At 42.8% G+C, this 56,384-nt stretch carries 67 protein-coding genes and 4 pseudogenes; 20 read left to right on the top strand and 51 right to left on the bottom strand.

The window, feature by feature from the left end; genetic code table 11:
• Positions 1-170 precede the first annotated feature (170 nt).
• From recA to gpt, 9 genes and pseudogenes are all read right to left on the bottom strand, one after another.
• On the bottom strand, positions 171-1,238 hold the full coding sequence (recA, locus tag ABR397_RS11715) for a recombinase RecA (RefSeq protein ID WP_350305898.1): 1,068 nt from the start codon (positions 1,236-1,238) through the stop codon (positions 171-173).
• 105 nt (positions 1,239-1,343) lie between these two features.
• On the bottom strand, positions 1,344-1,847 hold the full coding sequence (gene pncC, locus ABR397_RS11710) for a nicotinamide-nucleotide amidase (protein ID WP_350305897.1): 504 nt from the start codon (positions 1,845-1,847) through the stop codon (positions 1,344-1,346).
• A gap of 26 nt (positions 1,848-1,873) precedes the next feature.
• A complete protein-coding gene (gene lplT, locus ABR397_RS11705; protein ID WP_350305912.1) occupies positions 1,874-3,028 on the bottom strand; it encodes a lysophospholipid transporter LplT in 1,155 nt (384 codons plus the stop codon).
• An 18-nt stretch (positions 3,029-3,046) separates the two neighbouring features.
• Positions 3,047-5,027, bottom strand: a pseudogene (gene aas / locus ABR397_RS11700) (bifunctional acyl-ACP--phospholipid O-acyltransferase/long-chain-fatty-acid--ACP ligase); the annotation flags it as partial.
• A gap of 88 nt (positions 5,028-5,115) precedes the next feature.
• On the bottom strand, positions 5,116-5,640 hold the full coding sequence (aroL, locus tag ABR397_RS11695; RefSeq protein WP_350305896.1) for a shikimate kinase AroL: 525 nt from the start codon (positions 5,638-5,640) through the stop codon (positions 5,116-5,118).
• Positions 5,641-5,814: 174 nt separating this feature from the next.
• On the bottom strand, positions 5,815-7,068 hold the full coding sequence (proA, locus tag ABR397_RS11690) for a glutamate-5-semialdehyde dehydrogenase (RefSeq protein ID WP_350305895.1): 1,254 nt from the start codon (positions 7,066-7,068) through the stop codon (positions 5,815-5,817).
• Between the two features lie 9 nt (positions 7,069-7,077).
• Positions 7,078-8,181 carry a glutamate 5-kinase gene (gene proB, locus ABR397_RS11685; RefSeq protein WP_350305911.1) on the bottom strand — a complete coding sequence of 368 codons (1,104 nt, stop codon included), beginning with the start codon at positions 8,179-8,181 and terminating at the stop codon, positions 7,078-7,080.
• 132 nt (positions 8,182-8,313) lie between these two features.
• Positions 8,314-9,561, bottom strand: coding sequence for an esterase FrsA (gene frsA, locus ABR397_RS11680; RefSeq protein ID WP_350305894.1), 1,248 nt, complete (start codon positions 9,559-9,561; stop codon positions 8,314-8,316).
• Positions 9,562-9,575: 14 nt separating this feature from the next.
• The gene (gpt, locus tag ABR397_RS11675; protein WP_350305893.1) at positions 9,576-10,037 is read right to left on the bottom strand and encodes a xanthine phosphoribosyltransferase; all 462 of its coding nucleotides are present in this window, start codon (positions 10,035-10,037) and stop codon (positions 9,576-9,578) included.
• Between the two features lie 256 nt (positions 10,038-10,293).
• On the opposite strand from gpt, the gene pepD reads away from it, so the two are divergent.
• Positions 10,294-11,754, top strand: coding sequence for a beta-Ala-His dipeptidase (gene pepD / locus ABR397_RS11670; protein WP_350305892.1), 1,461 nt, complete (start codon positions 10,294-10,296; stop codon positions 11,752-11,754).
• Positions 11,755-11,791: 37 nt separating this feature from the next.
• Here the strand turns inward: pepD and ABR397_RS11665 are convergent.
• Positions 11,792-12,019 (bottom strand): annotated as a pseudogene (locus tag ABR397_RS11665) (DinB/UmuC family translesion DNA polymerase); the annotation flags it as partial.
• A gap of 552 nt (positions 12,020-12,571) precedes the next feature.
• Between ABR397_RS11665 and ABR397_RS25040 the strand changes: the two are divergent.
• Together ABR397_RS25040 and ABR397_RS11655 are read left to right on the top strand one after the other, a co-directional pair.
• Entirely contained in the window at positions 12,572-12,784 is a 213-nt protein-coding gene (locus ABR397_RS25040) for a type II toxin-antitoxin system RelE/ParE family toxin (RefSeq protein ID WP_407072877.1), read from the top strand.
• Positions 12,785-12,877: 93 nt separating this feature from the next.
• On the top strand, positions 12,878-13,216 hold the full coding sequence (locus ABR397_RS11655) for a helix-turn-helix domain-containing protein (RefSeq protein WP_036850009.1): 339 nt from the start codon (positions 12,878-12,880) through the stop codon (positions 13,214-13,216).
• Between the two features lie 68 nt (positions 13,217-13,284).
• Here the strand turns inward: ABR397_RS11655 and ABR397_RS11650 are convergent, their stop codons facing one another.
• Positions 13,285-13,608, bottom strand: coding sequence for a hypothetical protein (locus ABR397_RS11650; RefSeq protein ID WP_036843602.1), 324 nt, complete (start codon positions 13,606-13,608; stop codon positions 13,285-13,287).
• Positions 13,609-13,726: 118 nt separating this feature from the next.
• Between ABR397_RS11650 and ABR397_RS11645 the strand changes: the two genes are divergently transcribed.
• Together ABR397_RS11645 and ABR397_RS11640 are read left to right on the top strand one after the other, a co-directional pair.
• Positions 13,727-14,086, top strand: coding sequence for a type II toxin-antitoxin system RelE/ParE family toxin (locus ABR397_RS11645; protein ID WP_118987844.1), 360 nt, complete (start codon positions 13,727-13,729; stop codon positions 14,084-14,086).
• Positions 14,083-14,421: a helix-turn-helix domain-containing protein gene (locus tag ABR397_RS11640; RefSeq protein ID WP_214085388.1), complete on the top strand. Its 339-nt coding sequence runs from the start codon at positions 14,083-14,085 to the stop codon at positions 14,419-14,421. The genes ABR397_RS11645 and ABR397_RS11640 overlap by 4 nt, the downstream gene beginning before the upstream one ends.
• A 79-nt stretch (positions 14,422-14,500) precedes the next feature.
• Here ABR397_RS11640 and ABR397_RS11635 read toward each other — a convergent pair whose 3' ends face one another.
• Complete coding sequence (locus tag ABR397_RS11635; protein WP_046975949.1) at positions 14,501-14,824, bottom strand: hypothetical protein; 324 nt, start codon at positions 14,822-14,824, stop codon at positions 14,501-14,503.
• Positions 14,825-15,000: 176 nt separating this feature from the next.
• On the opposite strand from ABR397_RS11635, the gene ABR397_RS11630 reads away from it, so the two are divergent.
• Positions 15,001-15,348, top strand: a complete 348-nt coding sequence (locus ABR397_RS11630) for a hypothetical protein (RefSeq protein ID WP_214085389.1) — start codon at positions 15,001-15,003, stop codon at positions 15,346-15,348.
• Between the two features lie 174 nt (positions 15,349-15,522).
• Here ABR397_RS11630 and ABR397_RS11625 read toward each other — a convergent pair whose 3' ends face one another.
• The 30 genes from ABR397_RS11625 to ABR397_RS11480 all read right to left on the bottom strand — a co-directional run bounded on the left by ABR397_RS11625 (position 15,523) and on the right by ABR397_RS11480 (position 37,811).
• The gene (locus tag ABR397_RS11625; RefSeq protein ID WP_350305891.1) at positions 15,523-15,975 is read right to left on the bottom strand and encodes a tail fiber assembly protein; all 453 of its coding nucleotides are present in this window, start codon (positions 15,973-15,975) and stop codon (positions 15,523-15,525) included.
• Positions 15,976-16,953, bottom strand: coding sequence for a gp53-like domain-containing protein (locus ABR397_RS11620; RefSeq protein WP_350305890.1), 978 nt, complete (start codon positions 16,951-16,953; stop codon positions 15,976-15,978).
• Between the two features lies 1 nt (position 16,954).
• Positions 16,955-17,530: a phage tail protein I gene (locus ABR397_RS11615; RefSeq protein ID WP_407072876.1), complete on the bottom strand. Its 576-nt coding sequence runs from the start codon at positions 17,528-17,530 to the stop codon at positions 16,955-16,957.
• Positions 17,523-18,626, bottom strand: coding sequence for a baseplate assembly protein (locus ABR397_RS11610; RefSeq protein ID WP_350305889.1), 1,104 nt, complete (start codon positions 18,624-18,626; stop codon positions 17,523-17,525). Before ABR397_RS11610 ends, ABR397_RS11615 begins: the two co-directional genes overlap by 8 nt.
• On the bottom strand, positions 18,617-18,970 hold the full coding sequence (locus ABR397_RS11605) for a GPW/gp25 family protein (protein WP_214085392.1): 354 nt from the start codon (positions 18,968-18,970) through the stop codon (positions 18,617-18,619). The genes ABR397_RS11610 and ABR397_RS11605 overlap by 10 nt, the downstream gene beginning before the upstream one ends.
• 45 nt (positions 18,971-19,015) lie before the next feature.
• A complete protein-coding gene (locus tag ABR397_RS11600; RefSeq protein WP_350305888.1) occupies positions 19,016-19,618 on the bottom strand; it encodes a phage baseplate assembly protein V in 603 nt (200 codons plus the stop codon).
• Positions 19,615-20,793 (bottom strand): phage late control D family protein, encoded by a 1,179-nt coding sequence (locus ABR397_RS11595; protein WP_350305887.1) that lies wholly within the window; start codon positions 20,791-20,793, stop codon positions 19,615-19,617. Before ABR397_RS11595 ends, ABR397_RS11600 begins: the two co-directional genes overlap by 4 nt.
• Positions 20,781-20,993, bottom strand: a complete 213-nt coding sequence (locus ABR397_RS11590; RefSeq protein ID WP_350305886.1) for a tail protein X — start codon at positions 20,991-20,993, stop codon at positions 20,781-20,783. The genes ABR397_RS11595 and ABR397_RS11590 overlap by 13 nt, the downstream gene beginning before the upstream one ends.
• A 2-nt stretch (positions 20,994-20,995) precedes the next feature.
• On the bottom strand, positions 20,996-21,880 hold the full coding sequence (locus ABR397_RS11585; RefSeq protein ID WP_350305885.1) for a phage tail protein: 885 nt from the start codon (positions 21,878-21,880) through the stop codon (positions 20,996-20,998).
• Positions 21,880-24,432: a phage tail tape measure protein gene (locus tag ABR397_RS11580; protein WP_350305884.1), complete on the bottom strand. Its 2,553-nt coding sequence runs from the start codon at positions 24,430-24,432 to the stop codon at positions 21,880-21,882. The genes ABR397_RS11585 and ABR397_RS11580 overlap by 1 nt, the downstream gene beginning before the upstream one ends.
• A 3-nt stretch (positions 24,433-24,435) precedes the next feature.
• On the bottom strand, positions 24,436-24,555 hold the full coding sequence (locus ABR397_RS11575; protein ID WP_088776128.1) for a GpE family phage tail protein: 120 nt from the start codon (positions 24,553-24,555) through the stop codon (positions 24,436-24,438).
• Entirely contained in the window at positions 24,515-24,841 is a 327-nt protein-coding gene (locus ABR397_RS11570; RefSeq protein ID WP_011147612.1) for a phage tail assembly protein, read from the bottom strand. Before ABR397_RS11570 ends, ABR397_RS11575 begins: the two co-directional genes overlap by 41 nt.
• A 257-nt stretch (positions 24,842-25,098) precedes the next feature.
• A complete protein-coding gene (locus ABR397_RS11565; protein ID WP_350305883.1) occupies positions 25,099-25,623 on the bottom strand; it encodes a phage major tail tube protein in 525 nt (174 codons plus the stop codon).
• Positions 25,623-27,050, bottom strand: coding sequence for a phage tail sheath subtilisin-like domain-containing protein (locus tag ABR397_RS11560; RefSeq protein ID WP_350305882.1), 1,428 nt, complete (start codon positions 27,048-27,050; stop codon positions 25,623-25,625). Before ABR397_RS11560 ends, ABR397_RS11565 begins: the two co-directional genes overlap by 1 nt.
• On the bottom strand, positions 27,040-27,252 hold the full coding sequence (locus ABR397_RS11555) for a hypothetical protein (protein WP_214085399.1): 213 nt from the start codon (positions 27,250-27,252) through the stop codon (positions 27,040-27,042). The genes ABR397_RS11560 and ABR397_RS11555 overlap by 11 nt, the downstream gene beginning before the upstream one ends.
• Positions 27,249-27,716 carry a Gp37 family protein gene (locus ABR397_RS11550; RefSeq protein ID WP_350305881.1) on the bottom strand — a complete coding sequence of 156 codons (468 nt, stop codon included), beginning with the start codon at positions 27,714-27,716 and terminating at the stop codon, positions 27,249-27,251. Before ABR397_RS11550 ends, ABR397_RS11555 begins: the two co-directional genes overlap by 4 nt.
• Positions 27,716-28,153 carry a gp436 family protein gene (locus ABR397_RS11545; protein ID WP_041380252.1) on the bottom strand — a complete coding sequence of 146 codons (438 nt, stop codon included), beginning with the start codon at positions 28,151-28,153 and terminating at the stop codon, positions 27,716-27,718. The genes ABR397_RS11550 and ABR397_RS11545 overlap by 1 nt, the downstream gene beginning before the upstream one ends.
• Before the next feature lies 1 nt (position 28,154).
• Positions 28,155-28,505, bottom strand: a complete 351-nt coding sequence (locus ABR397_RS11540; protein ID WP_350305880.1) for a DUF2190 family protein — start codon at positions 28,503-28,505, stop codon at positions 28,155-28,157.
• A gap of 13 nt (positions 28,506-28,518) precedes the next feature.
• Positions 28,519-29,454 (bottom strand): major capsid protein, encoded by a 936-nt coding sequence (locus ABR397_RS11535; RefSeq protein WP_350305879.1) that lies wholly within the window; start codon positions 29,452-29,454, stop codon positions 28,519-28,521.
• 31 nt (positions 29,455-29,485) lie between these two features.
• Positions 29,486-30,580, bottom strand: a complete 1,095-nt coding sequence (locus ABR397_RS11530; protein WP_350305878.1) for a peptidase — start codon at positions 30,578-30,580, stop codon at positions 29,486-29,488.
• 203 nt (positions 30,581-30,783) lie between these two features.
• Entirely contained in the window at positions 30,784-31,233 is a 450-nt protein-coding gene (locus tag ABR397_RS11525; RefSeq protein ID WP_350305877.1) for a phage virion morphogenesis protein, read from the bottom strand.
• Positions 31,226-32,056 (bottom strand): phage head morphogenesis protein, encoded by an 831-nt coding sequence (locus tag ABR397_RS11520; protein ID WP_214085403.1) that lies wholly within the window; start codon positions 32,054-32,056, stop codon positions 31,226-31,228. Before ABR397_RS11520 ends, ABR397_RS11525 begins: the two co-directional genes overlap by 8 nt.
• On the bottom strand, positions 32,037-33,530 hold the full coding sequence (locus ABR397_RS11515; RefSeq protein ID WP_350305876.1) for a DUF935 domain-containing protein: 1,494 nt from the start codon (positions 33,528-33,530) through the stop codon (positions 32,037-32,039). The genes ABR397_RS11520 and ABR397_RS11515 overlap by 20 nt, the downstream gene beginning before the upstream one ends.
• The gene (locus ABR397_RS11510) at positions 33,530-35,053 is read right to left on the bottom strand and encodes a hypothetical protein (protein WP_350305875.1); all 1,524 of its coding nucleotides are present in this window, start codon (positions 35,051-35,053) and stop codon (positions 33,530-33,532) included. Before ABR397_RS11510 ends, ABR397_RS11515 begins: the two co-directional genes overlap by 1 nt.
• A complete protein-coding gene (locus tag ABR397_RS11505; RefSeq protein WP_214085406.1) occupies positions 35,050-35,595 on the bottom strand; it encodes a DUF3486 family protein in 546 nt (181 codons plus the stop codon). The genes ABR397_RS11510 and ABR397_RS11505 overlap by 4 nt, the downstream gene beginning before the upstream one ends.
• Positions 35,595-35,906: a hypothetical protein gene (locus ABR397_RS11500; RefSeq protein ID WP_112896738.1), complete on the bottom strand. Its 312-nt coding sequence runs from the start codon at positions 35,904-35,906 to the stop codon at positions 35,595-35,597. The genes ABR397_RS11505 and ABR397_RS11500 overlap by 1 nt, the downstream gene beginning before the upstream one ends.
• The gene (locus ABR397_RS11495) at positions 35,899-36,231 is read right to left on the bottom strand and encodes a hypothetical protein (protein ID WP_011147627.1); all 333 of its coding nucleotides are present in this window, start codon (positions 36,229-36,231) and stop codon (positions 35,899-35,901) included. The genes ABR397_RS11500 and ABR397_RS11495 overlap by 8 nt, the downstream gene beginning before the upstream one ends.
• Complete coding sequence (locus tag ABR397_RS11490; protein WP_350305874.1) at positions 36,228-36,851, bottom strand: hypothetical protein; 624 nt, start codon at positions 36,849-36,851, stop codon at positions 36,228-36,230. The genes ABR397_RS11495 and ABR397_RS11490 overlap by 4 nt, the downstream gene beginning before the upstream one ends.
• Entirely contained in the window at positions 36,841-37,458 is a 618-nt protein-coding gene (locus tag ABR397_RS11485; RefSeq protein ID WP_350305873.1) for a transglycosylase SLT domain-containing protein, read from the bottom strand. The genes ABR397_RS11490 and ABR397_RS11485 overlap by 11 nt, the downstream gene beginning before the upstream one ends.
• Positions 37,459-37,460: 2 nt before the next feature.
• Entirely contained in the window at positions 37,461-37,811 is a 351-nt protein-coding gene (locus tag ABR397_RS11480) for a putative holin (RefSeq protein ID WP_046975925.1), read from the bottom strand.
• 250 nt (positions 37,812-38,061) lie between these two features.
• On the opposite strand from ABR397_RS11480, the gene ABR397_RS11475 reads away from it, so the two are divergent.
• A complete protein-coding gene (locus tag ABR397_RS11475) occupies positions 38,062-38,832 on the top strand; it encodes a DNA adenine methylase (RefSeq protein ID WP_214085409.1) in 771 nt (256 codons plus the stop codon).
• A gap of 47 nt (positions 38,833-38,879) precedes the next feature.
• On the opposite strand, the gene ABR397_RS11470 is transcribed toward ABR397_RS11475, so the two are convergent.
• The 3 genes from ABR397_RS11470 to ABR397_RS11460 all read right to left on the bottom strand — a co-directional run bounded on the left by ABR397_RS11470 (position 38,880) and on the right by ABR397_RS11460 (position 40,526).
• On the bottom strand, positions 38,880-39,317 hold the full coding sequence (locus ABR397_RS11470) for a hypothetical protein (RefSeq protein ID WP_350305872.1): 438 nt from the start codon (positions 39,315-39,317) through the stop codon (positions 38,880-38,882).
• A 239-nt stretch (positions 39,318-39,556) separates the two neighbouring features.
• Entirely contained in the window at positions 39,557-40,093 is a 537-nt protein-coding gene (locus ABR397_RS11465) for a hypothetical protein (protein WP_214085411.1), read from the bottom strand.
• Between the two features lie 16 nt (positions 40,094-40,109).
• Positions 40,110-40,526, bottom strand: a complete 417-nt coding sequence (locus ABR397_RS11460; RefSeq protein WP_082303644.1) for a helix-turn-helix domain-containing protein — start codon at positions 40,524-40,526, stop codon at positions 40,110-40,112.
• 90 nt (positions 40,527-40,616) lie between these two features.
• On the opposite strand from ABR397_RS11460, the gene ABR397_RS11455 reads away from it, so the two are divergent.
• From ABR397_RS11455 to ABR397_RS11420, 8 genes and pseudogenes are all read left to right on the top strand, one after another.
• Complete coding sequence (locus ABR397_RS11455) at positions 40,617-40,805, top strand: DNA-binding protein (protein WP_036777229.1); 189 nt, start codon at positions 40,617-40,619, stop codon at positions 40,803-40,805.
• Between the two features lie 66 nt (positions 40,806-40,871).
• A complete protein-coding gene (locus tag ABR397_RS11450) occupies positions 40,872-41,180 on the top strand; it encodes a helix-turn-helix domain-containing protein (protein ID WP_350305871.1) in 309 nt (102 codons plus the stop codon).
• A 19-nt stretch (positions 41,181-41,199) separates the two neighbouring features.
• Positions 41,200-42,156 (top strand): DUF3102 domain-containing protein, encoded by a 957-nt coding sequence (locus tag ABR397_RS11445; RefSeq protein ID WP_350305870.1) that lies wholly within the window; start codon positions 41,200-41,202, stop codon positions 42,154-42,156.
• A gap of 53 nt (positions 42,157-42,209) precedes the next feature.
• Positions 42,210-43,994 carry an integrase gene (locus ABR397_RS11440; protein WP_350305869.1) on the top strand — a complete coding sequence of 595 codons (1,785 nt, stop codon included), beginning with the start codon at positions 42,210-42,212 and terminating at the stop codon, positions 43,992-43,994.
• A 238-nt stretch (positions 43,995-44,232) separates the two neighbouring features.
• Positions 44,233-45,405, top strand: coding sequence for an ExeA family protein (locus tag ABR397_RS11435; protein WP_350305868.1), 1,173 nt, complete (start codon positions 44,233-44,235; stop codon positions 45,403-45,405).
• Positions 45,406-45,865: 460 nt separating this feature from the next.
• Entirely contained in the window at positions 45,866-46,057 is a 192-nt protein-coding gene (locus tag ABR397_RS11430; RefSeq protein WP_350305867.1) for a hypothetical protein, read from the top strand.
• A gap of 98 nt (positions 46,058-46,155) precedes the next feature.
• Positions 46,156-46,586: pseudogene (locus ABR397_RS11425) on the top strand (gp16 family protein).
• Positions 46,579-46,947 (top strand): Mor transcription activator family protein, encoded by a 369-nt coding sequence (locus ABR397_RS11420; protein WP_036843675.1) that lies wholly within the window; start codon positions 46,579-46,581, stop codon positions 46,945-46,947. Before ABR397_RS11425 ends, ABR397_RS11420 begins: the two are co-directional and overlap by 8 nt.
• 178 nt (positions 46,948-47,125) lie before the next feature.
• On the opposite strand, the pseudogene dinB reads toward ABR397_RS11420, so the two are convergent.
• Positions 47,126-47,956, bottom strand: a pseudogene (gene dinB / locus ABR397_RS11415) (DNA polymerase IV); the annotation flags it as partial.
• A gap of 172 nt (positions 47,957-48,128) precedes the next feature.
• Here dinB and ABR397_RS11410 point away from each other — a divergent pair.
• The 4 genes from ABR397_RS11410 to ABR397_RS25450 all read left to right on the top strand — a co-directional run bounded on the left by ABR397_RS11410 (position 48,129) and on the right by ABR397_RS25450 (position 52,904).
• Positions 48,129-50,429, top strand: a complete 2,301-nt coding sequence (locus ABR397_RS11410) for a TonB-dependent hemoglobin/transferrin/lactoferrin family receptor (RefSeq protein WP_350305866.1) — start codon at positions 48,129-48,131, stop codon at positions 50,427-50,429.
• Positions 50,430-50,803: 374 nt separating this feature from the next.
• The gene (locus tag ABR397_RS11405; RefSeq protein ID WP_350305865.1) at positions 50,804-51,118 is read left to right on the top strand and encodes an antitoxin of toxin-antitoxin stability system; all 315 of its coding nucleotides are present in this window, start codon (positions 50,804-50,806) and stop codon (positions 51,116-51,118) included.
• 161 nt (positions 51,119-51,279) lie between these two features.
• Positions 51,280-51,684, top strand: a complete 405-nt coding sequence (locus tag ABR397_RS11400; RefSeq protein WP_350305864.1) for a type II toxin-antitoxin system YafO family toxin — start codon at positions 51,280-51,282, stop codon at positions 51,682-51,684.
• Between the two features lie 1,100 nt (positions 51,685-52,784).
• Positions 52,785-52,904, top strand: a complete 120-nt coding sequence (locus tag ABR397_RS25450) for a DUF7706 family protein (protein ID WP_455430660.1) — start codon at positions 52,785-52,787, stop codon at positions 52,902-52,904.
• Positions 52,905-52,951: 47 nt separating this feature from the next.
• On the opposite strand, the gene ABR397_RS11395 is transcribed toward ABR397_RS25450, so the two are convergent.
• The 3 genes from ABR397_RS11395 to ABR397_RS11385 form a co-directional block, all read right to left on the bottom strand.
• Positions 52,952-53,413, bottom strand: a complete 462-nt coding sequence (locus tag ABR397_RS11395) for a hypothetical protein (protein ID WP_350305863.1) — start codon at positions 53,411-53,413, stop codon at positions 52,952-52,954.
• 196 nt (positions 53,414-53,609) lie between these two features.
• The gene (locus tag ABR397_RS11390; protein ID WP_350305862.1) at positions 53,610-54,131 is read right to left on the bottom strand and encodes an SMI1/KNR4 family protein; all 522 of its coding nucleotides are present in this window, start codon (positions 54,129-54,131) and stop codon (positions 53,610-53,612) included.
• A gap of 22 nt (positions 54,132-54,153) precedes the next feature.
• Positions 54,154-54,558 carry an HNH endonuclease gene (locus tag ABR397_RS11385; RefSeq protein WP_350305910.1) on the bottom strand — a complete coding sequence of 135 codons (405 nt, stop codon included), beginning with the start codon at positions 54,556-54,558 and terminating at the stop codon, positions 54,154-54,156.
• Between the two features lie 308 nt (positions 54,559-54,866).
• Between ABR397_RS11385 and ABR397_RS11375 the strand changes: the two genes are divergently transcribed.
• Positions 54,867-54,989, top strand: coding sequence for a hypothetical protein (locus ABR397_RS11375; protein WP_350305861.1), 123 nt, complete (start codon positions 54,867-54,869; stop codon positions 54,987-54,989).
• 128 nt (positions 54,990-55,117) lie between these two features.
• Here ABR397_RS11375 and ABR397_RS11370 read toward each other — a convergent pair whose 3' ends face one another.
• Positions 55,118-55,732 carry a DUF1963 domain-containing protein gene (locus ABR397_RS11370; RefSeq protein ID WP_350305860.1) on the bottom strand — a complete coding sequence of 205 codons (615 nt, stop codon included), beginning with the start codon at positions 55,730-55,732 and terminating at the stop codon, positions 55,118-55,120.
• Between the two features lie 12 nt (positions 55,733-55,744).
• Entirely contained in the window at positions 55,745-56,191 is a 447-nt protein-coding gene (locus tag ABR397_RS11365) for a hypothetical protein (protein WP_350305859.1), read from the bottom strand.
• Positions 56,192-56,384: the final 193 nt, after the last annotated feature.

The following is a 56,384-nucleotide window of genomic DNA, read 5'->3' as shown; positions in this document are numbered from 1 at the left end:
CTGGCAGCATTGTAAATCGTCTGGATATTTTCTGAAAGCATGATCGCATAATATGGATAATACTTGCTTTCTGAGAGAAGAAACCGCGTCATTATTAACGCGGTTAATAAGTTTGATGGCAAAACTTTTACAGCTTTAATACCAGAATACAGGCTATCAATATAATTAGATTAGAATTCTTCGTTATTCAGCTCTTCGTTTTCGTTGCCTGCATAATCAGAAGCAGCACTGCTGAACTCCCCAGCATTATGCAGTAGCATTTCGCGTAATTTTTTATCCAGCTCAGTAGCAATTTCAAGATGTTCTTTCAGGTAGATAGTCGCATTCGCTTTGCCCTGACCAATTTTATCGCCATTGTAGCTATACCACGCACCTGCTTTTTCTATCAGTTTATGTTTCACACCCAAGTCGATCAATTCACCATAAGTATTGATGCCTTCACCATACATAATCTGGAATTCTGCTTGCTTAAATGGCGCCGCCACCTTATTTTTCACAACCTTAACACGAGTTTCGCTACCAACGACTTCTTCGCCATTTTTCACAGAACCAATACGGCGAATATCCAGACGTACAGAAGCATAGAATTTCAGCGCATTACCACCGGTTGTGGTTTCGGGGTTACCGAACATCACACCAATTTTCATTCGGATCTGGTTGATAAAGATCAGAAGAGTATTGGAACTTTTCAGGTTACCCGCCAGTTTGCGCATTGCCTGACTCATCATACGAGCAGCTAACCCCATATGAGAATCACCAATTTCTCCTTCGATTTCAGCTTTTGGTGTTAAAGCCGCAACGGAGTCGACAATAATGACATCAACCGCGCCGGAACGTGTCAACGCATCACAAATCTCAAGAGCCTGTTCCCCGGTGTCTGGCTGAGAACACAACAGGTTATCAATATCAACACCCAGTTTCTTCGCATAAACAGGATCAAGGGCGTGTTCAGCATCAATAAACGCACAGGTTTTACCTTCACGTTGTGCTGCGGCAATAACCTGTAATGTCAACGTTGTCTTACCAGAAGATTCCGGGCCATAGATCTCAACAATGCGTCCCATCGGCAAGCCACCAGCACCTAATGCAATATCCAGTGACAGTGAACCAGTGGAGATAGTTTCAACGTCCATTGAACGGTCTTCGCCCAGACGCATGATGGAACCTTTACCAAACTGTTTTTCAATTTGACCCAGTGCCGCTGCCAGTGCTTTTTGTTTATTTTCATCAATAGCCATTTTTACGCCCTCGTAAGCAATGAAAGGGTTACCTCACTGCCGATGAATAATTTTTAATACCAAAATGTCGCCTGCAATTATACTGTATGATCATACAGTATCAAGCTAATTTTTTACAATCTCTGATAACAATGTCTTCAGAGCATAAATTGCGGATTGAAGGCGTACTTCATTTCGATCACCGTTAAAACAACAATGACGGGATACAACTTCCATCCCATTTACTGTGCGATATGCAAACCCAAACCACACTGTACCAACAGGCTTTTCTTCACTTCCACCATCAGGCCCGGCAACACCACTGACAGAAACCGCCAGATCCGCGTGCGCTGCTTGCAATGCCCCTGCCGCCATCTCTCTCACAACCGGTTCACTGACAGCGCCATATTGTTGCAAAGTGGTTTCTGATACACCAAGCATCTGATGTTTGGCTTTATTACTGTATGTCACAAAGCTCCGGTCAAAGTAAGCAGAGCTACCGGCAATATCTGAAATTGCTTTTGCCAACCAGCCACCTGTGCAAGATTCAGCACAGGTCACCCACAATTTCTGTTGTCTCAGTTTCGTTCCCAGTTCAATACTAAGCTGAGCCAGAATTTTTTCATCCATAAACACACCTTTTATCCGGTAAAAGATCAATTTTTCTGAAGCTGGTTCCAAATCCACAAACCGGTGATTGTCAAAGTAAACAACACACCAAAACCTATCCCTGCTATGACAACCGGAACACCTATTTTAATGACCAATGAATATAAGCCAAGCATCAGTAACATGGCGGTATTCTCACCCAAATTCTGTACTGCGATTGCATTACCGACCCCAACCGTTTGCCTGCCGCTTTCCTGCAATAACGCATTCAGCGGAACAATAAACAGGCCGCCAAAAATGCCAAGAATAATGAGTATGACGTGAGAAGCCCAGAGACTCTGCTGAACAGCAAAAATCACCACCATCGCACCAATTAAAATACCGGCAGGCATACAACGGCGGACGGTTTTCAGTGTGATAAAACGAGCAGCTCCCCCTGCGCCGATAATAATCCCGACAGCAACCATCACATTAAGTACTGTCGGCGTACTGTTATCAACAATTCCCAAAACAACAGGCACCCATAAAACCAACAGAAATCTCAGTGTGATCCCCGCCCCCCAGAACAGACTGGTTCCAACCAAAGAAAATCGTGCTTCTTTGTTATGCCAAAGAATACAACAGGTTGAAGTAAAATCTGTCAGCATCTTTTTCAGGTTCCAGCCCTTCGCCTGGCAGGCTGGCGATAATTGCGGGATAAAGAAATTAACAATGACAGCAATGCCATATATCAGCGCACAAGTAAATAATGCGGCGGTCAAGCTCCAATCAGACAAAAGCCCCCCCGCCACAGAACCGATGAGAATAGCAGCTATAGTTGAAGCCTCCATCAACCCATTAGCTTTTACCAAGCGATCACCATCTGTCAATTCAACCAAAATCCCGTATTTGGCCGGTGAATATGCGGCTGCCCCAATCCCAACCAAAGCATAGCCAAAAAAGGGATCATAACCCAGGCAAATACTCAGCGCGCCTAATAGCTTGAAGCTATTGGCAAACAGCATCACACGGCCTTTTGGAAAACGATCTGCTATTCGCCCGACAAAAGGCGCCAACAGGATATACGCAAGGACAAACACTATCTGCAATATCGGCTGGCTCCAGTCAGGATAAAACTGGGCTTTCAGCTGTGCCAGAATCGCAAACAACAGAGCATTATCCGCAAAAGCCGAAAAAAACTGTGATGCCAATACGGCTTTCATACCACGGGTTAATAACGGAGTAGTGAACAGCACCAATATTTCTCCTTTGCTATGATCACTTTTAACTGTAGCAACTTGTCTGGCATCAGGAGAGACTTGCAATGCAAGTCTCTCCACTGTCCTGCGACACTATTTCATCTGACCGTTCAGCGAAACGTTTCACCCGATCAAGCACAGTACAGAATCCTTGTTCATCAATTGAAACAATATCTCCAGTATCGAACCAGCCATACTGAATATTCCCATGCTCATCTTCTGCCGATGGACGTTCCAAATGATTTGGATCGTCCCCCCGCAGATATCCTTTCATAACATTCGGGCCACGCAGTTGCAAACGCCCCCCTTCCCTAATACCAACCACCGGAATCAAACGGAACTCCACTGCCGGTAAAATTCGCCCAACAGTCCCGGCTTTAGCCATCATTGGTACATTCAATGCAACCACAGGCGCACATTCTGTCATGCCATACCCTTCCAGAATGCGGATCCCGAATTTATCTTGCCAAACACGTTTAGTGTTCTCAGCAAGCTTTTCAACCCCCGCCATCACACAGCGAAGACGTGCAAAATCATAGGGATGGGCGAAATAGGCATAATTCTCCAGGAAAGTAGATGTGCCCAGTAATACGGTACAGTTACATTCATATACCAATTCTGGCACCACTCGATAGTGCAGTGGATTTGAGTAAAGGAATACCCGGCTACCCGTCAACAACGGGGTAAATAGGCCAACAGTCAGTCCAAATGCATGAAACAGAGGCACAGAAGACATAAAACGGTCAAGTGGATTGAAATCAGTAATAGTTTTTATCTGTTCCACATTTGCCAACAAACTAGAGTGACTATGAACCACGCCTTTTGATACACCTTCTGAACCGGACGTAAACAACACCAATGCATCATCATCGGGTTTTTGCGCCGCCATCGCTTGTTTCGGGAAAAAGAGATGCCACAAGATCCATAATTTATCCAGAAAAGTCACTGAATCTTTTAAATCCTCAAGATAAACCCAATTAACCTCAGTAACCTGTTCAGATAAATACGTTAATTGCTCCTTTTCCAGAAACTGCCGGGAAGTCACAATCGTTTTGATACTAGCGGTTGTTATGGCATTTTTCAGCCCGTAGCTGTCTGCGGTATAGTTTAACAGGGCGGGAATTCTTCCTCTCAAAGATGCACCAAATATAGCCGCTGCCATAATAGTGGTATTTGGTAAAAGAAAACCAATCCGTTCATTCCGACAGGTAAAACGTTGCAAAATACGGCTAATACCCAGCGTTTTTTTAAGCAAACTGTTATAGCTATCTTCTTTAAAAGAAACATCTTCAATACAGGGCTTAAAGCGGCCAAATCGCTTTTGTGCAACCAGTAAAGATTCAAATATTGTTTCTTGCGGACGAGTCTCCATTCGTGCACTCATCATGATTTTATGCAAGCGTTCTCCCGCCAAACGGCGTCTCTGGTCCGCGTTAGGCGCATCCGGCATTGGCAATTGTGTGGCAGGCAGAATTTTTATTGTCACCTTCGGAAAAAGATGAAGCTTGAAGATACCTTTTAATCGGCTGAATATCGTTTGCTCCAGCCCCTCAATGCGGACAGGCACCACCATTGCTCCCGATACAGCGGCAATAAAAGCCGCCCCATCGTAGATTTTCATTAAAGAACCCGTAACCGTAATTCGCCCCTCAGGGAAGACAACTATCGGTCTTCCTTTACCTATTTCTTTGACCAACCCCCTGACCGCCATTGGATTTATTGGATCCAAAGGAACTATTTCAACATAGCGCCTTACCCATTTCATAAAACCCCGGTTTGCAATGTTGGAATAAACAGCAAATACCGGCTTAACAGGTAAGAAAAGTGTTAACAAAACACCATCAAGAAAAGAGACATGATTAGGTGTGATAAGGCATTTTGGGTAGGTAAATTGTTTAATATCTCCTTCTATCGTTAAACGGAACATCAAACGAAAAACAAGTTTTAGAAAAAAAAACAACATATTCGTATCTCAACCCATTTGAAAAATAAATAGAAGATATTATTTATCATCTGATACTGTAATATTCTTATTTTTAAATAAAAAAGTGTCAGGATATTCTTCTGGGAAGAATAATTTCTTTCACACAAGCTATAATGCTTTCCGGTGAAAGTTGCGCATTAATAATATGATCTGCACACTCACAATAGAGACTCTCCCTGGCAGTGAGTACTTCTTCCATTTCTTCAACAATAGATTTTCCAGTTAAACTGGGGCGTTGAGTACTTTCCGGCTGCTGCATTAACCGTTCAGCCAATATGTCAGCGGACGCCTGAAGATAAATCACCGTACCATTTTGTCGCATATATTGGCGATTTTCAGCAGAAAGAATAATCCCACCGCCGGTGGAAATAACCCGATTTCTTTGACTAACTTGTTGTAAAGCCTTAGTTTCCAATTGCCGAAATTGCTGCCACCCTTGCTGGTTAACAATATCCGCAATGGTCATATTACTGATTTGTTGGATATGATGATCCGTGTCAATAAATGTATACGATAACTCATTGGCTAATAGCTTTCCAACCGTCGTTTTTCCTGCCCCACGCGCACCTACAATAAACAATATTGGGTTCATTGCCTGATATCCTTGGTAAATTTCATCATTAAAAATATATTAACAGCTATAGTAACCAGAACTTTACATCAACGTAAAATCAAAAGTTAATCTATATGGAAAAAGCTACCCCAAAGCATGATTCCGCCGATATATCAATTAATCAGACACACTTTTGGGGTAACAACAAACCGATTACTTACGGATTAAATTATCTCCATAACCAACCCACTTATATGTAGTCAGCGCATCTAATCCCATTGGACCACGGGAATGCAGTTTCTGAGTACTGACGGCAACCTCGGCCCCCAAACCAAACTGTCCACCATCAGTAAAACGCGTGCTGGCATTCACATAAACCGCCGCAGAATCTACCTGACGAACAAAATAGTCAGCATTGTACAAAGATTGAGTCAGAATCGCATCAGAATGGGATGTACCGTATGTACGGATATGGTTAATTGCCCGGTCAATATCACTGACAATTTCCACATTCATATCCAAAGATAACCACTCATCACGGTAATCTGCTTCTGCCACATCCACGACTTTTGCAGGGCCTTCCCGCAAAAACTCCATTGCTGATTTACTCGCGTGAAGGGTAACACCTTGTCCTGCCATATTCCTGCTCAGTACAGGCAGAAAATCTGCCGCGATCCTATGATGTACCAGCAACGTTTCCAAAGCATTACAGGCGCTTGGTCGTTGAACCTTAGCGTTAGTGATGACAGTCAATGCCTTATCGAAATCAGCACTTTCATCGACAAAAGTATGGCAGACACCGATGCCGCCAGTAATAACCGGAATGGTTGACTGCTCGCGGCACAGCTTATGCAACCCAGCACCACCGCGTGGAATCAGCATATCCACATAACGGTCCATTTTCAGTAGCTGAGTAACTAATTCACGATCTGGTTTATCTATCGCCTGCACTGCTGCGGCCGGTAACCCACTCTGCTCAAGCGCCTGCTGAATGACTTTCACTGTTGCCTGATTAGTATTATGCGTTTCTTTACCACCACGCAAAATAACGGCATTACCTGTTTTCAAACACAGAGATGCAACATCAATAGTGACATTAGGACGGGCTTCATAAATCACCCCAATCACACCAAGCGGTACACGGCGACGTTCTAACTTCAAACCACTATCAAGCAAGCTACCATCAATAACTTGCCCTACCGGGTCAGACAAACGGCACACCTGACGAATATCGTTAGCTATCGCTGCCAAACGTTCTTGTGTCAGCAACAGACGATCCAGCAATGCTTCACTCATTCCCTGTTCACGGGCCTGAGCCATATCAAACCGATTAGCTTCGAGAATGATTGTACTTTTCTGCTCCAGCAAATCTGCAATGTGGATTAATGCCTGATTTTTTTGTTTTGTACTTAGCTGTGCCAGCTGCCATGAGGCCTCTCTGGCGGCCTTTCCCATTTGTTCTAACATTATAAATCCTTAACTCACAATCATGTCATCACGATGAACTGCAACAGCGCCATATTCATAACCGAGAATTTGGTTTATCTGCTGTGAATGGCGGCCAGCAATCAAACGCAAAGCATCACTGTTATAACGGCAAACGCCGTGCGCCAAATCCTTACCAGACAGGCTACGAATACAGATAACTTCTCCACGGGAGAAATCACCTTTAATATTTTTAATCCCTTTTGGCAACAAAGAGCTGCCTTTTTCACAGATTGCGGTTTCAGCGCCGTGATCAACAATAATTTCACCGGCAGGAGGAGCGCCAAAAATCCAACGCTTGCGATTTTCCATCGGGCTTTCCAACCCATGAAAGCGAGTCCCCACCGAATTACCTTCAATGACATCCGCGATAACATCAGGTTTATTACCGGCAGCAATAATGACATCAATACCGGCCCGGCCTGCAATACCCGCGGCCTGAAGCTTAGTCGCCATCCCCCCCGTCCCTAAACCGGAAACGCTATCACCGGCAACCATACGTAATTCGTCGCTGATGTCATAAACTTCCGGAATAAATTCTGCATTGGTATTACTGCGCGGATCAGCGGTATATAGCCCTTCAATATCAGTCAATAATAACAGTTTATCCGCTCCACCCAGAATTGCCGCCAGTGCAGATAAATTATCATTATCACCCACTTTAATTTCCGCAGTTGCAACCGCATCATTCTCATTAATTATAGGAACAATGCGATTATCAAGCAGGGCATTTAAGGTATCTCTGGCATTTAAAAAACGCTCCCGATCTTCTAAATCCGCACGGGTCAGTAACATTTGACCAACATGAATACCGTAAATAGAAAAAAATTGCTCCCACAGCTGAATCAATCGGCTCTGACCTACTGCCGCCAGCAATTGCTTAGAAGCAATAGTTGCAGGCAAATCCGGGTATCCCAGATGTTCCCGGCCAGCCGCAATAGCCCCGGAAGTTACAATAATAATGCGGTGGCCTTTTTCATGTTGTTGAGCACATTGGCGTACCAGCTCTACAATACGAGCCCGGTTCAAACGACGAGAGCCGCCGGTCAATACACTTGTCCCCAGCTTCACAACCAATGTTTGGCTACCATTCATCATATTTTTGCCGTTATATTTAATTTGAAAAAACAGCGTTCAGTTTTAGCAGGAGAGAAGCATTATGCCAACAGGCATAACGATAAATTGAAAAAATATGGCTTCAAAATAAACTTATGCCATCAATTTCAACTAACCCATTTTATTTTTCAACCACTGACTGGTTTCCTGTAATGCCTTATTGAAGCTGCTGTAAACAGGCGTTGCCGGAATAGTCAATAATTTACTGTCCATTGATGACATTGCTATCAGCTTTGATTCTTCCTTTGGGCTGAAAATATCATTCTGCCAGTAACCAGCTAGCATAGGAACGGAACAACGTCGGCCCAACAGACCTTGTTTTTTAAGGGAATAACAACCAAGTTCGAGGCGAAACGCATTTTCATCCACATTATAAATACCCATCCGGCTGGCAAACATATCGAGATACATCACAGGGGAATTTTGCTGGCGTTCAGCGCTATTGAGCCACTCATGGACAATAGCGCCAAAAGTCGCAATACATTTGATACGCTTAGATTCCAAATATGCCAGGCGGACAGCAATATTAGCACCAAAACGGAAACCAAAAACGCCAACCCGTGTATGGTCAACCCAAGGGATGCCATCCAGTTGATGGATTATTTGTTGATGAAGAGTACAAGTATCCTGTGTCAATCGCAGACGTGAGCAGTAACCCACTGAAGGCATATCCACAGTCAGCATGGCGAATCCCAAAGGCGCCAGATAATCACGGAATAACTGATAATAATCACTTTGCAAATTATCTAAGCTGCCACACACCAGAATAGTTGGAGAGGGTCCATGTGGCCGTTGAGGCAAATGCAGAAAACCAGTTACACAACCCCCCTCTTTCAGTTTGAACTCTATCTTCCTCAATTGATAGTCAGAGCAACGGGCCGCATTTTCATAAGCTTTATTTGCCAAAACAACGGCCTGCTGAGACAGATCATCACCTTTGAGATGAGGATAACCGGCGATGCTATACAAATTAGCCGCTTTCAACCAGAAATTACCCGCTTCGGCGGTCTGTTCTGTCTGTAACGCTCTTTGTTGCCACAGCATCGCCTGATGTGACCACTCAAAAATCCAATTACCTTTGCGATACCCAACCACTGTATCCAGTAAATTATCATCACTGCGTTGAGCATTTGCCACGGCAATCCGGCACAAGACTTCTTCTATCTCAAAAGGATCAATTCCCCGCCAAATCCACATCAGCCGGTTAATCATGCGATACCAGCTCCCATGACTATTACCATCCAACGTATTGTAATTACCGACAATCAGCCGGGGATGGCGGTGCTTTACCAGCGTGGAAGTTTCCTGATGCTTTTGTCTTGGCTTAAAAAGTGATTCTGAAAGATTTTGATTTGCCATAACAAATGCTGATTTTATTTACTTTCACAAATTGGCGGAACAAATACTACGCTCATATCCCAAGGTTGCTCGATCCAAGTATCTTGCGGAATATCAACAATATAATCATCAACAAGAGGACGACCTGCCGGTTTGGCGAAAATAGTCACAAAATGCGCTTTTGGATACATATCACGGATAACCTGAGCGGTGCCCCCAGTATCAACCAAATCATCTACAACGATGAAACCCTCACCATCACCTTCCGCTTTTTTCAGCACTTGCAGATCGCGTTGATTATTATGGTCATAGCTGGAAATACAGACAGTATCGACATGACGGATACCCAATTCACGCGCCAGAAGCGCCCCAGGGACAAGACCGCCCCGACTCACAGCAATGATACCTTTCCACTGTTCGACAGGGAGTAAACGTTGTGCCAATTTACGGGCATGTATTTGCAACATATCCCAGGTTACGACATATTTTTCGCTCATAAGAATGGATCCCGGCAACTTAAGAATATCTCAGAAAAGAGTTTTCGCAGAAAAAGTTGCGCGAGATTATATTGATTTAGGTCAGCAAAAACCAGCGGAAACAGGGAATCGATGAATCACATTATCCTTACCAAAAGAAAGTGGTATTCTGAACTCAATAGCATCAGAGCGTTAATCGCTCGTAATAATAAAACCTATGTCTCTGGTAGAAAGTAGTATTTCCATCTCATTGAGATGCAGTCACAGGAGATTCGTCGTGTCAAAACTATCACAATTATCCCCTCAGCCTCTGTGGGACATCTTTGCCAAAATCTGCTCTATTCCCCACCCTTCTTATCATGAAGAAGCGTTGGCAACCCACATTGTTCAATGGGCGCAGGAAAAAGGCTTGCACGTTGAACGCGATCAAGTTGGCAATATTCTGCTCAGAAAACCAGCCAGTAAAGGGCTGGAAAATCGTAAAGCGGTTGTTCTGCAAGCTCACCTTGATATGGTGCCGCAGAAAAACAACGATACAGAACATGACTTCACTAAAGATCCTATCCGTCCTTATATTGATGGTGAATGGGTTACTGCACAAGGTACAACATTGGGTGCAGACAATGGTATTGGCCTCGCGTCAGCATTAGCCGTGCTGGCTGATGACAATGTAAAACATGGCCCTCTGGAAGTTTTACTGACCATGACGGAAGAAACCGGAATGGATGGTGCTTTTGGCTTGCAACCGGGCTGGCTGCAAGCTGATATTTTAATCAATACCGATTCAGAAGAAGAAGGCGAAATCTACATGGGTTGTGCCGGAGGTATCGATTTCACCACAACGTTAGCACTTACCCGTGAAACGGTTCCGGCTCACTACAAAACACTAAAATTCACCATCAAAGGTCTGAAAGGCGGGCATTCCGGTTGTGATATTCATTTAGGGCTGGCTAATGCCAACAAACTACTGGCACGATTCCTTGCTGCCCATACTGAGGAACTGGAGCTAAAACTGCTCGAGTTCCAGGGTGGTACGCTGCGTAATGCCATTCCACGAGAAGGTCATGTTATTGTTGCCGTCCCCGCAGATAAAACAGCGCGGCTGACCCAACTGAAAGATAAATACCTGGGTATCCTGAAAAATGAATATACCATCGTCGAGAAAAACCTGACTGTATTGCTGGAAGAAGTTGAAACCGATATTCAGGCACTGACTGATGATTGCCAGAACCGTTTTATCTCATTGCTGAACAGTACACCAAACGGTGTTATCCGTATGAGTGATATCATCAAAGGCGTAGTGGAAACTTCTCTCAACGTGGGCGTTGTGGCGATGGAACAGGATAAGGTCAATATTATTTGTCTGATCCGTTCGCTTATCGACAGCGGCAAATCCTATATTATAGGTATGCTTGGTTCCCTGGCTAAATTGTCAAACGCTGAAATTACCGCCAAAGGCGATTATCCAGGCTGGCAGCCGAATGCAAATTCTCCGGTGATGCATCTGGTACGTGAAACGTATCAACAGCTGTTCGATAAAACCCCCAATATTATGGTGATTCACGCAGGGCTGGAATGTGGTCTGTTTAAGAAACCTTATCCTGATATGGATATGGTCTCTATCGGGCCAACTATCACAGGCGCTCACTCCCCTGACGAACAGGTTCACATCAAAAGTGTTGGTCAATATTGGCAACTGCTGACCGCAGTCCTGAAAGCTATCCCTGAGAAATCTTAATCAAATCTCCCCTGCTCCGATGTAGTAGCAGGGGAAACTACCACTCAAGCAACAGTTGCCGATCAATTTGTGGATCCAGCAAAGTCACATGCAAACCCACTAAGCGAACTCCGCGCCCTTCGCGTCGGGATGCCCATGTTTTCTGAGCCAATTGGAGTAAATCCGCTTTATCCAGCAATGGATGGACATGTTCCTGAGTTGTCAGTTGAAAATCATCAAATTTCAACTTAACTCCCTGACGGGCAATCCGCAGATCAGGTTTGACTATTGATGCCGCGCGCGATAAATTTTACTCATTCGCGCAATAAATGAAACGGTAATTGCGTTTCATCTATTGAAAAGTTATTACATAACTAACCGTCATAGATATGATTGTAGTTTACCTAATTTACCCATTTTTCCTTTGAATCTGTAGTACGAGCCTGTAGGACAACTCGATATCGAGACATAACTTACTACCCGTTGCCTCAACATAATGTTTGAGGGAAGCCAGTTTCAAATCGCGACCAAGCTTCTTCATGTTAGAAACTGTGGATTAGTAATAACTTTGGGCTCTTCATTCGCCAGTATTTGGTTGAGCACTCTTGCAATGCTTGGATTGGATCGCCTTTGCTTTGGACACGCGGTTTTTGCTTGTCAGTGGCCTGAAACATACTTCTCGCATATTTTCTCCTCGCTAGGCTTCAAATTCCTTCAATTCTTCATTTGCAATTTTGTGCGCAGTGGTATAAAATTTTATACAACCAAATGAGGAAGGAAGCTATAATAAAAATCAGGGGCGGTACTAGAGAAAGAAATTGTCTGTAATCGGTCCTTTTTGTGGAGCTTTGTTAGCCTTTCCTTACAGATCGCACGTAAAGACGCAGGCTATCAGTTTCATAGAATACAGCATGGAATAGATCCTGAAGACTGGAAACCCTTTTTTGGCATCGGTTCTGGTGTAAAAGAAATGCGGCTAAGAGACAGTATAGGTATTTATCGTATTATGTATGTTGTTAAATTTGATGAAGCTATTTTACATATTACATAGTTTTCAGAAGAAAACTTAACAAACGAATAAACAGGACAAGGATATCGCTAAAGTGCGATACAACGTAGTTATCCAGCATCGGGGAAATATCAAATGACCACTAAAATTGACACTGAAATTCGTAGGGTAACTCCAGCCGGACATAATATATTTTCTGAATTAGGTTTTACTGAGCAAGAAGCTCAACAACTTCATACAACTTCTTTACAAGAAATAGAAAATACACTGCAAATTAAAGAACGGTTAATGGAAGAAATTACTTTATGGATTGTGGATGAAAAAATGAAACAAGCTGAAGTAGCAGAGGTATTACACATTTCTCGTCCAAGAGTATCTGATGTTGTGAATAAAAAAGTAAATAAATTCACCATTGACGCATTGGTTAATATGTTAATCCGTATAGGGAAGCCTGTTCAGATTACGGTGGGTTAAGGCATATATATTAACAATTCAAAATAGGAGGCACTTAGAATAGGTGCCTCTTGGTATTTCAAAATGATTCAACCTTTCGGTTCAATACCACGTGCCAGCAGCTCTTTGCGCAAAATTCGTTTTATCCATGTTGCTAAAGATGTATCACCATCTTTCTTCATTTCTGCTTCAAGCTGGAGACGAAATTCCTCTGTTAACCTCATCGGAAATTGAGGAGATCTTTTATTTTGTATTGACAAGGTATATACCCTATGATTTAATGCTACTGTATATACCAGTGTATATTCAAAGAGTTTCAAAAACAATGGAGCTTGGTAGTGTCTCACCACTAATCGGGTTTCTAACCACAACATTATTGGAGCTAATGCTATGGCTAACGCTAATAGTAACATACGCACGCATTCAAAACGCTATACATTTATAACGTACCTTTCTTATCGATTGATAATCGAACTTCGCCAATTACACATGATTTCAGCATTGCATACAATTAAATAAGGAAGGAAAGCTATGACGAAAATCAGGAGCGGTACAGAGAAAGAAATTGCCTGGATTGGCTCTTCTTATGAAGACTTGTTAGCCTTTCCTATAGATACACGTAAAGACGCAGGCTATCAGCTTCACAGAATACAGCGTGGAATAGATCCTGAAGACTGGAAACCCTTTTCTGACATCGGTTCTGGCGTAAAAGAAATACGGCTAAGAGACAGTACAGGTATTTATCGCATTATGTATGTTGCTAAATTTGATGAAGCTATTTACGTATTACATAGTTTTCAGAAGAAAACTCAACAGACGAATAAACAGGACAAGGATATCGCTAAAGTGCGATACAACGCAGTTATCCAGCAACGGAGAAATATCAAATGACCACTAAAATTGACACTGAAATTCGTAGGACAACTCCAGCCGGACATAATATATTTTCTGAATTAGGTTTTACTGAGCCAGAGGCTCAGCAACTTCATGCAATCTCTTTACGAGAAATAGAAAACACACGGCAAATCAAAGAATGGTTAATAGGAGAAATTACCTTATGGATTGTAGATAAAAAAATAAAACAAACTGAGGTAGCAATAGTGTTGCACATTTCTCGTCCAAGAGTATCTGATGTTGTGAATAAAAAAGTAAATAAATTCACCATTGACGCATTGGTTAATATGTTAACCCATATAGGGAAACCTGTTCAGATTACGATAGGTTAAGACACACATATTAAAGTCATTAGGACAATTTAAAATAAGAGGCACTTAGAATGGGTGCCTCTTGGTATTTTAAAATGATTCAACCTTTCGGTTCAATACCACGTGCCAGCAGCTCTTTACGCAAAATTCGTTTTATCCATGTTGCCAAAGACGTATCACCATCTTTCTTCATTTCCGCTTCGAGCTGGAGACGAAATTCCTCTGTTAATCTCATCGGAAATTGAGGAGATCTTTTATTTGGCATTGACAAGGTATATACCCCATGATTTAATGTTACTGTATACACCAGTGTATATTCAAAGGGTTTCAAAAACAACGGAGCCCGGTAGTGTCTCACCACTAACCGGGCTTCTGACCACAACATTATTGGAGCTAATGCTATGGCTAACGCTAATAGTAACATACGCGCGCATTCAAAGCCCTATATATTTATTAACGTCTGTTCTAACCGACTGATAATCAAACTTCTCCCATTACGCATGATTTCAATGTTAGCTACCACGGAAATAGAAGCTTGTATTCTGCTCGCAGGCTTTCCTTTGGTATTTGCCTCATGCAAACCACTGGAGGAACTGAACCATGCTTAATACTAAGAATATTAAGAATACTGCGGACATTGAGAATTACTGTGATATCTTCTATTCCGACATGGCGAATGTTGTGTCAGTACTGGATACGGCGGATATGAGTGAACAAGATATTGAACTACTGGAAGAAGCCTGCGAAGCTAACAGTGCTGGACTCTGTCATGGGTTACATTTTCTGGGAGATACTCTTGTTACTTTTGCCGCTAATGACGTGGTCGAATTCACCCCAGAAAGTCTTTGTCAGTTAGGCCATTGTCTGGCTGCTATCAGCTCACTATTGCCGATGTTGTTTACTCTGTATCAGAAAGCCAATAAAGAAACTCAGTTACGCAACCTTTAACTCTGAAATGGCCTAAACGCTCATTATGCTAATCTCATCCACTTGTAATCCCATGATCTACAAGTGGATGCTATCCACGTACATCTTATACTGCTTTGGAATCATCCCCGATATAGTCCGTAACTGTACGGAATTGGTTACCGTATCAGAAATAAGAATAGGGCCATTGATCCCTTATTCCGTAATTCTAGGTTTTTCGGGCCAATAAATATCTGTCGCTAAGCTAGCATCAACACGGTTCAGCAATACCCTATATTTTTTCAAAGCGGTCAATCGAGAATGTTCCTCATCACTCGCCATCCCCAAATCTACTGCATCTTGTAACGGAGCTATCTGTTTACTTACAGTGAACATAAGTTGCTGTTTCTTATGTTCTGCTTGTTGCTGCTGTTCCTGCCTGAGTTTTATCACACTGCTTTCTGATATTATCCATTTTTCACCATCGTATTTATGATAAACGGACGGAGCACGTTCAGTAAGCACTGGATAACCCTCTTTATTACTGACAATTGACAAACCGTGTGACTGCCCTGTAAGTAATTCATTGTGTTTTTCTGCGGTTATTTCAACACATTCTTCATGAGAGTCACTATAAAAAGCGCCTTCTTTTCTGGAGAAATAAACCATTTATACCCCCCAAAATAATATATGAACAACTTTGCTTGGATTCTCATTGTTGTTGGGAGTGCCAGCTTGATATTCAAACGTCGATAATGTTGCATTACGTACTAATGTGTGACCTGTTGATGTATTTATACTCGACATGCTTGCGACATAGCCAATAAACTGATTTTTAAAAGAAATTGGATAATTGATTTTTACCCATGACTGTTGGCTTGATGCAACTTTAACCCATTGAATAATTATTCCCGTATCCCCGCATTGCCACCAGCCATTTTCAGATTTTATAGCTGCGTTTTGCAATGCGAGCGTACCGCTTCGCTCAGGTATTAATATATTATAACGTCGTTGATTGTTCGGATCGTTAGAATAAATATGTAACAATTTTCCTTCCGAACCATTAATTCCTACCATATACCCATCTTTCGATTTGAAACGTAGCTCAGGAAAAGGAGTTTTACTATCAATTAATAAACTACCAACGGTTGCAGTTTTATCGCTAGAAATACGCAAGAAAGTATTATCGCTCTCAGATTTAGCATAACTTCCCACATCCCCAGCATTCAATGAAATATCAAATGACAACGCTTTTCCATTCACTTTACGAATGGATGGTACTCGGCTATTAGCGTTGTTATTTGCAGCTACAGCACTTTGATTCGCCGTATTGGTCAGTGATTGCACAAATGCTGTTGTTGCAATCTGAGTATTATTAGCGTTTTTAGCCGGTGTGGGGGCGGTTGGTGTTCCTGTGAAAATGGGACTGTCTTTCGGTGCATACTGAGTATGCGGGTCTTTCGCTTCGGTGTGCTCTTTCAACTCATTCCCATTTTGTTCTAGTTTCTGTTTAAGATAACTTGTGCGGTTGACCAACTGTTTAGCCTGCCGATTGGAAATACCATCAGGCCCGCCTAACACGGGGTCTGAGGTTTCTATTTGATACACGCCCTCTGACCACTGTGGGGTTTCCGGCAAATTAGCCATTTTAACTGCTCCCATAATTGTAACTACCGTCATAACTGACAGTATTGTTGTAACGAATTGATACAGACTGATATTCCAAGCTGGCAAGGTGGCAGCGTGCAGGCGCAAACGCTGCCAGTGTAGTGCGCAGTAGCGAGGCTTGATCATTGGTAATAGGTTGCTGAAGTATGACGCGATAATCTGCCCAGGATGTTGAATCTCCATAAATATAATTACCGTTATGGCTGGCATGACCGTCATAATTGATTTGACCAGTGCCTTCAATTAAATCAACTTCACCAAACCCAAAGCGCCGAATAATTTCATGAATTGACCAAGGTGTACCTTTATACCGATGCAATTCTATAGCTGATTTGATTAACGTACGGCGAGCATTGTCTGATTCGACAAGCTCCCAGCCATCACCAAATAGGGAGAATTGATTTGCCAGCCAATGCAGCGTGCTGCTATCGACAGTATCAATGAGATAAACCATTAATTGGGTTAAATCGATATCATCAAAACGGGAGGCCAACTGACCTAATGCACGCATACTGATATCAGCTTCCAGTGGAGGTGGTAGATGTAACTTAACCATCAGCGACTCCGGTGACCACAACAGTGATACCGATACAGTTCGCCCATTCATTTTCACCTACAACCTGAAACGTGGGAGACTCCAGTACGACTTGATAGACGCCAGAAACAGACAATGTTGAGATGATTTGGCTGGGAACAATATCTTTTCCTAACGTTGTTGCTCGTTCAGCTACCCATGTTTGTATGGCTTGTTCTGCTGCCGGTTGAATATCAAGCGTATTAACGCCACTGTACAAGGTCAGTTTCGCCTTGATGGTATAATCAACCTTCACGGGAGGTTTTGCATATACAGTGTCAGTCAACGGGCGGATTTTTTCATCAGAGCAAGAGCTTTTCACCAGCGTTAAAATGCTTTCATCAGGCAATCCCGTAGCTAATAGTGGAAACAGTTCAACAACGCCCGGAATGGGAGACATGACTGCGACATCAACAATATTGGGATGGGCACGCATGGCATGAAAACGATAAGCCTGACGACTGCCCGCATTAGTAAACGATTCAGGGGCCATTTTGATTCGTACACGTAGCCTCTCGTCACTTTCCTCTGCCGAACCACCACTGCTCACTATTGTGTTGGTCACTTGCAGGTCAATGTCGTCGATTTCATCCAACAATGTACTAATTTGTGCTGGTTGCCAGCTATTCCCTGATAATCCAGTATCTGTACAAGTAGCTGTGACATTAACGAACCGTGTGCCGGCTTTCAGAACAGCATCTGTATTAGTAGCAAAAATAATACTGTCCGATGCATTAACACGAGTTCCAACTGGAATGAGTACATCTTGCTCTAATGCTTCATCAACACTAAATTGCAATATTGTATGCGCCGGTTGGGCGGATAGCCGATATACTCCGACCAATTCCCCTAAGTAGTCCAAAATGGGCGCACGGGCAAACTCGACCAAATTCTGCTTGGCGGCTTCCTGAACTTGCATTCTGGTTAGTGCTTCACGATATGCAAATAAATTGATCAGCAGGCGTTCTACCTGTGCTGGGTACAAAGTCTTACCTACATCAGCTTCATATTTTGCGATCATTTCGGTTGTGATTTTTTCTACATCACGCTCGATAAAATCAGGTTCTGTCAGCGCCATAGCAACTCCGTAGATTGTGTAATGCCATCAACTGCTGTCCAATTCACACGCAGAGTTAGATGCTCTCCATTGACAGTTGGTTTCACGGAGAGCAACTGGCAACGAGGTTCCCAACGTGTAATAGCATCAACAGATTCCCTGACAACGTGGGGAATCGCGCGGTCTATTGGGTAATCCATATAAAGGTGCAAGTTACTGCCGAATTCTGGTCGATGTGGATCACTGCCACGTGGTGTACGTAGAATAATGAATATTGCTTGGGCGATATCATCCAGCCCACAGGCAATTTTGCCAGAGTGTTGGAGAGCCGGTTGCCAAAAAACAGAGTGTGAGTTCGTATTCATGGGGACAGTATCGTCCTCGGCAGGAATATCTAATATTAAAGACGTTTAAAGAAACCCATGAGAATGATGATTCGAGTTACCGCCTTCATCCATGATGCTACCTGTTGCATGGATGTTGCCATCGACGCTGACATTACCCTGAATGTTCGTAGTACCATTACCACCAGAACCCGACAGCCCATTTTGATAGATTAATTGGCCTTTCACTAACATATTTCCGGTTATGATTGTTTCCGGCGCATCGATAGTTGCCTGCTGTGTCTGAATAACAACATTGGCTCCCACTGCGATCTTAATGTGCTGAATGCCGCCATTAATAGTCAGGGTGTGTGAGGTACGATCATAGTAAAAAGCCGCATCATCTGCATAAGTTACACCACGGATATTTTTATTGTTAGCAAGTGGTTTATCAACACTGGAATAGACAGCACCTAAAATAACACCATCTTCACCATTGGCATCCAATAGCACTTCAACCTGTTCCCCAACATCGGTCAACCAATAGTCTTTGTTATTCTGGGTATTGCGCTGCAACACATTCAGCCAGTTAGTACGCATATTATCGCATTCAGGCAATCGCACGCGGGCACGAACAGTAGCAGGATCTACGGCGCTAATCGTACCAACTTGACGAGTTACACTGCTCATTTGGATTCCTCCTCGATGATCGTGTCGGAAGAACCATCGGGCTTATATACAACCAATTTCTGAGTCTTATCTTTTTTATCTTTCTTGGATTTGCTTGATGTAACAGGGCCACGAGCAACTTCAAGTTCGGTTATATATCCGCTGTTGCGATCAAAAGAGTGGTGAGCTGAAGTAATTAACCATTGTCCAGATAACTTGCCAAATTCAATCAACTCAATTTTATTTCCGGCGGTTAACTGAGGGGCTCCCATCAATGAAAGTGAGCCGTTCTGCTGGTACTCATTATATGAATCCAATGCTGACGTGGCCTTTATTTCAGCGCTATCCTTGTTAGCAGCCCGGCTGTTTACTTTTAAGGTATCTGCACTGGTTTCTTTACCGCTACTTTTGCTTCTTGAATTAGACTGACTACTTGTACTGGTCGCACCATCAGCTTCATAGACAATCAACTTTTTATCATCAGCCTTTTGGTGCTTCACTTTGGCTTTTTTATAGACTTTATTAATCGTGTCCCGTAGTGAAAATTGGGCAACATCACGAGGGTGTAATTTTTTTATGGGTTCTTGGCTGCGCAAAGTGGCTAAGTGGGAGAAAATTAGCTGTTCACTGACAACTTTAACGGCATAACCATATTCACTGGCCAGTCGTTTCAGGAACGCCACATCGGTTTCAGAATATTGCGTCACCCTGTCAATCTTGATGATTTCGATACTGCCGATCAGCTTTAACTGATGTTTCTTAGCGATGCGGTTAGCAATAGCGGCCAGAGTTGTATTCTCAAATCCACGGTTAGATTTGGTCCGCAATGCCGTATTGATAGACGTTGCTATACCTCGGACAGATACAATAGAAGGAGGGATGTTGACTTCAATTTCATCAATATAGAATGAGCCACAATTCAGTAACCGTTCGCCGAAATAGCCCAACTTCAATGTCAACGTATCACCTTTGCCCGGATACCATTTATCTAGCCAGCGACCATCAGTATCATCCAACTCTACCTCTATTTCATCAGATTCGCTTTTGATGTTGTCGGTATAGCTGACACGAGTGACATAAGGAGTGATGTCATTTGTGATATCTTTTTGCAAATATCGTAACGTGAATGTCGGACTTAAAACCTCTGAGACACCCGTTATAGATGGTGTTTGCTTGGTATCAATTATCTTAGCCACGGTGGTGTATCCTCTGCAATTACTACATCGTCAGCGTCAATGATGGGGATCAACAATACGATCCCAGATGGCAATACAGGTGTAACTGCAACGTGCGGATTAGCAGCAATTATGCGAGCGTAACCTAAAGGGTCACCATAATAATGGTGAGCCAATAAATCCCACCTATCGCCATCTTTTGTAATGTATTCAAGAAACATGATCAAAGCGCCCTTGTGGTAATTTGCGCGGCCATCTTACTGAGCGCGGGTGATATTGATGTAAATGTTGAACTTGCCGATTCAAGTTGAGCTGATACAGAATCTAATGCAGCTGAGATATTACTGTTATCTGCACGGCTTAATGACGATTGAGCATTGTTAACAAATGTTACTGTTTGCCCCGTTGCTCTGGTCAATTGAATTGCATCTGGTAATGAGTCACCGAGTGATTGAAAAGCCGGATAGCTTTTCCCTAATGGACCAGCAATATTGTTGAGTCCGGTAAGAAGACCTGGTACGCGGGTTAACGCTACAGTCGGGTTGTCTTTCATCTTCTGTGTAATACGTACCGCACTGACCGTCGTTTGCAGTGCTGATTGTGCTTGTTTGGCATAATTCACTCCATCCCTGACTTTTTTAGCCATACCTGATGGTTTCGGTATTGCATTAGACAACGCCTTTGTATTCGGGACATGAGATTTAATGGCAGGCGGTTTCAGTGGTTTTTTAGGATCACCGATATATTCACGTAATGTCACCGAGGCATTGAGGGCAAATATATTACCTACTGAATCCGTTTGTTCACTGGAGGCTGTCACATCAGTAATAACAAACCAGCCACGGTAATCACCATTTCCGAATATTAGCGCGAGTGCTTGATGTTTCCGCATTGCTTCACGCAGCCGATTCAATTCAATATCCGGTGCACAATAATGTTGATGAAAGACCAAGCTAATTTGAATTTCATCCAGTTTCTCACCTACGAACTGCAAGCCGGGCTTACCTTGAATTCGGGCATGTTCGGCATAATCAACACCAAACGTTACATCAAAACCATCCCAATATGTGATTAGCTCAAATTCAATATCACCTAATACAGCAAACATTATCCGTACCTCCGGCGTTCTCTCTGAATAACAATACGCTCCAGCAGTTTTTCTAATTCACGCATACTCAGGTTTAAGGCTTGACTAATATCGGGTATAGCCGTTTGTTGTTTATCACCAATGTATATTTGCGGGGCGAAAGAGATAGAAAAACCATTATTGCTGTTGCTGGCATCTTTATAACCTGTTCGTTTAATTGGATTGCCCAACATTATCTCAGGAGGTGAGATTTGTGGGACATCGGGGGTCATTCCCTCAGTCAGACGCTGAGTGGCACGAGCAGCCAACGGCATAGTGCGATCAATACCAACAACCGCACCTTGCACAATATTATCGCCAAATCCCATAAATACTCGACTGGGGGATTGAATACCCAACGCTTCTTTAAACCAGCTAGAAACTTTGCCACCAAAGTTTTTAATGGTGCCCTTAGCCGTGGTCAGCATATTAGAAATACCATTAACCAATCCATTAACGATATTTTTACCAAAGTCAGTAAAATTATCGGGCATATCCATGCCAAACCATTTCATAACGTCAGCGAATGTTTTATAGAACAATCCCAATGGCGACCAATTTAAAATTAATTTACTGACCTCAAATATTCCGCCATCAAACGCATTAGTAATGTCATTCCATCGAGCTGTAAACCAACCTTTGACGTTAGACCAAATATTTTTGATTCCCTGCCATCCCATTTGGAAAGCGAATTTTACTAAGACCAAAAGCCGTTTAAAGAAATTACTGATGGGCTTCCAATAGCGATAGATAAGATAAGCGGCCACTGCAATACCAGTGATGATCAATCCGATAGGATTCATTAATAATGCGCGTCCAATCCACAAAATAGCTCTGCCAGCTAACATTAAGCCCTTATAGAGAGCACTACCGAGGATTCTACCCAACCAGAGAGCTGCTCCGGCTATTTTTCCCAAGATGTTTGCAACGACGCTGAATCTGCCGACACTACCGATAGCCATTCGAAACAGTAACCACCGTGTGCGCATTAACATTGCGCCTTTCCAGATATCAGTTATAGGGGAAAGCAAAAGATTAAGACCTAATCTGACACCGATTGAAGCTGCTTTGAATGCCAAGAACCCGCCGACCAGCGTGACAACATTGCTGATAAGTTCAGGATTAGCGGCCAGCCATTTTCCGGTCTTGTCCATCAATGGAATAAAGGTTTCGGCTAACTGTATTAATGCTGGACGCAGCGACTGACCAATGCTAATAGCCGAATCATTAAACTCAATTTGAGTACGCCGCCACTGTGCTTCTAAGGTATCGTTTTGTTTATCAAAGTCGGTATCAACAGATTTTTGTGCCGAATCAGTCCCCATGCCTGTTTTGATACGCTGATAATCGCCCCAACGTTGCCGCATGGCCAAGAGATGGTTGACTGTCTGTACGTCGGTGAAAATAGAGGATAACCCGAAGGATTCCATGAGCATACGCTGTGCATCTTCATCACCTCTGGCTCCCGCTTTTTTCCACTCTTTCATGAGATCAGCGCCTTTACTCTTGATAAATCGGTCTGCGATCATGATTGAGGCTTCATATTGTGAGTACCCCGAAGAAACATATCTGCTCATTGAGGTTTGATAATCGACGTCAGCTTCAGCGTATCTTTTGGCAATATCACCACGTCCCATTGAAGCTAGCCAGTTCCTCATATTGGTAGCTGCTTCACCTTCCGTTCCTGCGCCTTCACGGCCAACTTCCAAGCTGGCAATAATCTGTGAAACTGCCTCCTGACCATATATTCCCTTACCAGCAAATTGCTGCGCCATTTCTGGAAAGTATTGGGCGAGATCTTTTAATTCAAAACGACCCGATTTAGTACCGAAAACGGCTCGGTTAAAGGCTTCCTTGAGCGCTTGATCACCTTCAATTTTCAGGGACTCAAAGGACAGAGCCATTTTGGCTAAGTCATTAATATTAGCTTTGGATGCCGTGGCGACGTGGCCCAATAATCCACTCATATCGGTCGATTTCATGGGAGATTTTCCGGCGGCAACCAATGTACCAATACCTTCCAGCAGAGTTTCTTGTAATTGGTTTGTTTGCTTGGCGTTCTGGCGCAAGATGATTCCGATTTTTTGCTCTTCTTTCGGAGACAGATTGCCAGTGACAGCTATGTCCCTTAATCCTGATTCAAAAGAGGCATACTTTGTGACGGACTGAACAACGGGAGAGGATAACGTGTGAGTTAATGCATAGGTTTCGGCTCCCTGTGCATATAGCGCCATACGATTCGCTTTGGCTGCATCACTCATGCTAGCCGCAGACTGTAAGCGCTGTTGCTGGCGGTTCAACTGTTCCAGCGTTCGACTGATGCGTTGTAGATCCGCATTCAAACGCTGGGCACTACGGGAACCAAGTTGACCGTAACGTTCAACAGCACGGTTCAGTGCCTGCTGTCGGTTCTCCAGCTGGCGAGTCGTTTCTCCCAGTGTTCCTAGAGTACGACGTGTACCAGACATGGCAGAACTGAACGCACTACTAATGGCCCCACCAATAATGACACCAATGGAAAATTCTGTTGACACGAATTAACCGCCTCCATTCTCGCGTTTGATTTGGGTGTTGGCCTCATTCAACCAACATTCAAATTCATCCAGCGCCAGATTATCAATCTCGCTCGGCTGGAACCGGAACCATCGTGCCAACATCGCCGATGCTTGCCACACTGTTTTTATTTCCCTGATCCAATCCGATAACTTGCTGAAATCGTTTCTGTAATGCCAGATAATCAGCAACATCCATCTGTTCGATATCTTCTGGTAACAATCCTGTCGAACGTGCTATCAAAATATCATCCCAGTCAGTAGGATTTTCGCTGGCTCGCCGGGCAGCCTTGATATCTTTAACTTTCAAACGTGATAACTGAAGCTCTTCAATGCGAACACCAGCAGCCGTGGTATAGGGAAATTGAAGATGGTAAGTCGTGGTTGACATGATGATACTCCTCTGTAAGTTTCATTCAGTATCATCCATGTATGGAAACGGAAATATTAAAGGGGATTAAAGAAGAAAGGGGCTGATGCCCCCGTCATTAGTGAATGCGAAAGCCTTTACAGTTACGAAAAAAGTCTATCAGATATTCTTTCCCTTTCTCTGAACCGATATCGGAAAACCAACCTTCCGGAGGAGTCTACTTATCAATCAAGTCGGCAAGCTTTCTGGCTTTGGCGCGGATGCAGTCATTATTTAGTTTAACCTCCAATATTGATGCGATAATCAGTCATTTGATCAATGCCGCCAACACGGAAGATATTGGCCAGATAATCCAGTTCTAACAGCTCCTCACCATCCAGTACCTGCTTAATGTAAGTACTGGTAAAGCTACTGGAAAAATCAGCATTTTCATGTTGTTTAAATGTGCCCAGCGGATTCTTCTTAAATAAAATGGTCAGATATGTCACCAATGGCACTTCATCAATGCGCCCCTGTGAACTGAATTTCTGGACGCTGGAACGGCACTGCAATGCCAGAGACTTATAGGGATTGGCAGCAGATAACATGGCGTCACGGTAGAAACTGTTCCACTTGATCTCGCCTTCCAGCTTATCGAAGCCTGCTGGTAGTTCCACCTTACCGACCATCCCCAGCGCCTTATGCTCCTGCATGGTCATGGAAACGTCTGGCAGTTTCACTTCTTCAGCCCGTCCCAACAGGTTATTGCCGTCAATATAAATATTGGCGTTGGTGATGCGGTTAATCTCTATTTTTCCGGCCATTAATTATTTCCCTTTAAATTCAGCAAATACTCAGAGGTAATTTCGGTCTCAAATGTCAGCCGTTCCAGTGGTGGTGGCGGTGTGTACTTATAACTGAGTAACAGATGACCTGATGCCAGCTCCGTTTCTTCGTTATGGGTCGGATCAAACCAGCATTTGAATCCCAACAAAGCGCCATCAGCAATCAATTTACGACCATAGGCATTCACAGATTCTGTCAGGGCATCTATCAGCGCTGGCGTGATCGGCATATCGATATATTGCTGACTAAAGTAACGCAGGGATTCATTAATCACGTCGCCCGTTCTGCGCACGTTCTCGAAGTTACGCATGTGTGTCACAGTTGGCCACGCGGCGGTACGGTTGCCCCATAAGCGCAAACCAGAGCCATAATTATTGAACACTGTAGTAATCCCTTGTTCATTGAGCTGGTTCACTTCACTTTGTGGATCGTCAATTATGGCGGATAGCTGGCGCTCAATACCTGTGATCCCTATAATTTCTTGATTGGAGGATGACCACCAAAAACCTTTGTCTGCATCAATCTTGGCACGCAGCCCTGCTGCACGAGATGACAAGGGTTCCAGGCGCTCGCTATTGCTTTCCGCATCATAGACTTTGACGTGTGGGTAACACAGCCGGACACGATCAGAACTGGTATTAAAATTGATTGTGCCAGACGGGCCGCGGCCACTGATAGCCTGAACAAAAGTGGTGCCTATCGGGGCATCAATATAGGTCATGGCACCCAATTTAGTTGCAAGGGCAATCAGTTCTGTTGTCACACTTAGCTGGGTACAGTAGACAGGAGCCAGCAAAATCTTGGCAAAGAACCCATACAGGTTATAAGTATCATTCAGTAACTTCATACCTGTACGGTTACCCGCTGCACTGATGCTGCCAATAATGTCAGCAGGCGTCACTAATGTAGGATCGGCAAAGTCATAGCTGGCAATTACGGTTGCACCCGCAGCAATGTTTTTACCGATATTCTTGAGGCTGCCTGTTTGAGCATCCAAAGAATAATCTTGCCCTTCTACATAAGGGGCACTACCAGAGGTGGATTTTAGTAAGACATTACTGACCACGGGATTAGCCAGTTTCGCTGTTCCTGTGGTTTTATCAAAGCTAATGCTTTCACTGGCAACATTAGCTTTATGCACCTCAGGATCAAGAACGTTAATGACCAGCACAGTTCCCGCCCCATGATCATAAATAGCATCCAGTGCTTGTGGGATGGTAAAACCATTCATTTGAGTACCAAATTGAGCGGCATCTTTTTCTGACAGACAAAGTGTCACTGCATTTACTGGCCCTATCGGTGCAGTACCAATTAAGCCGATCACGGCGGATTTCACTGTCTTGACGGGACGTGAGCCTTTTTCGACTTCGATAGTTTCGACGCCATGCAAATAATTAGCGGCCATCAGTGGCCTCCTCAGACTTTTCTTTTTTCTTCAGGAGATTTTTTTGCTGTTCTGACAGTGGATGAAGATATCGCAGCGCGATCAATGTCTTCACATAATCATGCTGCTCCGGTAAATCAACAGTTTTTTCTGACCAGAGCAAAACTTCAGTGCCATCAGCTAAAGTGATGCCGCTTGCTGGGCCTGTATAGAGGTATTTCATTGTTCAGTTCCCTCATAATTGATTTGGGCTAACGGCGAACCATTCGGTAACTCACCGTCTTCGATAAATACACTTTCAGTCGCAAAATCCAGCGTGTATTGCCACAAACCAGCTATCTCACCGAGAAATGTATCCCGTACCAGCCAACATTTTCGTTGGCAGTTCGGTGGTTGGAATCCGCCGAGAACCCGGCGTACATCATCTAATGTGGCAACGGCACCGTGACGTCCATTAAGCTGACGAAAAACTATGGTGGCATTGAGCATGACAGTTTGTGTCTGCAATACCGCCCCAACATCTTCAGGCTTGTCGAAGCGAGAACCGGGATAGCTGATTAAAATGGCTCCCACCGGATGGTTCAGCCTGAATTCAGTTGGCCTTTCAGGGAAATACTCCACCTGTAAGCCAGGTAGTTTTTCTCTTAGCCTCATGATAATGGCATCAATGATCGGAGAAACATCCATCAGTATTTCTCCAACATTCCTTTACTCCCTCCAAAGGTGGGACGACGCGCCCGAACACGAAACTCCCCCGGTTCAGGGGCATCTTTTCCTGTGGAAAGCAGGCCCAGTGTTAGTTTGGCATCTCGGATGTCAGCCAGTTGGCGCAAAACAATTTTGTAATCATCTATCACGGCTTCAGGAATAGAACCTTCTGGACGGCGGGCATACAGCCGATAGCGTGTTAACGTAATGGCGGCATCACGTAATACCGTGGGAACTTCCGCCAGAGGCAGGATATAACGTCCACGTAAATGGGCATCGATGAGTTCATCGGCATAGCGAATGGCACTGTTAACCACAGGCTCATTGATCGTTTGAGCATTAGGCTCTTCGTTAGACAGCCATATCAATGATTGCGTTGGTATCTGCTCTTGCAAGTCTTTCAATGAGCAATACATGTCATATGCCACGTAAGATACGAATGATATTACCTGCCGCTGTGGCATCATCCAGCGCAAACCCGACAGATGTGCCGGCAGCATTTTCAGCCGAACTCAGTGGTACTGCACAGGCATCCTTATCCGACTGTACGACTTGCCCACGGGTTATTGGCCCACCAGCTTCAACAGCAATAATGCCCAAGACATTAACTGGAACGACATCACCAGCCTTCGCATCCACCTCTGCTATACCAAGTGCAACGGTTCCAGCCTGACACGGTGCATTATCAGTACTAACTAAACGATGCTGGATGATGTTCGCACTGGCGATAATTGTTGTCGTCAATACGGATTGTTGTGTTACTGCCATGATGATGTCTCCCTTACTTCACAATATTGGTAATCAGATAGCCGGCATCACCGCCAACAACCGCAACTTTATAAATATCGGTGTAACGGCAGTAATTCACCTTGCCGCCAACGCCCGGATATTTATCCGCTACAGGCATTCCTTTGCGGCGAAATGTATAGCCAAAGGAGGGTTCATATTCATCAGCGCTTTCTGCTCCTGCCTGCGGAGGTGATACGTAATGCAACATCAAATTATCAGCCCAGATATCAACGGGATTTTCTTTAATACTTGGGGTAGAAACAGGTTCACCAACGACAACGTTTTGGATTTGGAAAAGGTCTTTGAGTATTTCTATTGTGATACGTTTACGTTCGTTGGCTCCAATAGCTGCCTGAATTTCAGGATGAAATTTTAACAGTGACATCACGCTAGCCCCCATTGTCATGAGGTTTGGACGTACACCAATGGCAGTACGAACAGCATCAATTCCAGCTTCAATGACTTTGATTGGATTACCTTTGCCACCAGCCCAACGTTCATTAGCTGTCAGACTCTTCACCGAGTCACTAAGATAAACTTCAGGGTCTTGTGCCAATCGAGCTGCATACAGTTCACGCTTGAGATTCACGCCATTGGTGGAACGACGGATTGCCTTTGCTTCTTCATTAAATAAAGATTCTGATTTCTCACGATAATCAACAGGTGCAGCTAGATCATGTTCGTTGAGCACGATATCTAACGAAGAGCCTTTCTCACGGATCAAAACGTTACTGTTGGCACCAACGGCACGCGTGGTGTCATATTCCACAAAAGCACTTTTGCCAAATGTCGGCACACTAGCACCTTCTTTCTCCATTTCGACAATGGGAAAAATATGTTCACCAATAAACACCGCATTTTTATAGCCACGCGCCACGCTGGTTAGCACAGGGTCAACAATACGTTTGCCTTTCAAATAATCAGACATTTATTTCTCCTCAATAGTTACGTCCGTAGTGTTACAGGCAGCGGGTAACGGCTACGTCGTAACTGATACCTTCTTTCTTCGCCAGAGAGATGGCTTTTTGATGCAACGCCAGACGTTCAGGATCTGCATCAGAAAACTCAGCAATATCTGATGATGTGTTTTGGTCAACCCGGTCTTTTGTTGCATGTTCACCAAAATCAATAATAGGCTGGGTAGAACTCAGCAGATCTTTAAACGCAGTAGCCAATGGTTTTTTCACATCACCTTCAGCAAACTCGACAGGGGAATCTCCTTGGGTTACAGCGTCCAGCAAGGCGACCACGACAGATTGAGCAGCAGGTGCCAATCTGCCGTCTGCGATCAGCTTTTCGGCAAATGCCACGTTTCCGGCATGTTGCTCAGTTTGTTTGCGCTTTGCGTCGGCAGCATCACGGGCAGTAAGCTGTTCTTTCAGGCGAGTGTTTTCATCTTTGAGCGCCTTTTTTTCTTCATTTGTCACGATGTTTTCCTCATGTTGATGTGTGTTATTGGGTTCATGAAAGGCAGGAGCAGGCTGAACCGTGCTATAAGCTTCTTCACGTAATGAATCCACTTGCCAAGAAGGAAGCGCTTTGTCTGCTTCATCCATACCGAATTTACTAATCAAAAATTCTCGCAAACGCCCCCAAAGTGAGGCGTTGGTGATATCACTCCAATCAGAGAACTCCACAACACCATATTCTTGTTCGCTGAATTCAACCTGTTTCAATCCTTTAATGGCGGGTGGCTTCGCCCCCAAAAAGCCGACATGACGCAAATAGAGCACGCCGGGTTTAGGGTTGTTTGGGGAATCAGGTAAATAGAAAGAAGCAGAAATTTTTTTATAGCGGCCTGCATCGACCAATTCAGCGAACTGAACATCAACCTGTTGAGGCTCCGCAATTAAGTCATCACCGGAAGATGTCAGCGATTTAACCCAACCATAGGCGGGCAAATTGTCTTTTGGATGCCCAATCACAATCGGTGCTTCATGCAACGATGAGTCATAAGCCTTTGCACAAGCTTGCAAATCTGCGGGGCTGAACGGCAATTGTTTGCCATTCATATCGGTATGTGTACCGGATTTGAAAATGTGAAGTGATTTCATTTCACTGCCTCTATTACGTTAATAGAGGCAGTTTCTCCATAATCAGAAAAAACGACTTTTAATCTGCTTTAGAAAAGACTTCGGAAGGAAATAAAAAAGTGGAGAACTGCATGCAATTAGATACCGAAAATTTGAGTCTGTAAACGCTTTATAAAGTTTTTTGCGGATGACAATGATAAATCACCCGCATAGCGAGGCAACGTTTAACGGTGTGCCGCTGATTCAAGATGTCGTTGAATGGTACTTAATACGGCTCTTTCTGCTTCTGGTGATAATTCGCCTTGTTCTGTTACGGGCAGATAAGGCCGGGCTGGTAACAATACAGATTGATCGCGGCCAGCTTTACCTCCCAATTGATGAATACGCCCGTAGACTAAGTTTGTACCGACAACTGCCGTGTGAGCATCATATCGGGTACTGACTGAACGCATCAAACGAGCAGTTTTTTGCAGTGTCTGACCACCACGTTCCTTTGCCGCCACAGAGGGTATCCATGCCGGGCGTCCTCCAGTTTCAAAGTTAAAATCGGTTTCTGTTGACAATGTTCCAGCAATTTTACGCATGGCAAGTGTCAGATCATTAGTAGCCAATTCTAATGCCCGCAGTCCACGTCTTAGGTCTCCATCATTAATGGTGATAGTGATATTACTCATTCTGTCCTCTCAGTTCGCGGCGGGCCAGTCCAGATAGCTCCCCCTGATATCTGGCCAAATCGGGACGATATGCTGCCCCCGGCGAATATGACCAACCTACATCAGTCGCCACTTTTGTTATGCCGGTGTTGAATGTAACAACGGGCTGTATCTCACCTGTTTTTTGTGAAACCAATTTCAACTCCCAGCCCATTGCTTTACCTGAATGCATAACTTTTATCCCTCTGGCACGAACATCATCATGACTGAGGGCAATCACACTGCAACGGCAACGCCAGCCATTAGGAGGATAGAAGGCTTGCCAAAATGGGTCGTCAGAGCGAAATACCAAACCATGCAATGCGAGATGGCTCTTGCGTGTATGGTTATCGTTGATCCCTGTATACATCCAGTACGGTCGGTCATCAATATTTTCCATTTGTTCGGCCCAACGGCCTGCACTGTACAGCACCGACATGTTGGTACGAAAGATAGTATCAAGGCGCCACGGACTACCTTGCTGAACAGTGACACGCTCCCCTGTAACGGGGTCATCGGTCTCTTTCGTTCCCCACCACCCCTTACGTTTTAATGTTGGCTCCAGCTCCTGACGAAACCAACGATCAGTCTTGCCTTCATCCAGTGCCTGTTGTAGCGCCTGGCGAATATCTTCCAGAATATCCAGACGCGTGACTTTCGCCACCGTGAATGCACGGGCATGAGTCTCTTGCCAAAGTTCTTCCCAATCCCACGTTATCTTGTAACCCTTAGATTGCAGATAACCAATGGCTCGCTTGGGAGGTAATGTCATGCAATACGCCAGTTCAGGCGTGGTTATGCTCATGCAAGCGCCCCCAGATGTTAGACACAAACAAAACCCGTGCTAGCCGCTCTTGCAAACCCTCTGCGTCCATTTGTGGATAAAGCTCGGCTAACTCCCCTATTAGATCGCTGGGATTAACACCGTTTTGAACACGATGGAACAAAGGAAGCAGCAGAGACTCCAATGATTCATTCAATGATCCTTCATTCATCAAAATATCCAGTGCTTCATCTAAGGTGTCTTGTGCTGCTAAATCTGCGTGAACAGCTTCAGAGAACGCCAGTGGGAGGGATGGAATAGTCGTGGTTGACAAGGTTGTTTCATCAATATCCCCATCCTGCAATTGATATTCGCGTTTCCAGTATTGCGGAGTAAATCTGACACCAGCCTGACTCAACTTAACATCACGATTAGCCTGTGTTTCATCAACCGATTGCTGCTCCCAAAGACGATAGACCGGACATTCAACGTTACCGAAGTTCAGTTCTACAACCCAGCGTATAGCCTGATTGATGGCACTGGTGATAACGTCAGCATCAGCATCACGAATATCATCCGTTACCTCTAATCCCGCTTGTGCAGAGGCTTTATTGCTGTTTGCTTCGGTTGTTTGGTTTTGTCCCAGTAACGCAATAGAGATCTCACTGCGAGCAACGGTAATTAAGTTCTGGTAAATATCACTGCTGTCTGATTTACCTGCTGCCTCTTTAATCTCAACGGAGGAATCATCAGGAATGGCGGCAACTGCATCATCAATCATCGCTTCCATCGAATCCAATAACAGATCAATTTCACTTTGTGGCGTACCTCGTGGATGTTTTCCAATCACCCACGGTGAACCATACTTCTCAGCAAAGCGTACCCAAAACTTCATGCCGCCTTTCTTAAAGGTGACGGGCCAGAAGCACATGGATAAATCTGGAAATCCATAAGGGTTGTCATAAGTAGCATCTTGACGTGGTGTTACAAATTTATAGAGAGGAACCCGTTCTCCTTCTACGCCTGCATCACGGGCACGAAAACGCAGTTGGTTATCACGGTCATAATGGAACCAGTCAGGCGGTTTGCTAACAATATCCGTCACTGACCATGATTGATGCTGACTCCACATCAATTCACAAGGCTGATAGCCGTACAGAACCGCTTCATGCATTTCGCCAATGATACGTGACATATCCAAGTCCGCGAGCATGTCACGGATAAAGTTGAAGACTTGCACAGGGGCATTGCTGCGTTCTACACCACGCTCCAGTGCTTTCACTCCGGCCTTGCGGCGGCGAATACATCCACCAACTAAAGGATCAGTACGTAATTCACGATAGATACGAATATCCCGCCCTTGGGCTTTGAGAATAGCATCAGGGTTAGGTAGATATGTGCCCAGACTGTAGAAGTCAATGGAACGGCTACGCGATGCAATTTGTTCAGTGAACGACTGCTTTGATTCGGAAAAGTTAATAAATTCTGTTGGTGAAACCCAGATACCACGAGCCATTAGTATCCCTCCAGCATACGTGCAGACTGACGGCGTCGGCGGGAACTTGCCTTCACCGGACCTTTGTTAATTTCACGGCTGGCGAAGTACGCTAGGGCAAGGGCTATCGCTGCATCACCGTGGCGCTTGCCGCCGTCCGCTTTTGCTTTTGAGCGCTGCTCAGGTACACGGGGAACACCGTTAATGACCTGTACTGCTCTCAGGTCATCCAAAGTGTCTTCATCCTTTGGCAGTGCCTCCAGATCGCCGTCTTCCAGCGCAGCCTTCACCGGGGGCATATTGTCACGATACCAACCTTCGGTGAGCATGACTTGCTGAACACGGCTGATGCCATATTTTTGCACGGCATATTCGGCCAGATAAGCACCGTTACCACGGGCATCAAAGGCTGCACCCAGCAGATTAGGAAGTCCATCCATTAGATACCAAGTGATTTGCTCCTGTTGTTTAAATGGCACGTTGCGCAGCTCCAGAACAAACGGCACTCTGCGTACCAGATTTTTTTGTTGCAGCAATGGATAATCCACGGACAAATCACCACTGCGGCCAAAATCGCGTCCCAGAAACGAACGAGCATCAGAAGGCAATGCATCCAACAACGGTTTCAGGTTGGCTTTTAGCCACTCTTCGGTATCTGTGCGGCGTATTTCATCGGATTTAAGCTCATATCCTTTCGGACAAGTCAGTCGCAGCAGTGGCGTATCGGGAGACATCCGAGATTCAATCAGAGCGCGGGACAACCATGCTCCACCACCATTAGCAGGAATACAGTCCAATTCTTCTGATGCTCCAGCTCCGTAGAACTTGTACACCGACATCATCCACTGTTGTTCAGCCTCTTGTGACCATTCACGTCCGGTACGTAAGCAGACACGGTGAAATAGTCCTTCAGCCACAGCTTTCTTAAAGGTCATACGGTGGATAACGCCGTCCCTGCGTCCTGCCCGGATATCGTTCAGCAACTCATTAAACAAGTTGCTATCCCCGTTATGGGTGGAGATCACTCGCACTTTACCGCCCCAGATAAGCATGGCTAGTGCCGCTTTCAGTAATTCATCGAGCTGTTCGTGGAAAGCAGCTTCATCAATGACAATGATCCCCTGACGGCCACGCAAGTTAGACGGACGGCTAGAAAGCGCCACTACACGGAATCCAGAATCTGGAAATTTGATAGTGAAAGTTTTGATGTGCTTATCATCTTCGTCTTCTTCCCAGAACCCTTCTTCAATTTCACTAGCCGCATAGTTGAAAGCACGAGCCCACATTGCACAGGCTTGAATATATTCAATGGTCATATCTTGGTTATAGGCGATGTAATACACATTCATACCACCCGCCGCGGCAGAAGATGCGGCGATGAGTACATTATCTGACGCTTCAGCCCAAGTAATTCCCGTTCGACGACTCTTCTCATTGACTTTAAAAGAAGACGAGTCGGCCACCCATCGTTGCTGGTATGGCAATAAGACGACAGGTGCTGCTATTGAGGAAGTATCTGGTAGAACAGGTGCAAGCTGACTCATGTAGCAATTCCCAATATTTCCCGACGTAATGCAGCAACTGCTTCGGCAGATAATCCACCTTTGCGTGCAATTTTCTCTGCATTACTTGCAGCAGCTTCAGTCCGTGCCCGGACTTCAGATTGGAATTTTTTCAGATTCACGCTAGCACGAGAAAGTGTAGCTACGTTTTTTGCCACCGTTGAAAGCAGTGTGACACGCTCTTTTGGCGCAATCTCTCCGTTTTCAGCTTCCTGAAGTTGAATAATACTTTCAAAAAGTTCAGTCTGAATTAAAGCAATCACAGCCTCAGAACGTGCATCTTGATCATCCACGGCACCTTCTGTGAGCATCCGTGCTGCTTCTGTTGCTGCCCGTATTGCACCGTATCGCTTTTCTATTTTTTGACCATAACGGTGAATAGCAGACTTACTGATTACATAACCTTGATCACGCAGCAAGATTTCGAGTTCCTGGTATCCACTAAATCCTGATTCAGTCAAAGCCCGCTCCAACCAGCGCCGGACATCTTCAGGGAGTTTATCGATTGTGCTTCGACGCGCCATTATTCACTCCAGTACTTTTCAGGGCGAGCAATACCAAGGCCGCATTCAACCGTATATTCAACAACATCAACACCAATACGAGTTAAGTCAGCAAACCAGCTACCCGATGGCTGTTTATTGAGGTCAATTAATTTACGGTCTGCCAGATAATCCAATTCCTTCCGTAATTCCAATGCAGTGACGTCAGGATAAATCGCGCGAGATATATCCAATAACAGCGTTTCACTGGCGGTATATGGGCGGGTTTTATTCAGTGCGACCAATAGACTCCAACGCAATGATTCACGACGAACACGAGCAACATCAATCATTTTTACCTCCGGCAATTCGGTGCTGCTGCACCATCTCTAATTTGCTGTAAAGCGCATCCAGCTTGGCTTCAATTACTGTTTGACCACGAATATAATCTTCACGGCGCACGTAATTCAGCGGCAAGTCAGCCTTAAACTGCATAAACTCACGTTCGAGCTGAGACCAATTGTCTACGGAATTTTTAAGCGCCTGCTCTAACGAGGCGTGTCTTTCCTCCTGTCGCTCTTCGGCTTTGCTGAATAACCACTTTGCGATACCAAAAACGAAACCAAGGAAAGAGAGCAGAAAACCTACGGCAGCCCAAAATTCAATCTGTAGTGTCATTGTTGTAATCCTTCGATGTAATCCAGCAGGCCATTGACCTGCGCTTTCAATGCAAGACACTGTTCTCCGTTGTCGATGATATTGGCAAGGATATCTCGTTGTGTGATACCGGATGGCCGTAGTTGGGCATCAGAGCTTTCATTTCCACGGAACGTTTCATCAGCGCCGGAGGTAACGGAGGCAGAGTGAGTTTGTTCACTGGACAGGCCGAGGGCGGCGTTGTATTGCTGCATGAAGCCACGAGTAAACACACAACTAACAGGATGAAACTGTTGTTTTTCATCCATCCAACTCTGGGTAACATGGTCAATTTTCCTCTTCAGTTGTTGGTTCTGAGTGCGGAGTTGTTCAATATCGTTGAGATAATTAGCTTCTGCCTGATGCGCTGAGTTGACCTGCATTTGGTAACGTTGCTGCAAGGCATTGAGTGCTGCCAGTTCCTGTTCTGTCCGTCGCTTTTCCAGCAGAAGAAATTCGGTTTTCTGCTGTGCTAATGCGGTGTTTCCTGTCTCCGTTGCTTTCTGAAAGCCTATGGTATGACCTCTCCAGTGAGCCAAAGCGAACATACCAATTAGCAACAAAATCAATACAACAGGTTTAGCCCATAATTTAATTGGCACAGCTGGTACCTCCCCAAGCCAAATAACGAGGCGCGAGTTCCAGTAATATGCGGTTGGAATAATGTCGATTTTCTTTCCATGCTGACGCTCTACGTCCAGCATTCTGAGATTCAACATGACCGAACCAGACCCACGGATTGAGACCAACTGCCTCGGTTTTCTTCTTATCCCGTAGTAACCAGTCTAAGCCCCCATTATAGGAAGACAGCGCCATCGCCATTCTCTGGCACTTATCGGCAGCTTTAATGCGTTGCCATAGCCAATGGTCATAGTGAACCATCGCCCGTATAGACCAGACTGGGTTGAAGGGATCTTTATTGGATAATTCAGGAATGCGTTGACTAATCCAATCCGCTGTTGCGGGCATAAACTGGGCCATACCCTGAGCACCAATAGGCGAAATAGCTCGTGATTTCCAGTCACTCTCCTGATGCAACTGAGCGGCAAAATCAGCTACAGGCGCATTCAATCCCCAGATCACACGAGAAGCACGTATTAAGTCATTGCGGTATTGCCGCGAACGGTGTGGTAGTTCGTCAGCCAATGCTGGGCTGACCATACCACTACACCACAACAGAACAATTCCGATAATCTGCCGCCAATTCATAATCACAACCCTGTAGCTACACTCAGACAGGTAGCGGCAACAATCAATGCACGGCGTATCAGAACGGCTGCAAATACCATATGGTAGCCAGTCTGAACGGGATATTTTCCTTTTTTCATGAGTATTTCATCATATTTCAGATACTGACCGGGCCTTGCTTTCGGGAATAAACTACGATCAAGCCAGTACCCCAAGACAACAGCCAGAGCAATAAGCGACAATTTGTAGATCACAACAGGGACTTGTTGAGGGGAAACTAAACCGATAGTGATCAGCAATAGAACAGCTGTTAACAACCAGCCACCGAGGCGTAATTTTTTGATAAGTGATACAAACGATTTGAAAGTTTTCACTGAACTGTCTCCGTAGTCGTTGATGGAAACAGTTTTGCCAATTTATCGGAAAAAGGATTTTAAAGGGCGTTAAGAGCGCATCAGAAAAGTAAAAGACAGGATAAGAGCGACCTGCCTAACACTCGAATACTGGGTAGGCTATCAACTCACAGGTATGTACTGTGAGTCAACCGAGGCTCTTTCCGCTATTGATTATTGATGACCGGGAAAGCCTAACTCATTTTCAGCTAATGGAAAAGGCTTACGGATAATGAAAGAACAATCTTTACCTATCGTTCCGTGGATTGGTGGTAAACGCCGATTAGCAAAACATATTTTACCGTTATTTCCTGAACATACCTGTTATGTCGAACCGTTCTGTGGTGCTGCCGCGCTGTATTTCCTAAAAGTACCGAGCAAATGTGAAGTGATTAATGATCTTAATGGTGAGTTGGTGAATCTTTATCGCGTAATAAAACATCACTTGGAAGAGTTTGTCCGGCAATTTAAATGGGCATTGGTCAGCCGCCAAATATATAAATGGTTACAGATTACCCCCGAAGAAACGCTAACCGATATTCAGAGAGCAGCACGTTTCTACTATCTCCAAAAGCAGGCGTTTAGCGGTAAGGTTGCTGAACATACTTTCGGTACTTCCACCACCAGCCCACCGCGATTTAATTTACTCAGAATAGAAGAAGAGCTATCAATGGCTCACCTACGACTAGCAAGAACGATCATTGAAAATATGAACTGGGCACAATGCGTCCAACGGTACGACAGGCCACATACGCTGTTTTACTGTGATCCGCCGTATTGGGGTACCGAAGGATATGGCATAGATTTCGGACTTGAGAACTATGATCTATTAGCAGAACTAGCACATACCATCCGAGGGGAAATGGTAATTTCGGTGAACGATATTCCAGAAATGCGTAAGGCATTCAAAGGATTGAAAATGCAAGTAGTCAATATCGGTTACAACTTGAAAGTCACGGGGAAAGCTAAACAGAGTAAAGAGCTGATTATTTGTAATTTCTAATAACCGAGAATGGCAAGGCAATATATTTGCTTTGCCATTTTTTACCTTTAACCTAAGCCAATAGAACGGGATACAAACTGTAAGCCTATTCCGAGAGTTTGGCTCACTAAAGACCTTAACGCTTCTTTACTTTCAGTCTTCAATGTTTCCTTAATGCGATCACCTAATGGGGTTTCTAAGCTGTCAGGGATTACTTTAAGAACTTCTAAACCTTCAGCCGTTAATACGGCTCTATGACAACCTTCAGAGCTCATAGTCCCTGCCAAGTAACCATTTGTCATGAGCCAATCCACTGTATCCAGAAAGAATCTATGATCTTCTACTGTAGTACAAAGTTCGTCAGAGTATGTTCCATCAGAATATTGAAGGGGTTCACCGATTACCTCTATAGATAAAAGATCTATCTTTAAAGGAAATGACTCATATAGTTTCCCAAATATAATACCTACAATTTCATTAAACTTTTCTATGTTTGTAGTAGACATAAATATCCTATTTGTTTCTAAAGTTTCAATTTCAATGTTCCACCAGGTACATTCTGTTGATCTAAACAAACAGATTGGCAAACTGATTTAGATATGGATAAAATTGTTTCGTTATCCCCTATATCAAGAAAACAATTATTCCCATTGGCTATATAATCATTGGGAAGTTTGGCATTTGTGGGAATTAATAAGTTACGCACAGTCCATACCCTTATATGAAATAGAAAATAACTATATTTTTAAGAATTTCTACGTTGTAAGATGACATCTATGGTATCAATAACATCCTGATTTTCATCTATTATCCTATTTTCTATCTTCCTGTGCTTGTCCATTTTTTTTCCGCAAAGCGCTATCAACACGACCCAAGAAATAAAGATTATCAATGTCTTATCATTAAGTACCAATACATTAGTAAATCCTTCACCGAAAAATATCATATAAGCGTTCCATAGGGCAAACGTGAATGCTATAAGCACGAGACTAAGTAATAGCAGGCAAGGTGTATTGATGTAATAACGCCATTTAGCATCTTTATTTTCTATAAGTAATTCTCGTTTTATAGCAAGTAATTCCCGACTATTCCTTTCATGAAGCTCACGCGGGCGAGATGGCATGGGGTTAATATTGACGACTGAACCTACATGAATAGAGCCATGATTATTGCCACCAACGCTGATGGTTATTTGTCGTTCCTGCCCATCTTGGGGAAGTTGTTTAAGGCTATCAAAAACTTGTCCTGCTAATGTTTGTAATTCCTCATCTCTTCTGTCCATGCAAATCCTTTATTTTTTAATGATTAACAACCAGTTTTAATACTCTGTCAATTCTACTGTCATCGACAACCGACTCTTTAATTAAAAAGTTATATATTTTTGATGATTGCAGGACGAGTTCATCGGGCGTCCAGCGGCGATTAGCCTGTTGTGCCATCGAATCTAGTTTATGAACAATTTTTCCCAGTAATTCTGTATCTATCTCACTGTTTTTGTAAGCGGTAGAGGCTGACTGTTGAACTTGCCCTGTTATTAGGTACAACACATCAAGACCCGCTTTTGCCCAAAGGCTTATAGCATCAGCCCCTGGTGCAGATTCGTCTTTTTCCCACCTTATCTGTGATTTTCTTGATGCGCCAACCATCTCCGCGAAATCGGACTGACTAAACCCCAATCGCTCACGCTCTTTTTTTAATCTCTCACCAAGAGACATTTTTGTCACCAAAACCCTTTGCAAGTCCCATTAATGGGACAATAATGTCATGTATTGTACAAACATCATTGCATTACCGGAGGCCATAGCATGACACCCGAGAAAATTAAAAGCCGCTTTCATCAACACGGCATCACTATTACCCAATGGGCACAGGAGAACGGGTATTCCCGCGAAGCTGTATACCGAGTTCTTAATGGACAATCCAAAGCTAATTACGGAAAGGCCCATGAAATAGCTGTAAAGCTAGGTCTGAAAACGCCAAGTTTAGGCATTTAAATTTAGCCTAACTATTTTATCACTTTATGTAACAGATTATCACATATTGAAAAGGGAGAGTGTGACATGCGCAAAATTAACGTTTCCAGTTCTGGTACGCGCATATTACGGGTTCTTAAGGCTCTACGTGGTCATTCCTTGTCTGGGCTGAGTAATGGTGAATTAGCGGAATTACTGGAGGAATCTCCTGCAAATATTAATCGTGCACTAAATACATTAATAGAAGAAGGGTTGGCGCAAAAACTGAGTAGCGGCAGATATGCACCAGGTATGCAATTACTGCAAATAGCACAATCGTTCTCTAATGAAATGGCTAACACACAGGCCAGAATTACAGAAATGAATCAGCGCGTTCTAGCTGGTAGCAGAAATTAATTAACAGGGGATTTATATAATGGCACGCTCAAAAAATACAACATCAGTAAAACTGGCCGAAGATGTTCAACTTGCCGACGATCTACAGGTCAATCTCAACGCTATGACAACACACCGTCTGCAAATCATGGAACAGTTTGGTGATGGTTTGCCGTATGAACGTGATCGCATCGTCCATGAAACCCGTTTCTACATGGCTCAGAGTGCTGAAGCGATGTTAGAAGCTGGGAAGCGTCTCATTATTCTTAAAGAGAATGAACCTCATGGCGAATTTGTTAACATCGTTAAGGATCAACTCGGTCTGGAACCCCGTATTGCCCAAAAAATGGCACAAGCTGCACTCAAATTTCTTTCACCTGGATTAGAAACAAAAGCGAAAACGTTTTCGCTTTTGGGACGTTCCAAACTGTATGAATTGATGCTTGAAGACGATGATGAACTGTCTGAATTGGCTGAAGGTGGTACTGTAGCTGGTCTGACATTAGATGATATTGATCGCATGTCTGTCCGCGAACTACGTAAAGCCCTGCGTGATACACGTGCTGATCTGGATATTTCACGCCAGACGGTACAAGAAAAAAAGGAACTTGTTAGTAGTTTGATTGAGGAGAAATCTGAAATCCAGCACAAACTTCAGCGCCGAATCAATCATGAAAAACCGGAAGAAGAAGGTGCAGCTTTGACACAAGAGGTTAATTCATTGTCTTTTGCTATTGATGCCGCGATCACCAATCTTTTCAATGGATTTGAAACGCTTAATGACCATACCAGACGCACCGATATTAGTCATGTTGGGTTTATGGCAGGCGTACTCGATGACCTTGAAGTCAAAATTCGTAACCTACGTAATCACTTTAATCTGCCTGAGTACAGAGAACACAGCATTGTTCCTGATTGGGCTAAAGAAGGTGCGGAAGCAGAAGAGGAAAAATTCGAACGACCAGAATGGATGGATAAGGAAGAGGCACATGAATAAATCTGAATTGAAAAAAATGCTTGAAAAGAAACTGAAGAAATAAGGGCAATAACATGAATACCACAATGACCGAACGATTAGTTTCTATTGCACAGGCAGCACATAAAGCCGGACATGGCAGTAAAGAAGCAATATATCGGGCGGCTTGTGAAGAGCTGTGTATGTCACGTTCAACATTGATTAAAAAACTTGGTGAAGTTTCTGGCAAAAAGCCACGTAAGAAACGTTCTGATGCAGGTAATAGCGCGCTGACACGTGAAGAAGCAACTTTGATCTCAGGGGTATTGATGGAGGCCACTCGTAATACAGGGAAACAGTTATATAGCCTCGAACAGGCCGTTAATGATCTGCGTTCAAATGGCCTGATTAATGCAGGCCATATTGATACCGAAACAGGTGAATTTTCTTCGTTATCCATTGACGCTATTAGTCGTGCATTGCGCCAGTACAAACTTCATCCTGAACAGTTGAAAATGCCTGCGCCCAGCCTACAATTGGCTAGCCTGCATCCCAATCATGTCTGGGAATTAGACGCCTCAATTTGTGTGTTGTATTACCTAAAAAACCCTAATAAAAACAATGGGGTTGATAGTGGATTACGCATGATGCCTGTGGCTGAATTTAATAAAAATAAGCCGAAAAATCTGGCTCGTATCATTAATGATCGCGTCTGGTCGTTTGAATTAACAGATCACACAAGTGGCTGGATATATGTTGAATACTTATTTGGCGGTGAAACCAGTCAGAATTTTACTTCTGTGTTGATTAACGCAATGCAAGATCGTGGTGACGCAGATGTATTACACGGTGTACCCCAAATTTTATTTACTGACCCCGGTTCTGCTTTGACAGCACCTACACTACGTAACTTGTGTAAGACCCTAGGCATTCAAATGATACAACACAAGGCCCGTAACGCCCGTGCTACGGGGTCTGTTGAAAAAGCACGTGACATCATCGAACGCAATTTCGAATCCGGTTTACGCTTTCGACAGGTTGATGATATTGATGAACTTAACCGCCTGGCACGGCTATGGCGTATGAAGTTTAACCGCAGTGCAATACATAGCCGATATGGACAAACCCGTACAGATTGCTGGCTAAAAATCACAGCAGAACAGTTAGTCAAAGCACCTGCCATTAACATTTGTCGTGAATTGGCAATTAGCACCCCAGAAAGCCGTAAAGTACAGGCAACCTTGCGAGTATCTTTCAGGGGACGTGAGTATGACGTCAGTACTGTTCCTAGCGTGAGTGTTGGTGATTCTATCATGATCACCCGCAATCCGTGGCGTGACGAAGAGGCACAGGTAGTCATTACTGGTGAAGATGGCTTTGAGGCTTTCCATCTTGTTAATGAAGTCACTAAAGATGAGTACGGCTTTGCCATCGGCGCACCTGTAATTGGTAGTGAATTCCAAGCCATTCCTCAAACAATTGCACAACGTAATTTAGCCGAAGTTGAACAGAAAATCATGGGGACAAACAACACGGCTGAAACTGAAATAGCACGTAAATTGAAAACACTTCCCCTCAATGGTCGGTTTGATCCATATTTGGATATTGAACGTAATGATGCACCAACGTATATGCCAAAACGTGGACAAGCCTCTACGGTACATAGTCCACGAATTGAACAGCTTATGAACCCCGTTGATGTTGTCAAAATTTTACGTGAACGGTTTCAATTACATGGTAAGACATGGCGTGGTGAATTTTATCAGCAAATAGTTAAACGCTTTCCTAATGGTGTTCCAACAGATCAAATTGATGAGTTGGTTGATGAATTCATAGGGAAATCAACAACTGTTGTATGCAATATTGTTAACGGTAATTAATTTTTCATGGTGTATATTAAGGAAAAGAAAAATGGCAATTAAAATTCATGATCCACTGCTTTCACTGACAACTCAAAATACAACTGAGGTTTATTTATAAAAGTGATCCAGTTTGTTTTCGTGAAACTCATCATAACGTAAGAAATATAAAGGATATTTTGCCAGGGAATGATGTTGCTATCTCTTATTATCAATGGCATATGCAGAAATAAAAATAGCCGCTTAACGGGGGATTATTATGCTGGTGTTTAAACAGCAGTTACAGATACATCAGTTAACACAAAGTGCAGCAGCAAGTGCGGCAGGAATTTCAGCGGCGGCGTTGGCTCAAATTGTTAATCACAATATATGGCCACGACAGAACGCAGATGCAATTCGTCAGCGTATTACTGATTTCTTGGCAAAAAGAGGTATCGATACCGCAAAAAGTTTTGAGGTGGTACAAACAACCAATAAATCAGATATCTATATCGATAATAAAAATACAACCCTCATTTCTGAGGAGGAAAACATGTTACTAAAAAAACAAGTGTTATTTCCAGCTACGAAAAAGCACTTTGGTTTATTTCGTAATCCATTTGAAGATAGTGCAATTCAAAGTGCTGAAGATGTTTTTGTGACTCCAGATAGCCGTTATGTACGAGAAGCCATGTATCAAACAGCCCGCTATGGTGGTTTTCTGGCAGTATCAGGGGAATCGGGTTCAGGTAAAACGACACTGCGTCGTGATCTTATTGATCGTATTAACAGGGAAAATACCCCCGTTATTGTTATTGAACCCTATGTATTAGCAATGGAAGACAATGATGTAAAAGGTAAGACCTTGAAAGCATCAAACATTGCTGAAGCTATTGTGAATACCTTAGCGCCATTGGAAAACTTGAAACGATCGCCTGAAGCACGCTTCCGCCAGTTGCACAAGATATTGAAAGACAGTTCACGGGCTGGCTATCAACATGTGTTAATAATAGAAGAAGCACACTCGTTGCCTTTACCAACATTAAAACACCTTAAACGATTCTTTGAGCTGGAAGATGGATTTAAAAAACTGTTATCGATCATTTTGATTGGTCAATCTGAGCTGGAATTGAAGCTATCTGAACGTAATCAAGAGGTTCGTGAAGTAGTGCAACGTTGTGAAGTTGTTAATTTGTTTCCTCTTAATGATTATCTGGAAACATTTCTGAATTTTAAATTTAGTCGCGTAGGCATAAAGATTAACAAGATCTTAGATAATAGCGCTATTGGTGCTATCCGTGACCGTTTATGTCTTAGTCGGCATAGTGGTAAAGAAACTGTTAGTTTATTATATCCATTAGCTATCGGAAACTTGATTATTGCAGCTATGAACATGGCTGCAATTAATGAGATACCTATGGTTGATGCTAATATTATTCGCAGTATTAGCTAAAAATATCATTATGATAAAAAGTTCTATTTAGCAATTAATATTGAAAATATTCATATTAAAACTGCCTTATCACAAGTTAAATATTCAAGGCGGATTCGACTAATTTCTGATTTTATTAATTTCAAGTTGGTTACAACAAGGGCGGAACATACCATAATCAAAGAAATGGAAGTCTTAGAAACATTAAGTTCGGAATTTCATTGTCGATCTACTTGAAAAAAAGTTTCTTTGTTGAGGAAAAGAAGAAAATATATTGGTATTAATAAATACATTCATTAAGTAACAGATAATTAAATATGGTAGAAATAAAAGTTATGTTTAAAACTACTGCGGCTTCTTACACCCCGTCATTCTGTAAATAAAACTGTTGTAAAAGATATTAATGAAATATCAATTAATTCAGGTAAAGAAGATTTTTCAATTATCCATTTGAACAGAAAATTAAGTAAGGAACATACTTATGAAAATAACATGTAATCACTGCAAACAACCTGTTGAAAAAATGAATCTAAAACAAGCCAAGGTTATTCAGACTCCTGAATTTGGTGAGTGGGTTGTTAATTTAATCTTGGTTTGTCCACATTGCAGTCAGCAATACGGTGTATCTGTATCAACATGGGATTTACAACCACTGGAGACCACTCATGGATAAAACGGCCTTATACCGAAAAGCCAAGCTCAGTAGTATCAAGTTAATGCTGGCTATTCTGGTTTACTTAATTCAAGAGTACATAGCAGAGGATGAATAAGATGGCAAAACAGAAACTTATTCAGCTTACTTTCATATTGCACGTAGTGATCTAAAACTAGACGAGGATACGTATCGCCAGATGTTACTTGCAGAAACCGGAAAAGCCTCTACGCGGGAAATGGATATCCCGCAGTTAACTCGCGTTTTGGAAGCTATGAAAAAGCGCGGTTTTAAAATTCAATCTTTTAGGAAATCCAAAAAATCACGTCCATTAGATAGACATCCCCAATCAAAGAAGATACGTGCATTGTGGCTGGAAATGGCATCTATAGGTATTGTTCGTAATAGTTCTGAACAAACCTTAGCTCACTGGGTTAAGCGTGAAACGAATATTGATGGTTTACAGTGGTTAGATTCAGACCAAGCCAGCAGCATTATTGAAAAATTGAAGAAGTGGCAGAACCGCGTCACGAGGAAAAAGTATGAATGATGTGAATAACTTTCGTAGCAAAGGTCCTGAGTTGCTAGTCGAACTGGCACAGCATACAGCTTGCACGGTCAGTGAAATAATCCATGTTGAGCCTGCGTTAGCCGAACAAATTGGTGAAGCTGTTGCGAACCATATGATGCAGGTTTGGGGCGGTCAGAATGTCTATTTTCCTATGGGCATGGTTTGGAAAGTCAGCCTCCGTGATCGTGAGATTTTCAACGAATTTAACGGTAAAAATCATCATGACCTGGCTCGTAAGTTTGGTGTTTCTATTCAATGGATTTACAGCGTAGTGAAACGTATTCGAAAGGAGGAACTGGATCGCCTGCAAGGTAAGTTATTCGATAACGAGTCTGAATAGGCAGGTCAAACTAATTGAGCTTAGTAAAATCAGATGGCAGACTAAACATGATTCTCGTTCGGTCTGCCTTTCAAATACTGAAAAGGATTTACAATTGAATCTCCATAACTTCCCATTTAGTCCAAGTTTTTCCCATAATTATCTTTCAATTCCCTGTCAAATATCTTACTTATGATCAGACTATGCTCAAGCGTTTTTCCAACTCCAGATACAAACTTTCTATAAGTTCAGCGCACTGTTCCCAATGTTGAATATCCTTCGCCAGTGTCCGCTCCACACCAACCGATTTTCGTAGACGATCCGAACGAACCAACCGCTCATCAATACCGTGGCACCGATCCCAAAGTACCTGACCAAATTTTCCCAGCCGTTTCACCAGAGCGATCACATCATATTTTTGTACATCAGCACAGGTTTCCAGCCCCATATCCGCCAGCCGTTGCACAGTGACCTTGCCGACACCCGGAATTTTTTTCAGCGGTAAAGCTTTAACAAACTCAGACAATTGATCAGGTGAAATCACATATTGCCCATTTGGTTTATTAATATCAGAAGCGATTTTTGCCAGAAATTTTACCGGAGCAATACCAGCCGATGCCGTCAGTTGCAGTTCATCAAAAATAGATTTACGGATTTCATGGGCGATAAGTGTGGCAGATCCATAACAATGGTGACTATCCGTGACATCCAGATAAGCCTCATCCAACGAAAGAGGTTCTATCCGCTCAGTATAGTGAGAAAATATCTGACGAATATGCTGGGAAACCTCTTTATACAGAGCCATACGCCCCGGAAGAACTTTAAGTTGAGGGCACAATTTCAACGCCATTGCGGTAGACATTGCACTATGTACCCCGAAACGACGGGCAGGATAATTAGCCGTGCAGATAACACCTCGTTTATCTGCACTACCACCAACAGCTATCGGAATATGGCGGAGTGACGGATTATCCCGCATTTCAATAGCTGCGTAGAAACAATCCATATCCACATGAATAATCTTTCGCATTTTGCTTTGACCGATCATCACAAACTGTATAAATATACAGTACTCCATCATTAAGATCCATCAGAAAAAAAGTTAATCCCGTTATTAACTTTTTTCTGCCCGATTTCCTTCGTCAAGTGACCTGTTTAAACAGGTTCTTTTATTTAGCTACATTCCAAAGGTATTTATGGCAATGAAAAATCGCGGAAAACAACAAAAAGCATACGTACCAGTAACAACACAGCAAATTAATCGCACTGTTCGTTACGCTTTATCAAGCATGATTGTCCTAAGTGCGGGTCTGCCCGGTTATCTGACAGCACAGGAGAATGAAACACAACAGGCCGCAGAAAAGTTAGAAAAATCGGAGAAAGTGATTGCCCTGCCCGCGCTTTCCGTTATTGGAGAATTAAACAATAGCGTCAGCGCAGGAAGTTCTGTATTAAGAAAATCAGATATTGAGCGTACCCAAGCAGACAATATCGCCGAATTACTCAATCAACTTCCTGGCGTTTCGATGTCAGGCTCGCCCCGCCCAGGAGGCCAAACCCTGAACATCTGGGGAATGGGTGATACAGAAGACATCAAAATCACATTGGATGATGCACCAAAAGGCTTCGAAAAATATCTCCAGGGATCTATCTTTATTGAGCCGGAATTAATCAAACAGGTCGATGTCGATAAAGGCCCGCATAACCTGCTTGATGGTAATGGCGGATTTGGCGGAACAGTTAAAATTGTCACTAAAGATGCAAATGATCTATTACAGCCAGGAGAAGATTTTGGTGGATTACTGAAATACAGTTATCACACCAATGACCGCCAAAATATTTATAGCAGCGCAATCTATGGCCGGACAACAGAAGGCTTTGCCGACGGCTTGTTATATATGAGTAAACGGGATGGCGGCAATATTAAACGGCCAGATGGCACCCGTTTTGCTTTCTCTAAAAGTGATCAAGCATCCTACTTACTGAAAACTCATTTTTACCTGAATGATACTCACACATTGACACTTTCCGCGATGCATTCTGATTCTGCTGGCTGGCAACCATGGGCAGCAAAAAGCGATGGAATAGTCGTTCCGTCAGAATACGAGGTTAAAAAATATGGTTGGAATGAAGCCTGGCGCCGTAAGTTAGTTTATCGTGATCAAACGGATCAAAACTACACCGCCAAGTGGAATATCGCACCGGAAGACAATCCGTTACTTAACCTAACAGCAACCTATGCCTATTCGAAAACAGAACAGCATGATAAACGCTCTGAAAAAGCCCACAACGGTTTTATTGGTTCATTAGGAAATGAAAGCTGGATCGACTATGTAGATAACTTAGTAGATATAAATAACAAAAGTGCATTTATAACCGGGCGCATAGAACACACATTACTTGTTGGAACTCGTTGGCATAAAAATCAACGTAATACCCTTATGCATGATAAAAGCAAAGACAAAAGACCTGAATACAACTATGGCTATTTTCAACCAACCTACATGCCTTCAGGAGAGCAAAAAACGAATAGTTTCTATTTGCAGGATGAAATGGTTATCGGCAGCGTTACTGTGACCCCCGGTGTTCGCTATGACCATATCACCAATACCGGCAAACCCAATATCGCGGCAATCTACAATGATAGTTCTCCAAATGTAGGCCATGATTACAGCAGCGTCACCTATACTGGCTGGTCTCCCCATTTGGGTATCACGTGGAAAGCAACACAAAACCTGTCGCTATTTTCGGATATTAGCCGGACATGGCGTGCGCCACTCGTGGATGAACAGTACGAAATGCAATATGCACAAGCGAGTGTCACGGCCACCAGCCGTAATTTGGATGTAGAAAAAATGACCGGTTTACGCTTCGGTGCGATTCTGAATTTCAATAATCTGCTGGCAGACCAAGATAGTTTGCAAATCCGTACAACTTTATTCCGTAATAGAGGCAAGGATGAAATATTTGTCCGTCGTGGAGTCATATGTAAATCACCGGATTGCGAAAAGCCTTTATCCAACTACCGTAATTTACCGGGATACACCATTCAGGGGCTGGAAATTGAGACTTTCTACGACAGCAATTACCTGTTTGGAAAACTTTCTTATTCAACTATCCGTGGTCAGAGAGATGCTTCACCACGCGATCCTTGGGGTAATAAAACCTGGATTGCGGAAACTCCACCCACCACTGCCCGCGCCATGTTAGGCATAAAAATCCCTCAATGGCAGATATCTACGGGATGGACTGGCGATTTTGTCCGTAAGCAAGATCGATCGCCTAAAGATGGCGACCCAATGGCAATACTCTGGTCAATACCTAAAAGCCAAGGTTACGTTCTGCACGGTTTATTCGCCAGTTGGCAACCTGATTTCCAGCAAGGTCTTGAAGCTCGTATAACAGTAAATAACCTGTTTAATCGTGATTATTACCCATATCTTAGTGAATCTGTTTCTGGGGTTGGACGTAACATTAAATTCAGTATCTCCCAAAAGTTCTGATTTCCCACCTGATAGTTCCCTCTTTTTGAGGGAACTCAGACTACTGACCAACCCATTTGAAATTTCTTTTATCGGAAACTTTATATAGCGTATTATCGGCTGATTCGTTTTCTCTGGTGCTTTAATCATGTTTTATTACATCAACAATGGTAAAAGTCTGTCAGATTAATCAACCAGAAAGGTTATAACAGTTAAACGGATATTTAAAGTCGGTTTCTTGAGACTCTTTAACTATGGGGCCACAAATATACTGCTAATCAGCTAAAGATTAGGCCGATCAACAGCCTACAAGATATTGGTTTCAGATTAAATATAGCGCTATACTTAGCCCTATATTTAATCTATTGTATAACTTTTCCAAACGGAGGTTTATCATGTTGCAGAAAGTTATGTGTGGCTACACAACAGCTATCAGTAAGTTTAAATCCAATCCCAAAGCAGCACTGGCAGAAGCCCAGGGAGATGCTATTGCTGTTTCATCTAACAATCAGATCCAATTCTACGCTGTTCCTGCTGCGCTTTTTGAGGAAATGAGCGCGTTTTGTGAATATGCGCAACGGGGAAGTACAGAATTAAAAAACATCCCAGCTAATTTCACCGGAGAAGGGCTAAATATGAATAAAATAGCCACTAAGATGGCTGCAAAAATCAAAGAGGGGATGTCTGGGGACTACGAAGAATGGTCGTAAGATATGGGCATATCTCTCTGAAGAAAGGATACGACCGCTCTTTAGTGATCTTCTGGTAATGAACAGCGCCCTTAATCACTAGTAGATCATTTTCACCAAGGTGAAAATGAAATAAAGAAAATAACGGAAAAGTGACTAAACAATTAAAAGGAAACTCAGCGGTGATAAGAATATTCACGCACCGTGTTTTGAAAGAGGCTTTAGGCAAACAGAGAACCAAAGCGCTGGTTGATGACTTTCGGGCCTATAAAGAGGGAAAAGGCTTACCCGTCACCTTTGGTCGAGACGTTCCCTACCGATTTACATATGACCGATCTTACCTTGAATTGCAGCACCTGCATTTTAAAGACAAAGGATTTCCACTCAAGTTGGTGCAATTTAAACGAACCAGTGGTTATGTTTTGGTTTATTGCCTTGGTTTTTTCGACGTCAACACCTATCTGTTAATCGCGATTATCAAACACTGGAATCACAACAAACCCAATGATGTAGCTGAGACGGACAGGGATATCAATTTAATGAACGAACTGGAAAAAATCGCCGAAGGCTTTCGGGAAAAATACTAGACTGATGGTAATAAGCGAACATTTGTTACTCCGATTTTTCATGATTGATGGTTTAATCTGTTTATGAAAAAGTTTATTCACCGGTTGAAAACGTTATTAAAATTGGTTTCTTTTGGACAATAGATTGTCTGATTAATCTATTAATATTCTTATTTACTTTTTTCTGAACATATAATCATTAATAAAACCAATTTTTATTTCTTATTTTTCATTGTATAACTCTATGATAGATAAGTTTTAAACTGTTGTTAAAAGCCATTTTTTTAACCTCTGTTTTTAATCGGCATAATAAGGTTTTACCTGTTGTTTTTACTAATTTTAATTCCTAATTTCTATTAGATTTAATCATCAGGCATATTGTGTTTTACATTTAACCAGCGTTAGTCATACTTGCTTTTTATCTTTATTGATACTGTTTTACTGGCAATTTTAAATAGTTTTCATAAATTACCCTCCTTTCTTTTATCTTTATGAATCAATCCGTAAATAGCTAGATGGTATAAAAATATCCTTTTATGTTTTTTCGGATAATATTATTTTTTCGCTGATTTCTTTTCAATTTTTCGGTTAATGGTTAATTGGCTTCGGTTAAATTTTATTAACGTCTTTTTAAAAAACTGCACTTATAGTTAAATCCGTCTTTTATATAAAAGCTTTAATATCTCTGTTTTTGTGCTTTTAAATCGTTAAATAAATTTAAAATAAGTGGAGGGTAGCATTGCTGATAAAAAAATTAAACATGGATATTAATAGGCCGTTAAAGGGAAATGCAGGTAAAAAGATAAAATGAATACTGTTAAAAAGGTGATATCGAGTAAAGCGATTCTCATTTTGAAAGTTTTCTTATTTTTTAATTAAAAATTTATTTAATGAATGATTTTCATTGAGCCATTTTTGTAAATCTAATAGTTTTTACGCTTAAAACTAAAGGGGATAATAGGTATATTAATGATATTAAAATCAAAGTCCATTTCTTTAATCATTTTTAATCCTGCTAAACGCTATTGTTATTTTTTCGCTATGCGGTTAACTCTGTTAAATGTTTTAATATAATCTCATGTTTTTATTACTTCAGTTGACTCACATTGAAGCGCTGGTTTTTGCCCAACTGGGCGGAGATATGCGCCTGTGCGGTGAATGATGAGGAGGCGTATCAGATCAAAGATGCTATCTGTAAGCTCCAGTCAGGGCTGGCTTACCGTGGCTATACGCCACGGTAGATCATCAGTCAGGCCGGGAGATCGCAGAGATCTTGCGGTTTTTTATATTATCGTAGCGGTACCGGTAAACGACTGGTCAAAGGCCTTAATTGCTCTCTATCATCCCACAGTCCCGGAAACACCTCGAATTTCAGGTCATCACGGTTAATACCGGTATCAAAATAGCGACACAGACGTTCTCTTAGCGATTCATATCCCCACATATTGGTCAGCTCGTATTTTTCAATAATTTCCCGATCTTTTGGTAACGTTAAGTCTTCCTTTAATACTGGCGCTAGCGTGGTCCCTATATTACCCTCAGGGCCGATATCAATCAGTTTACCTCCCATAAATAAAAAAGAATTTTTATCCCCCGGATAATGATCGCCATTGAATGAAGAATAAGGTTTTATCCAGTAATTATTATAGGATTGAATATTAGGAATAACCGATTTGTCTTTAATTTTCTCAATTGCTAAGTTAGGCAAAACCACCTGACTAGCGACAAAAACCCGGAATAAAATAGGCACCTGATTTAAGTTAATATTCTTCCATACACCATCCGTATTGCAAATATCATAAACCTCATTTCTGGGCGGTTCAACATTTGTCCAATAGTATATAAGTTATCCCGGAGTTTAATATTTACCAAATGGTTTTCTTTCCAGACAATTCGTTTAGTCATATTTTTCAAACAGCCGTTAACAACGGCTGCCTCCTTATATTCTATAAACCTTGAATTAGCTTCATGCCTTTATATTCAGTTTGCGAAAGTATCTGTTTAAAAAATTCTTCGAAAGAGTGAAATATTTTATAAAGGTTTCCACATTCATCTACTTCATGAAAAGCAATATCTTGCATATCATCTTCAACATGTAAGTGAGTTCTATCCCAATAATAGACACCTTCATTCTTTCCTTCAGTTACTAATATATAAAAATTACCGCCTGGATCTGTACCAATGATCAAAGAATTTTTTATGAATGATAATTCATCCAAATAATCATTATTCACTTCAATTAAGTTGAAATTTTCATTTTCTATATTGATACCAAACAAAGAATCAAAAGCGATTTCACCATCATCAACGCCGTGATATGTAAGATTACACGCATCCGGATCTTCAACATAAAATCCGTTATATTTCTTCAAGAAAGCACGGTAACTTTCAGGAAGAGTTATTGAATAATGCTGCTCAATAGATAAAATTTCACTGTCATCTATATTAATACCATGATTTATTGGCATAAATTTACTCCAATACTATTCTTCAACATTTTTTTCTTAGCGTTGATGCGCCACCACGGTGAGTAAAGGTGCCGTGTACTTTCCTAGGCACTTCTTGCATTGTTTTTCCATTTTCATGATGGTGCCAAGTATTTGAACCATAATCGGCTTTTCCTTTCGGCGCTAACTTGTCAGCTTTTGCAAAATCACCATCCCCATATTTATGGTGATTTCCTTTCAGATCAGGCACATCTACACGCTGTCTTTCATATGGAGAGAAGTCAGGGTAACCATTAGGATAACGAACAACATTACCCGAGGCATCTTTATAAACCCAAGTTTGGGTATCTATTTCTTGCCAGACTATACCACCTTTATTACCCCACTTAGCGATATCAGGAGAATTTAGTGGTTTTCCAGTTAATCCCCACGGATCGATCCAACTCATTGGGTTAGGCGCGTAAGTATATAAGTTTAATCCACCTGCTAATCCAATGGGGTCTTAGGCACTATCCCGACGCCATCATACAGTTGAGCGGACCTTTCCCCCTGATTTAGCAGCCTTTTTCTTCGCCGGCTTTTCCCATCCTGTTAAAGAGCATGCCAACTGGACCCGACGAGCACTTTGCTGATTTTAGCTCGCTTTTTCCCCGATGTCAGCGCCGGGGCAGCTTGCCTGCGCCGCTGATGCGGGCTGGCGAGGCCCGCAGGTAAAGCCGCCGGTGAAGTGATCCCAAAAAGTTGGGCGGCTGTCTGGTGCTCATTCCTGACAGTGAAGCCCCGCAACAACAGCATCAGCAGTACCAGCGCCAGCAAGACCAGCTTAGTGAAATTAAGCTGAGAATGCGAGAACTGATAGGCGATTATAAAGTACGCTGATATATACGGGTATTAGCCACGGTAAGAACAAGAAAGCCGGAAGAATACGTATATCTTCCGGCTTTCTTTTTTATAAACACTGAGTGGATTATTTTCACTCATTTGTCTAAACGGTTATTTCAAAAAAATTATGCCGTTTGTACAAAGAAGATACCTTCTATTCCATTTTCTGTACTTTTAATAAACAAATAACCAATAGCATCAGATAACCCTAATGCATCTTGAAAAGGTTTAGGGAAATCTGCCGAATATATCTGACATACAAAGTGATAGCTATTTCCGATGTCACCAATATCATCTAATCCATTTGGCACATTATTTGAAAATAGCGAAATCATTGGATATTCATCGTCACCCATTTCCATATCTAAAAAATTAACACTTCTTTCTGGTATGAATTTATCGTTGTTTTCCACTGAATCATTGGTTAAAGAATATGAAACGAACGTAAATCCTGACTGAATAAGCTTTAGTTCTTGCTCATCACCAAAATAGGTTATGTTATCAAGGAAGTAATCATCATCAGAATAAGTTGAAAAAACAGATAAATATCCAGATGTTGGCAATACTCCTTGAGAGATTCTAGAAGATAACTTCTCGCAATTTATAGAAAAAAGATGAAGTAGTTTTTCACCATCTGGGTTTACAGGCCACTGTGATACATATCCTCTTTTCCCACCAAGAATAAAACCAGAGTCATTATTCGAAGTTTCTTCTACAACAATTCGCGTAAGACTATACATGCAACATTTCTCCTATTTACAAGTACCAGCATTTTTAGCCTTGTTTGATAACCCGTTAAAGAATTTTCTAGCTTGGTTTCTTAACTGTTTTACTCTGCTAGCAGGAACACCAGATTTTCTTAACCCACCAGAGGTTATATCTAGTTCTCTCTTCGGTGTTGATGCAAACTCATTTTTCCCGAGGTCTTGACTTGCCCTAATTTGATTCTCATGCCAATGTGCACTACCAACACCACGTGTATCTTTTTGTGGGCCACGAGTGTGGTGATCTAAATCTAAAGCAATAGATGGATTTCCTGATAATCGGCTATTACCTGCAAGTCCCTGCTCACGTAAATATTCATGTCTTAACAATTCATGCGCTTGCAATTTATCACCAACGTGAGTTGGTCCATTCAATTCACCATATGTTCCCAATTCGAATAACTTTGCAAGCCCAAGCGGGTCGATCCAACTCATTGGGTTAGGCGCGTAAGTATATAAGTTTAATCCCCCTGCTAATCCAATAGGATCTTAGGCACTATCCCGACGCCATCATACCGTTGAGCGGACCTTTCCCCCTGATTTAGCAGCCTTTTTCTTCGCCACTTTTTCCCGCCCTGTTAAAGAACATATCAACTCGCCCCGACGGGCACTTTCCCGATGTTAGCGC

The organism is Photorhabdus viridis (assembly GCF_040256935.1).
Lineage (GTDB): Bacteria > Pseudomonadota > Gammaproteobacteria > Enterobacterales > Enterobacteriaceae > Photorhabdus > Photorhabdus viridis.
The sequence above is the reverse complement of the archived record's forward strand: the minus strand, read 5'-3'. Positions and strand labels throughout refer to the sequence as shown.

Coding starts and splice junctions, on each gene's coding strand:
- recA (WP_350305898.1), bottom strand. CDS start 1,238: ATGGCTATTGATGAAAATAAACAAAAAGCACTGGCAGCGGCACTGGGT.
- pncC (WP_350305897.1), bottom strand. CDS start 1,847: ATGGATGAAAAAATTCTGGCTCAGCTTAGTATTGAACTGGGAACGAAA.
- lplT (WP_350305912.1), bottom strand. CDS start 3,028: ATGAAAGCCGTATTGGCATCACAGTTTTTTTCGGCTTTTGCGGATAAT.
- aroL (WP_350305896.1), bottom strand. CDS start 5,640: ATGAACCCAATATTGTTTATTGTAGGTGCGCGTGGGGCAGGAAAAACG.
- proA (WP_350305895.1), bottom strand. CDS start 7,068: ATGTTAGAACAAATGGGAAAGGCCGCCAGAGAGGCCTCATGGCAGCTG.
- proB (WP_350305911.1), bottom strand. CDS start 8,181: ATGAATGGTAGCCAAACATTGGTTGTGAAGCTGGGGACAAGTGTATTG.
- frsA (WP_350305894.1), bottom strand. CDS start 9,561: ATGGCAAATCAAAATCTTTCAGAATCACTTTTTAAGCCAAGACAAAAG.
- gpt (WP_350305893.1), bottom strand. CDS start 10,037: ATGAGCGAAAAATATGTCGTAACCTGGGATATGTTGCAAATACATGCC.
- ABR397_RS11655 (WP_036850009.1), top strand. CDS start 12,878: ATGACCACTAAAATTGACACTGAAATTCGTAGGGTAACTCCAGCCGGA.
- ABR397_RS11650 (WP_036843602.1), bottom strand. CDS start 13,608: ATGTTACTATTAGCGTTAGCCATAGCATTAGCTCCAATAATGTTGTGG.
- ABR397_RS11645 (WP_118987844.1), top strand. CDS start 13,727: ATGACGAAAATCAGGAGCGGTACAGAGAAAGAAATTGCCTGGATTGGC.
- ABR397_RS11640 (WP_214085388.1), top strand. CDS start 14,083: ATGACCACTAAAATTGACACTGAAATTCGTAGGACAACTCCAGCCGGA.
- ABR397_RS11635 (WP_046975949.1), bottom strand. CDS start 14,824: ATGTTACTATTAGCGTTAGCCATAGCATTAGCTCCAATAATGTTGTGG.
- ABR397_RS11630 (WP_214085389.1), top strand. CDS start 15,001: ATGCTTAATACTAAGAATATTAAGAATACTGCGGACATTGAGAATTAC.
- ABR397_RS11625 (WP_350305891.1), bottom strand. CDS start 15,975: ATGGTTTATTTCTCCAGAAAAGAAGGCGCTTTTTATAGTGACTCTCAT.
- ABR397_RS11620 (WP_350305890.1), bottom strand. CDS start 16,953: ATGGCTAATTTGCCGGAAACCCCACAGTGGTCAGAGGGCGTGTATCAA.
- ABR397_RS11615 (WP_407072876.1), bottom strand. CDS start 17,530: ATGGTTAAGTTACATCTACCACCTCCACTGGAAGCTGATATCAGTATG.
- ABR397_RS11610 (WP_350305889.1), bottom strand. CDS start 18,626: ATGGCGCTGACAGAACCTGATTTTATCGAGCGTGATGTAGAAAAAATC.
- ABR397_RS11605 (WP_214085392.1), bottom strand. CDS start 18,970: ATGAATACGAACTCACACTCTGTTTTTTGGCAACCGGCTCTCCAACAC.
- ABR397_RS11600 (WP_350305888.1), bottom strand. CDS start 19,618: ATGAGCAGTGTAACTCGTCAAGTTGGTACGATTAGCGCCGTAGATCCT.
- ABR397_RS11590 (WP_350305886.1), bottom strand. CDS start 20,993: ATGTTTCTTGAATACATTACAAAAGATGGCGATAGGTGGGATTTATTG.
- ABR397_RS11585 (WP_350305885.1), bottom strand. CDS start 21,880: ATGTTTGCTGTATTAGGTGATATTGAATTTGAGCTAATCACATATTGG.
- ABR397_RS11575 (WP_088776128.1), bottom strand. CDS start 24,555: ATGTTGGCACGATGGTTCCGGTTCCAGCCGAGCGAGATTGATAATCTG.
- ABR397_RS11570 (WP_011147612.1), bottom strand. CDS start 24,841: ATGTCAACCACGACTTACCATCTTCAATTTCCCTATACCACGGCTGCT.
- ABR397_RS11565 (WP_350305883.1), bottom strand. CDS start 25,623: ATGGCCGGAAAAATAGAGATTAACCGCATCACCAACGCCAATATTTAT.
- ABR397_RS11560 (WP_350305882.1), bottom strand. CDS start 27,050: ATGGCCGCTAATTATTTGCATGGCGTCGAAACTATCGAAGTCGAAAAA.
- ABR397_RS11555 (WP_214085399.1), bottom strand. CDS start 27,252: ATGAAATACCTCTATACAGGCCCAGCAAGCGGCATCACTTTAGCTGAT.
- ABR397_RS11550 (WP_350305881.1), bottom strand. CDS start 27,716: ATGGATGTTTCTCCGATCATTGATGCCATTATCATGAGGCTAAGAGAA.
- ABR397_RS11545 (WP_041380252.1), bottom strand. CDS start 28,153: ATGTATTGCTCATTGAAAGACTTGCAAGAGCAGATACCAACGCAATCA.
- ABR397_RS11540 (WP_350305880.1), bottom strand. CDS start 28,505: ATGGCAGTAACACAACAATCCGTATTGACGACAACAATTATCGCCAGT.
- ABR397_RS11535 (WP_350305879.1), bottom strand. CDS start 29,454: ATGTCTGATTATTTGAAAGGCAAACGTATTGTTGACCCTGTGCTAACC.
- ABR397_RS11530 (WP_350305878.1), bottom strand. CDS start 30,580: ATGAAATCACTTCACATTTTCAAATCCGGTACACATACCGATATGAAT.
- ABR397_RS11525 (WP_350305877.1), bottom strand. CDS start 31,233: ATGAGTAATATCACTATCACCATTAATGATGGAGACCTAAGACGTGGA.
- ABR397_RS11520 (WP_214085403.1), bottom strand. CDS start 32,056: ATGAGCATAACCACGCCTGAACTGGCGTATTGCATGACATTACCTCCC.
- ABR397_RS11515 (WP_350305876.1), bottom strand. CDS start 33,530: ATGGCTCGTGGTATCTGGGTTTCACCAACAGAATTTATTAACTTTTCC.
- ABR397_RS11510 (WP_350305875.1), bottom strand. CDS start 35,053: ATGAGTCAGCTTGCACCTGTTCTACCAGATACTTCCTCAATAGCAGCA.
- ABR397_RS11505 (WP_214085406.1), bottom strand. CDS start 35,595: ATGGCGCGTCGAAGCACAATCGATAAACTCCCTGAAGATGTCCGGCGC.
- ABR397_RS11500 (WP_112896738.1), bottom strand. CDS start 35,906: ATGATTGATGTTGCTCGTGTTCGTCGTGAATCATTGCGTTGGAGTCTA.
- ABR397_RS11495 (WP_011147627.1), bottom strand. CDS start 36,231: ATGACACTACAGATTGAATTTTGGGCTGCCGTAGGTTTTCTGCTCTCT.
- ABR397_RS11485 (WP_350305873.1), bottom strand. CDS start 37,458: ATGAATTGGCGGCAGATTATCGGAATTGTTCTGTTGTGGTGTAGTGGT.
- ABR397_RS11475 (WP_214085409.1), top strand. CDS start 38,062: ATGAAAGAACAATCTTTACCTATCGTTCCGTGGATTGGTGGTAAACGC.
- ABR397_RS11470 (WP_350305872.1), bottom strand. CDS start 39,317: ATGTCTACTACAAACATAGAAAAGTTTAATGAAATTGTAGGTATTATA.
- ABR397_RS11465 (WP_214085411.1), bottom strand. CDS start 40,093: ATGGACAGAAGAGATGAGGAATTACAAACATTAGCAGGACAAGTTTTT.
- ABR397_RS11460 (WP_082303644.1), bottom strand. CDS start 40,526: ATGTCTCTTGGTGAGAGATTAAAAAAAGAGCGTGAGCGATTGGGGTTT.
- ABR397_RS11455 (WP_036777229.1), top strand. CDS start 40,617: ATGACACCCGAGAAAATTAAAAGCCGCTTTCATCAACACGGCATCACT.
- ABR397_RS11450 (WP_350305871.1), top strand. CDS start 40,872: ATGCGCAAAATTAACGTTTCCAGTTCTGGTACGCGCATATTACGGGTT.
- ABR397_RS11445 (WP_350305870.1), top strand. CDS start 41,200: ATGGCACGCTCAAAAAATACAACATCAGTAAAACTGGCCGAAGATGTT.
- ABR397_RS11440 (WP_350305869.1), top strand. CDS start 42,210: ATGAATACCACAATGACCGAACGATTAGTTTCTATTGCACAGGCAGCA.
- ABR397_RS11435 (WP_350305868.1), top strand. CDS start 44,233: ATGCTGGTGTTTAAACAGCAGTTACAGATACATCAGTTAACACAAAGT.
- ABR397_RS11430 (WP_350305867.1), top strand. CDS start 45,866: ATGAAAATAACATGTAATCACTGCAAACAACCTGTTGAAAAAATGAAT.
- ABR397_RS11420 (WP_036843675.1), top strand. CDS start 46,579: ATGAATGATGTGAATAACTTTCGTAGCAAAGGTCCTGAGTTGCTAGTC.
- ABR397_RS11410 (WP_350305866.1), top strand. CDS start 48,129: ATGAAAAATCGCGGAAAACAACAAAAAGCATACGTACCAGTAACAACA.
- ABR397_RS11405 (WP_350305865.1), top strand. CDS start 50,804: ATGTTGCAGAAAGTTATGTGTGGCTACACAACAGCTATCAGTAAGTTT.
- ABR397_RS11390 (WP_350305862.1), bottom strand. CDS start 54,131: ATGCCAATAAATCATGGTATTAATATAGATGACAGTGAAATTTTATCT.
- ABR397_RS11385 (WP_350305910.1), bottom strand. CDS start 54,558: ATGAGTTGGATCGATCCGTGGGGATTAACTGGAAAACCACTAAATTCT.
- ABR397_RS11370 (WP_350305860.1), bottom strand. CDS start 55,732: ATGTATAGTCTTACGCGAATTGTTGTAGAAGAAACTTCGAATAATGAC.
- ABR397_RS11365 (WP_350305859.1), bottom strand. CDS start 56,191: ATGAGTTGGATCGACCCGCTTGGGCTTGCAAAGTTATTCGAATTGGGA.